At 44.3% G+C, this 57,159-nt stretch carries 63 protein-coding genes (2 of these 63 cut by a window edge); 41 read left to right on the top strand and 22 right to left on the bottom strand.

The features are described from left to right. The 3 genes from ATY38_RS03340 to ATY38_RS03330 all read right to left on the bottom strand — a co-directional run. Positions 1-352, bottom strand: partial view of a PhoH family protein gene (locus ATY38_RS03340; protein ID WP_062560079.1) — the 5' portion only. It extends 647 nt beyond the left edge of the window; only the first 352 of its 999 coding nucleotides appear in the window; it begins with the start codon at positions 350-352; the stop codon falls past the left edge of the window. 84 nt (positions 353-436) lie between these two features. Then, positions 437-1,765: a tRNA (N6-isopentenyl adenosine(37)-C2)-methylthiotransferase MiaB gene (gene miaB, locus ATY38_RS03335; RefSeq protein WP_062558047.1), complete on the bottom strand. Its 1,329-nt coding sequence runs from the start codon at positions 1,763-1,765 to the stop codon at positions 437-439. Between the two features lie 35 nt (positions 1,766-1,800). Continuing rightward, on the bottom strand, positions 1,801-2,145 hold the full coding sequence (locus ATY38_RS03330) for a hypothetical protein (RefSeq protein ID WP_235590380.1): 345 nt from the start codon (positions 2,143-2,145) through the stop codon (positions 1,801-1,803). A 502-nt stretch (positions 2,146-2,647) separates the two neighbouring features. Between ATY38_RS03330 and ATY38_RS03325 the strand changes: the two genes are divergently transcribed. From ATY38_RS03325 to cyoE, 28 genes are all read left to right on the top strand, one after another. Then, positions 2,648-3,850: an acetyl-CoA C-acyltransferase family protein gene (locus tag ATY38_RS03325; RefSeq protein WP_062558046.1), complete on the top strand. Its 1,203-nt coding sequence runs from the start codon at positions 2,648-2,650 to the stop codon at positions 3,848-3,850. 130 nt (positions 3,851-3,980) lie between these two features. Next, a complete protein-coding gene (locus ATY38_RS03320; protein WP_062558045.1) occupies positions 3,981-4,361 on the top strand; it encodes an ATP synthase subunit I in 381 nt (126 codons plus the stop codon). A 24-nt stretch (positions 4,362-4,385) separates the two neighbouring features. Then, positions 4,386-5,195, top strand: coding sequence for a F0F1 ATP synthase subunit A (gene atpB, locus ATY38_RS03315; protein WP_062558044.1), 810 nt, complete (start codon positions 4,386-4,388; stop codon positions 5,193-5,195). Positions 5,196-5,245: 50 nt separating this feature from the next. Then, positions 5,246-5,518, top strand: a complete 273-nt coding sequence (atpE, locus tag ATY38_RS03310; RefSeq protein ID WP_013646518.1) for a F0F1 ATP synthase subunit C — start codon at positions 5,246-5,248, stop codon at positions 5,516-5,518. A 40-nt stretch (positions 5,519-5,558) separates the two neighbouring features. Further along, positions 5,559-6,032 carry a F0F1 ATP synthase subunit B gene (locus ATY38_RS03305; protein WP_062558043.1) on the top strand — a complete coding sequence of 158 codons (474 nt, stop codon included), beginning with the start codon at positions 5,559-5,561 and terminating at the stop codon, positions 6,030-6,032. Next, positions 6,032-6,568 carry a F0F1 ATP synthase subunit delta gene (locus ATY38_RS03300; protein WP_062558042.1) on the top strand — a complete coding sequence of 179 codons (537 nt, stop codon included), beginning with the start codon at positions 6,032-6,034 and terminating at the stop codon, positions 6,566-6,568. The genes ATY38_RS03305 and ATY38_RS03300 overlap by 1 nt, the downstream gene beginning before the upstream one ends. Before the next feature lie 12 nt (positions 6,569-6,580). Beyond that, on the top strand, positions 6,581-8,122 hold the full coding sequence (gene atpA / locus ATY38_RS03295; protein ID WP_062558041.1) for a F0F1 ATP synthase subunit alpha: 1,542 nt from the start codon (positions 6,581-6,583) through the stop codon (positions 8,120-8,122). A 4-nt stretch (positions 8,123-8,126) separates the two neighbouring features. After that, on the top strand, positions 8,127-9,011 hold the full coding sequence (gene atpG, locus ATY38_RS03290; protein ID WP_062558040.1) for a F0F1 ATP synthase subunit gamma: 885 nt from the start codon (positions 8,127-8,129) through the stop codon (positions 9,009-9,011). Positions 9,012-9,039: 28 nt separating this feature from the next. Beyond that, positions 9,040-10,419: a F0F1 ATP synthase subunit beta gene (gene atpD / locus ATY38_RS03285; RefSeq protein WP_062558039.1), complete on the top strand. Its 1,380-nt coding sequence runs from the start codon at positions 9,040-9,042 to the stop codon at positions 10,417-10,419. 17 nt (positions 10,420-10,436) lie between these two features. Further along, positions 10,437-10,859, top strand: a complete 423-nt coding sequence (locus tag ATY38_RS03280; protein ID WP_062558038.1) for a F0F1 ATP synthase subunit epsilon — start codon at positions 10,437-10,439, stop codon at positions 10,857-10,859. A 258-nt stretch (positions 10,860-11,117) separates the two neighbouring features. Continuing rightward, positions 11,118-12,491, top strand: coding sequence for a bifunctional UDP-N-acetylglucosamine diphosphorylase/glucosamine-1-phosphate N-acetyltransferase GlmU (gene glmU, locus ATY38_RS03275; RefSeq protein ID WP_074701580.1), 1,374 nt, complete (start codon positions 11,118-11,120; stop codon positions 12,489-12,491). A 62-nt stretch (positions 12,492-12,553) separates the two neighbouring features. Next, complete coding sequence (glmS, locus tag ATY38_RS03270) at positions 12,554-14,410, top strand: glutamine--fructose-6-phosphate transaminase (isomerizing) (RefSeq protein WP_062558037.1); 1,857 nt, start codon at positions 12,554-12,556, stop codon at positions 14,408-14,410. A gap of 139 nt (positions 14,411-14,549) precedes the next feature. After that, a complete protein-coding gene (locus tag ATY38_RS03265) occupies positions 14,550-15,275 on the top strand; it encodes a YebC/PmpR family DNA-binding transcriptional regulator (protein ID WP_062558036.1) in 726 nt (241 codons plus the stop codon). A 27-nt stretch (positions 15,276-15,302) separates the two neighbouring features. Continuing rightward, positions 15,303-15,821 carry a crossover junction endodeoxyribonuclease RuvC gene (gene ruvC, locus ATY38_RS03260; RefSeq protein WP_062558035.1) on the top strand — a complete coding sequence of 173 codons (519 nt, stop codon included), beginning with the start codon at positions 15,303-15,305 and terminating at the stop codon, positions 15,819-15,821. Further along, positions 15,818-16,399: a Holliday junction branch migration protein RuvA gene (gene ruvA, locus ATY38_RS03255; RefSeq protein WP_062558034.1), complete on the top strand. Its 582-nt coding sequence runs from the start codon at positions 15,818-15,820 to the stop codon at positions 16,397-16,399. The genes ruvC and ruvA overlap by 4 nt, the downstream gene beginning before the upstream one ends. 22 nt (positions 16,400-16,421) lie before the next feature. Continuing rightward, positions 16,422-17,468, top strand: coding sequence for a Holliday junction branch migration DNA helicase RuvB (gene ruvB, locus ATY38_RS03250; protein WP_062558033.1), 1,047 nt, complete (start codon positions 16,422-16,424; stop codon positions 17,466-17,468). Further along, positions 17,447-17,932, top strand: coding sequence for a hypothetical protein (locus tag ATY38_RS03245; protein WP_235590379.1), 486 nt, complete (start codon positions 17,447-17,449; stop codon positions 17,930-17,932). The genes ruvB and ATY38_RS03245 overlap by 22 nt, the downstream gene beginning before the upstream one ends. 118 nt (positions 17,933-18,050) lie before the next feature. Continuing rightward, positions 18,051-18,722 (top strand): Bax inhibitor-1/YccA family protein, encoded by a 672-nt coding sequence (locus ATY38_RS03240; protein ID WP_062558032.1) that lies wholly within the window; start codon positions 18,051-18,053, stop codon positions 18,720-18,722. A 996-nt stretch (positions 18,723-19,718) separates the two neighbouring features. Beyond that, the gene (locus ATY38_RS16390) at positions 19,719-20,288 is read left to right on the top strand and encodes an IS5/IS1182 family transposase (protein ID WP_062558030.1); all 570 of its coding nucleotides are present in this window, start codon (positions 19,719-19,721) and stop codon (positions 20,286-20,288) included. A gap of 39 nt (positions 20,289-20,327) precedes the next feature. After that, entirely contained in the window at positions 20,328-20,780 is a 453-nt protein-coding gene (locus tag ATY38_RS16385; protein ID WP_062558029.1) for a transposase, read from the top strand. Between the two features lie 853 nt (positions 20,781-21,633). Beyond that, positions 21,634-22,461, top strand: coding sequence for a cytochrome c oxidase subunit II (gene coxB, locus ATY38_RS03220; RefSeq protein ID WP_062558028.1), 828 nt, complete (start codon positions 21,634-21,636; stop codon positions 22,459-22,461). Positions 22,462-22,473: 12 nt separating this feature from the next. Continuing rightward, the gene (gene ctaD, locus ATY38_RS03215; RefSeq protein ID WP_062558027.1) at positions 22,474-24,054 is read left to right on the top strand and encodes a cytochrome c oxidase subunit I; all 1,581 of its coding nucleotides are present in this window, start codon (positions 22,474-22,476) and stop codon (positions 24,052-24,054) included. A gap of 116 nt (positions 24,055-24,170) precedes the next feature. Continuing rightward, the gene (locus tag ATY38_RS03210) at positions 24,171-24,716 is read left to right on the top strand and encodes a cytochrome c oxidase assembly protein (protein ID WP_062558026.1); all 546 of its coding nucleotides are present in this window, start codon (positions 24,171-24,173) and stop codon (positions 24,714-24,716) included. A gap of 11 nt (positions 24,717-24,727) precedes the next feature. Beyond that, entirely contained in the window at positions 24,728-24,937 is a 210-nt protein-coding gene (locus ATY38_RS03205; RefSeq protein WP_062558025.1) for a DUF2970 domain-containing protein, read from the top strand. A 33-nt stretch (positions 24,938-24,970) separates the two neighbouring features. Then, a complete protein-coding gene (locus tag ATY38_RS03200) occupies positions 24,971-25,828 on the top strand; it encodes a cytochrome c oxidase subunit 3 (RefSeq protein ID WP_062558024.1) in 858 nt (285 codons plus the stop codon). Positions 25,829-26,018: 190 nt separating this feature from the next. Further along, positions 26,019-26,741 carry an SURF1 family protein gene (locus ATY38_RS03195; protein WP_062558023.1) on the top strand — a complete coding sequence of 241 codons (723 nt, stop codon included), beginning with the start codon at positions 26,019-26,021 and terminating at the stop codon, positions 26,739-26,741. Positions 26,742-26,907: 166 nt separating this feature from the next. Beyond that, a complete protein-coding gene (locus tag ATY38_RS03190) occupies positions 26,908-27,291 on the top strand; it encodes a hypothetical protein (protein WP_235590378.1) in 384 nt (127 codons plus the stop codon). A 78-nt stretch (positions 27,292-27,369) separates the two neighbouring features. Continuing rightward, positions 27,370-28,263, top strand: coding sequence for a heme o synthase (gene cyoE, locus ATY38_RS03185; protein ID WP_062558021.1), 894 nt, complete (start codon positions 27,370-27,372; stop codon positions 28,261-28,263). Between the two features lie 96 nt (positions 28,264-28,359). On the opposite strand, the gene ATY38_RS03180 is transcribed toward cyoE, so the two are convergent. Both ATY38_RS03180 and ATY38_RS03175 read right to left on the bottom strand, forming a co-directional pair. Further along, positions 28,360-29,736 (bottom strand): FAD-binding oxidoreductase, encoded by a 1,377-nt coding sequence (locus ATY38_RS03180; protein WP_062558020.1) that lies wholly within the window; start codon positions 29,734-29,736, stop codon positions 28,360-28,362. Positions 29,737-29,759: 23 nt separating this feature from the next. Further along, positions 29,760-30,335 carry a BON domain-containing protein gene (locus ATY38_RS03175; protein ID WP_062558019.1) on the bottom strand — a complete coding sequence of 192 codons (576 nt, stop codon included), beginning with the start codon at positions 30,333-30,335 and terminating at the stop codon, positions 29,760-29,762. 100 nt (positions 30,336-30,435) lie between these two features. Between ATY38_RS03175 and ATY38_RS03170 the strand changes: the two genes are divergently transcribed. Together ATY38_RS03170 and argB are read left to right on the top strand one after the other, a co-directional pair. Further along, positions 30,436-30,942: a chemotaxis protein CheW gene (locus tag ATY38_RS03170; protein ID WP_062558018.1), complete on the top strand. Its 507-nt coding sequence runs from the start codon at positions 30,436-30,438 to the stop codon at positions 30,940-30,942. Between the two features lie 68 nt (positions 30,943-31,010). Beyond that, positions 31,011-31,913, top strand: a complete 903-nt coding sequence (argB, locus tag ATY38_RS03165) for an acetylglutamate kinase (protein WP_062558017.1) — start codon at positions 31,011-31,013, stop codon at positions 31,911-31,913. Positions 31,914-32,018: 105 nt separating this feature from the next. Here argB and ATY38_RS03160 read toward each other — a convergent pair whose 3' ends face one another. The 6 genes from ATY38_RS03160 to rpe all read right to left on the bottom strand — a co-directional run bounded on the left by ATY38_RS03160 (position 32,019) and on the right by rpe (position 39,996). Continuing rightward, positions 32,019-32,744 carry an RNA methyltransferase gene (locus ATY38_RS03160; protein ID WP_062558016.1) on the bottom strand — a complete coding sequence of 242 codons (726 nt, stop codon included), beginning with the start codon at positions 32,742-32,744 and terminating at the stop codon, positions 32,019-32,021. A gap of 1,025 nt (positions 32,745-33,769) precedes the next feature. Beyond that, entirely contained in the window at positions 33,770-35,104 is a 1,335-nt protein-coding gene (locus tag ATY38_RS03150) for a tetratricopeptide repeat protein (protein WP_062558014.1), read from the bottom strand. A gap of 6 nt (positions 35,105-35,110) precedes the next feature. Further along, positions 35,111-36,433 carry a hypothetical protein gene (locus tag ATY38_RS03145; RefSeq protein ID WP_062558013.1) on the bottom strand — a complete coding sequence of 441 codons (1,323 nt, stop codon included), beginning with the start codon at positions 36,431-36,433 and terminating at the stop codon, positions 35,111-35,113. Positions 36,434-37,070: 637 nt separating this feature from the next. Continuing rightward, complete coding sequence (gene trpE, locus ATY38_RS03140; protein ID WP_062558012.1) at positions 37,071-38,543, bottom strand: anthranilate synthase component I; 1,473 nt, start codon at positions 38,541-38,543, stop codon at positions 37,071-37,073. 8 nt (positions 38,544-38,551) lie between these two features. Then, a complete protein-coding gene (locus tag ATY38_RS03135) occupies positions 38,552-39,277 on the bottom strand; it encodes a phosphoglycolate phosphatase (RefSeq protein ID WP_062558011.1) in 726 nt (241 codons plus the stop codon). 41 nt (positions 39,278-39,318) lie between these two features. Further along, on the bottom strand, positions 39,319-39,996 hold the full coding sequence (rpe, locus tag ATY38_RS03130) for a ribulose-phosphate 3-epimerase (RefSeq protein WP_062558010.1): 678 nt from the start codon (positions 39,994-39,996) through the stop codon (positions 39,319-39,321). Positions 39,997-40,231: 235 nt separating this feature from the next. Between rpe and ATY38_RS03125 the strand changes: the two genes are divergently transcribed. The 3 genes from ATY38_RS03125 to ATY38_RS03115 all read left to right on the top strand — a co-directional run bounded on the left by ATY38_RS03125 (position 40,232) and on the right by ATY38_RS03115 (position 42,835). Continuing rightward, positions 40,232-41,566, top strand: a complete 1,335-nt coding sequence (locus tag ATY38_RS03125; RefSeq protein ID WP_062558009.1) for a YopA family protein — start codon at positions 40,232-40,234, stop codon at positions 41,564-41,566. A gap of 125 nt (positions 41,567-41,691) precedes the next feature. Further along, on the top strand, positions 41,692-42,075 hold the full coding sequence (gene apaG, locus ATY38_RS03120; protein ID WP_062558008.1) for a Co2+/Mg2+ efflux protein ApaG: 384 nt from the start codon (positions 41,692-41,694) through the stop codon (positions 42,073-42,075). Between the two features lie 55 nt (positions 42,076-42,130). Next, a complete protein-coding gene (locus ATY38_RS03115) occupies positions 42,131-42,835 on the top strand; it encodes an SAM-dependent methyltransferase (protein WP_062558007.1) in 705 nt (234 codons plus the stop codon). A 38-nt stretch (positions 42,836-42,873) separates the two neighbouring features. Here ATY38_RS03115 and gloA read toward each other — a convergent pair whose 3' ends face one another. Both gloA and ATY38_RS03105 read right to left on the bottom strand, forming a co-directional pair. Further along, entirely contained in the window at positions 42,874-43,269 is a 396-nt protein-coding gene (gloA, locus tag ATY38_RS03110) for a lactoylglutathione lyase (protein ID WP_062558006.1), read from the bottom strand. Beyond that, entirely contained in the window at positions 43,270-43,458 is a 189-nt protein-coding gene (locus ATY38_RS03105) for a rubredoxin (RefSeq protein WP_062558005.1), read from the bottom strand. Between the two features lie 52 nt (positions 43,459-43,510). On the opposite strand from ATY38_RS03105, the gene thiD reads away from it, so the two are divergent. Genes thiD through hemL form a run of 3 tightly spaced genes read left to right on the top strand, consistent with a single transcriptional unit; the run spans position 43,511 to position 46,324 of the window. Further along, positions 43,511-44,368 (top strand): bifunctional hydroxymethylpyrimidine kinase/phosphomethylpyrimidine kinase, encoded by an 858-nt coding sequence (gene thiD, locus ATY38_RS03100; RefSeq protein ID WP_062558004.1) that lies wholly within the window; start codon positions 43,511-43,513, stop codon positions 44,366-44,368. Then, positions 44,340-44,987, top strand: coding sequence for a thiamine phosphate synthase (thiE, locus tag ATY38_RS03095; protein ID WP_062558003.1), 648 nt, complete (start codon positions 44,340-44,342; stop codon positions 44,985-44,987). The genes thiD and thiE overlap by 29 nt, the downstream gene beginning before the upstream one ends. 56 nt (positions 44,988-45,043) lie before the next feature. Beyond that, positions 45,044-46,324: a glutamate-1-semialdehyde 2,1-aminomutase gene (gene hemL, locus ATY38_RS03090; RefSeq protein ID WP_062558002.1), complete on the top strand. Its 1,281-nt coding sequence runs from the start codon at positions 45,044-45,046 to the stop codon at positions 46,322-46,324. A gap of 86 nt (positions 46,325-46,410) precedes the next feature. Here the strand turns inward: hemL and ATY38_RS03085 are convergent, their stop codons facing one another. Then, complete coding sequence (locus ATY38_RS03085) at positions 46,411-47,076, bottom strand: c-type cytochrome (protein WP_062558001.1); 666 nt, start codon at positions 47,074-47,076, stop codon at positions 46,411-46,413. 190 nt (positions 47,077-47,266) lie between these two features. Here ATY38_RS03085 and ATY38_RS03080 point away from each other — a divergent pair, with 190 nt between their 5' ends. From ATY38_RS03080 to rdgB, 4 genes are all read left to right on the top strand, one after another. Continuing rightward, positions 47,267-47,812, top strand: a complete 546-nt coding sequence (locus tag ATY38_RS03080; protein WP_235590377.1) for an SPOR domain-containing protein — start codon at positions 47,267-47,269, stop codon at positions 47,810-47,812. A 108-nt stretch (positions 47,813-47,920) separates the two neighbouring features. Next, positions 47,921-48,727: a type I methionyl aminopeptidase gene (gene map / locus ATY38_RS03075; RefSeq protein WP_062557999.1), complete on the top strand. Its 807-nt coding sequence runs from the start codon at positions 47,921-47,923 to the stop codon at positions 48,725-48,727. Positions 48,728-48,755: 28 nt separating this feature from the next. Then, complete coding sequence (rph, locus tag ATY38_RS03070) at positions 48,756-49,478, top strand: ribonuclease PH (RefSeq protein ID WP_143023457.1); 723 nt, start codon at positions 48,756-48,758, stop codon at positions 49,476-49,478. 10 nt (positions 49,479-49,488) lie between these two features. After that, positions 49,489-50,091, top strand: coding sequence for an RdgB/HAM1 family non-canonical purine NTP pyrophosphatase (gene rdgB / locus ATY38_RS03065; RefSeq protein ID WP_062557998.1), 603 nt, complete (start codon positions 49,489-49,491; stop codon positions 50,089-50,091). Positions 50,092-50,182: 91 nt separating this feature from the next. Here the strand turns inward: rdgB and ATY38_RS03060 are convergent, their stop codons facing one another. The 7 genes from ATY38_RS03060 to ATY38_RS03035 all read right to left on the bottom strand — a co-directional run bounded on the left by ATY38_RS03060 (position 50,183) and on the right by ATY38_RS03035 (position 54,410). Then, complete coding sequence (locus ATY38_RS03060) at positions 50,183-50,815, bottom strand: hypothetical protein (RefSeq protein WP_143023458.1); 633 nt, start codon at positions 50,813-50,815, stop codon at positions 50,183-50,185. A 342-nt stretch (positions 50,816-51,157) separates the two neighbouring features. Then, on the bottom strand, positions 51,158-51,298 hold the full coding sequence (locus ATY38_RS16020; protein ID WP_158441755.1) for a hypothetical protein: 141 nt from the start codon (positions 51,296-51,298) through the stop codon (positions 51,158-51,160). A 24-nt stretch (positions 51,299-51,322) separates the two neighbouring features. After that, on the bottom strand, positions 51,323-51,604 hold the full coding sequence (locus tag ATY38_RS03055; RefSeq protein ID WP_062557996.1) for a Txe/YoeB family addiction module toxin: 282 nt from the start codon (positions 51,602-51,604) through the stop codon (positions 51,323-51,325). After that, the gene (locus ATY38_RS03050; protein ID WP_062557995.1) at positions 51,573-51,845 is read right to left on the bottom strand and encodes a type II toxin-antitoxin system Phd/YefM family antitoxin; all 273 of its coding nucleotides are present in this window, start codon (positions 51,843-51,845) and stop codon (positions 51,573-51,575) included. The genes ATY38_RS03055 and ATY38_RS03050 overlap by 32 nt, the downstream gene beginning before the upstream one ends. Before the next feature lie 106 nt (positions 51,846-51,951). Continuing rightward, positions 51,952-52,794 carry an S-formylglutathione hydrolase gene (gene fghA / locus ATY38_RS03045; protein WP_062557994.1) on the bottom strand — a complete coding sequence of 281 codons (843 nt, stop codon included), beginning with the start codon at positions 52,792-52,794 and terminating at the stop codon, positions 51,952-51,954. Positions 52,795-52,796: 2 nt separating this feature from the next. Beyond that, entirely contained in the window at positions 52,797-53,903 is a 1,107-nt protein-coding gene (locus ATY38_RS03040) for an S-(hydroxymethyl)glutathione dehydrogenase/class III alcohol dehydrogenase (RefSeq protein WP_062557993.1), read from the bottom strand. Positions 53,904-53,918: 15 nt separating this feature from the next. Next, positions 53,919-54,410, bottom strand: coding sequence for a low molecular weight protein-tyrosine-phosphatase (locus ATY38_RS03035; RefSeq protein WP_013646578.1), 492 nt, complete (start codon positions 54,408-54,410; stop codon positions 53,919-53,921). A gap of 387 nt (positions 54,411-54,797) precedes the next feature. On the opposite strand from ATY38_RS03035, the gene ATY38_RS03030 reads away from it, so the two are divergent. Further along, the gene (locus ATY38_RS03030; RefSeq protein ID WP_062557992.1) at positions 54,798-56,465 is read left to right on the top strand and encodes a serine/threonine protein kinase; all 1,668 of its coding nucleotides are present in this window, start codon (positions 54,798-54,800) and stop codon (positions 56,463-56,465) included. A gap of 43 nt (positions 56,466-56,508) precedes the next feature. Here the strand turns inward: ATY38_RS03030 and ATY38_RS03025 are convergent, their stop codons facing one another. Next, positions 56,509-57,159, bottom strand: partial view of a glyoxal oxidase gene (locus tag ATY38_RS03025; RefSeq protein ID WP_062557991.1) — the 3' portion only. It continues 921 nt past the right edge of the window; only the last 651 of its 1,572 coding nucleotides appear in the window; its start codon lies off the right edge, out of view — the gene reads right to left on this strand; its stop codon occupies positions 56,509-56,511.

Here is a 57,159-nt window from a genome sequence, read left to right as displayed (position 1 = left end):
TGCGGCGTGTCAGTAGTCCGGATGTTGCTGGTTGTGTGATTCCGACACAATCGGTGGCGACACTGTTGTCTTCCGCCGTGTAATGTGGATTCATCGCTTCGATCAAGCCGAGTTGAATATGCTCCAGGCTTAAGTGGTGCTGTGATTGATTATAAAAATTGCGCAACACTTTTGCCGCAAGCTTTGTTTGACCGGATTTGCCCGATAAGCTGAAGTGTTCGCCACGTCGAGAAATGGTGACATCCAGCGCAGTTTCAACTTGCTTTAAATTTTCATCCAGCGCACCGCACAAATTGGCAAGGCGTTGGTTATCGGTGGGTGTAAAAGAAATTTCTAAGGGAGTTGGCTTCAATGTCGGAGAATGCTGTTTTGATAGGATGATTTTCGCAGTGCACGGAATACTTTGCAAGTAAAACTCATGCCAGGATATATTTGATCATTCATATACGAGATCTCCGCGCAGAGAATGCGCGCGGGTTTCAGTGATACGTACATTGACAAATTGCCCAATCAACTCGGAATCGCCGGCTAAATTGACGACACGGTTGTTATCCGTGCGCCCGCTCAGTTCATCGAGATTCTTTTTAGATGCACCTTCCAGCAATACTCGCTGAACTGTGCCGATCATTTGCAGGCTGATTTTGCGGGATTGCGAACTCAACTGTGCTTGTAAACGGTGTAACCGTTCCAGTTTCTCTTCCTGTGCCAAATCATCGGGTAAGTCGGCTGCGGGCGTGCCGGGGCGCGGACTGTATACGAAACTGTATGAATCGTCAAAATTCATCTCTTCGACCAGCTTCAGCGTTGCTTGGAAATCTGCCTCGGTTTCTCCGGGGAAGCCAACAATGAAATCTGATGATAATGAAATATCTGGACGTATAGCGCGCAGTTTCCTGATAATGGATTTGTATTCCAATACGCTATATCCTCGCTTCATAGCGGCCAGTATCCGGTCAGAGCCGGATTGCACCGGCAGGTGCAAGTGATTGACTAATTTGGGTAACTGGTTGTAAGCCTGAATCAGCCGCGTCGTAAACTCTTTAGGATGAGACGTTGTGTAGCGGATGCGCTCAATTCCCGGGATTTCATGAAGATATTCGAGTAGCAAGGCGAAATCAGCAATTTCACCATCGTTCATCATCCCCAGGTAAGCATTGACATTCTGCCCCAGCAAAGTGATTTCTTTAATGCCCTGATCGGCAAGTACGGCGATTTCTGTCAGTACATCATCCAGCGGGCGGGAAACTTCTTCGCCGCGCGTGTAGGGAACCACGCAGAAGCTGCAATATTTGCTGCAGCCTTCCATGATTGAGACAAACGCTGTGATCCCTTCGGTGCGGGCAGGTGGCAAGTGGTCGAATTTTTCTATCTCAGGAAAAGAAATATCAACTTGCGAGCGCCCGGTTGCTTTGCGAGTTTCTATGAGTTGCGGCAATCGGTGCAAGGTCTGCGGACCAAATACAATATCGACAAATGGCGCGCGGCTGACGATCGCCTTGCCTTCCTGGCTGGCGACACATCCACCGACCCCGATTAGCAAATCAGGATTGCGTTCTTTCAAGTGCCGTACCCGCCCAAGGTCATGGAATACTTTTTCTTGTGCTTTCTCACGCACAGAGCAGGTATTGAATAAAATCATATCAGCTTCAGCCGGATCATTGGTTGATTCCATGCCATAAGCGGCATGCAGCACATCAGCCATTTTTTCCGAGTCGTACTCGTTCATCTGGCATCCAAAGGTTTTGATATAAAGTTTATTGCTCACGGATTTGGCTCTTGAAATGTAAAAAGGTTACGGGGTTATCGAAGTATTTGCTGTCCCTGGTTTTCAGCTTCCTTGACTTCATCCGGGGTCAAAATCCAAACACGATGAAGATTTCCCATAATATCCAACTGATAGCGGATAAGACCAACATAGCTTGCGGCATTAGGTAAAATGATTAAATTATCTATCCCACGGATTTGTCCGCCTGGCCCCATTTGCATTTCCTGGTTATTAATGACGAATAATGGAAAAGAAACAGCGGTTAAATTCCCCAGTTGGCTATTGACAGGAAATTTTCTGGTTTGCTGACTAAATGCTGATTGCGGCATTGCCATCAGCCCAATTATCAGTAATAGGAATATTCCGAAAGTTTTGTTCATGTGAAACCGGGCTGGAGCAAATTAATCGTAGGAGTCAAGCTGATTATACCTAATTTATTGGAAGCTAATGATACGTTAAATTAATGGCAAAACGACATAATCCATACAATGTGCATTAATAGATTAGGATGAGAGTTAAAACCAGTGGCCGCGTGAAGAACATGTGTATATGTGTATTAATGCTAAATATGCCACTTTATAGTAGAAGCCGACCCAGGTATTTGCAGTTTCATTTTTGAAATTATTACAAGCTATCTTTTGCTATGATTATTAGGGATAAAATTATTCTAGCAGCCGAGCATCTGATAAAAATGAGTAAACTGAATATCATTGCTAGAAATGAGAATCCGAAAGATAGAGTGGTCTCTTTAAAGAATTGAGAACAATTTATCTGATTCGGCAGTTATATCTTTGGCCATAAATGAATTGAGGGTCGGGTTGTTACCTAAATAATCGTTGTGCTCATTATGGTTGCTGGGTGTGTTTTAACCAAGGAAAATTCATGAGAGATGTAGTGGTTTTAAGCGGGGTACGAACAGCCATAGGTGATTATGGTGGTTCATTGCAACAGATTGCTCCGGCTGATCTGGCGGCAAAAGTAGTGCGAGAAGCCGTATTGCGGGCAAAAATTGACCCTAATGATGTTGGGCATCTGGTTTTTGGTAATGTGATTCCCGGAGAATCGCGCGATATGTATTTAGCACGTGTGGCCTGTATCAATGGCGGCTTGCCGCAACATACTTCGGCGCTGACAGTTAATCGTTTGTGCGGAAGCGGATTGCAAGCCATTATTTCGGCCAGCCAAAGTATTATGCTCAATGATACTGATGTGGCAGTCGCGGGCGGTGCGGAATCCATGAGTCGAGGTGGTTATTTATTACCGGCATTGCGCTGGGGGCAGCGCATGAATGACGGAGGTGCCGTGGATATGATGATCGGTGCGCTTACCGATCCATTTGATCACGTGCATATGGGGATCACAGCTGAAAATATTGCAGAAAAATGGAGAATTAGCAGAACAGAGCAGGATGCATTTGCAATGGAGAGTCATCGTCGTGCCTTGAGTGCGATTAATAATGGCTACTTCAAAGAGCAAATATTGCCTGTTGAAATTGTTGTTGGTAAAAAAACAGTTCTTTTTGATACTGATGAGCATCCACGTGAAGATACGAATTTAGAGAGTTTAGGTAAACTTCGATCTATTTTTAAAAGAGAGGGTACGGTAACTGCAGGTAATGCCTCCGGTATAAACGATAGTGCAGCTGCAGTGGTTTTGATGGAGAGTAGTGTGGCACGGAAAAGGGGTTTAAAGCCAATGGCGCGTTTGGTTGCCTATGGTCATGCCGGTGTAGATCCAAAATTTATGGGGATCGGGCCGGTGCCCGCTGTGCAAATGGCATTGCAGCGTTCAAATATCAAACTAGCAGAGCTGGATGTGATTGAGTCCAATGAAGCATTTGCTGTACAAGCTTGTGCGGTCGCAAAGGAATTGCAATTTGATCCGGGAAAAACTAATCCGAATGGAGGGGCAGTGGCATTAGGTCACCCGATAGGTGCAACAGGTTGTATTTTAACAATCAAAGCGCTGTATGAATTGCAGCGTGCCGGTGGGCGCTATGCGCTGGTCACTATGTGCATTGGGGGGGGCAAGGGATTGCGGCAATCTTTGAGAAATATGAATAGCGGCGTAGGACTTGTTGTTTGAACCCGGTAAAAAAAGAAGTGCAACAGATAGAAGTTAAATGCGAGTTGGCGTTGACTGACAGGGACAATTAGGCTATAGTTGCGCCTTTTTTAAGTGCAGATATGCTGTCTGTTCCAAGGGCAGATAAAGAATGTCTTGGATAAAGAGTAGGTCGCTTAAAATTGTTCTGCTTGTGCAGTTGTTGTTTACGTCTGCCCTAGTAATTATCTTTATGCTTGCACTTGGCAAGCATGGCGCAATTTCAGCAATGCTGGGCGGGGGGGTGAGCGTAATTTCCTCAACAGTATTTGCGTTAATTGTGTCGCGTCATCAAGGATATACGGCAGGCGATGCGATTAGAACTGCGCTAAGAGCCGAAGCGGTTAAAATAATATTAATAATTGGTTTGTTATGGATAGTGTTCAGGTTTTACGCAAGTGTTAATGCGCCTGTATTTATTGGAACATTCATTCTGATGGTTTTAGTTTATAGCATGGTGTTATTCGTAGCAGACGATAAGAAGATAAGATAAATTCATAAGTGAAGCAGGCAGCACATGGCATTAGATACAGAACTTACACCCACGTCATATATTGAGCATCATCTCACCTATTTTACAACACAAATCCGGGAAGGATCATTCTGGGTTCTCCATGTTGATACTTTGGTAACATCCATTATTCTGGGTGTTATAAGCTTGGGGTTTATATGGCTGGTGGTGCGTAAGGCAACCTCTGGGGTGCCGTCCAAGACTCAGGCTTTTGTCGAGCTGGCTGTTGAGTTCATTGATAATGAAGTCAAGAATACATTTCACGGCAACCGGCATGTATTTGTCGCGCCCGCAGCATTAACAATTTTTGTGTGGGTTTTGATGATGAATGCCATGGATATTCTGCCCATCGATATTATGGCGTGGATTATGGAACATGCGTTTGGTTTGCATAATTGGAAGATAGTGCCAACAACAGATGTTAATACAACTTTTGCATTGGCTTTGTCAATTTGGTTGCTTATGCTTTTCTTTAATGTAAAGGTTAAGGGGTTGGGTGGTTGGATGCATGAGCTTTTTTGCACGCCATTTGGAAAAAACCCATTATTATGGCCATTGAATTTATTATTCAATTTTATTGAATATGTATCAAAACCGTTATCTCATTCTCTACGGCTTTTCGGAAATATATATGCGGGTGAAATTATTTTTCTATTGCTGGGCATGTGGGCGGCAACCGGCATATCGGGTACAATTTTTGGTGCAGTATTGGGTGCGGGGTGGGCAATATTCCATATCTTGATTGTTACTTTGCAAGCATTTATCTTCATGATGTTGACGGTTGTGTATCTGTCGATGGCGCATGAATCACATTAGTTCTAGGTTTTTAGTGTTGCATATTTTTAATCTTACAGAAGGGAATTAAAATGGAGAATTTGCAGTATTTGGCAATGATTCAGGCATATACCGGGATAGGCATCGGTTTGATGATTGGTCTTGGTGCGGCTGGTGCATGTATAGGGGTTGGGGTTATGTGTAGTCGCTTTCTTGAAGGTGCGGCACGTCAACCCGAAATGATTCCAACTTTGCAGGGCAAAGTATTTCTTTTGTTAGGTTTGACAGACGCGTCATTTATTATTGCTGTCGGTCTGGCAATGTTGTTTGCATTTGGTAATCCATTGCTGGCAGTAATTCAGTAATAATGTCATTGCTGTTTAGATCAGATAATACAGGCTTGTCATGAATATTAACTTTACTTTAATTTCTCAGGCGATAGCCTTTTCAGTCTTCATTTGGTTTACTGTTAAATTTGTATGGCCGCCATTGTTGCGCGCAATAGAAGATCGACAAAAAACAATTGCTGACGGCTTGGCTGCTGGTGAGCGTGGACGTCACGAATTAGAATTGGCAAGTCAGCGTTCTTCAGATGTTTTGAAAGATGCGAAGCAGCGTGCCTCAGAAATAATTATTCAAGCTGAGAAACGTGCCACAGAAATTATTGAAGAAGCAAAAAAATCTGCAAAAGAAGAAGGTGATCGAATAGTGGCTGGTGCTAAAGCAGATATCGAGCATGAAATTTTCAGTGCAAAAGAAGTGCTAAGGCAACAAGTTTCGGAATTGGCGGTGGCGGGAGCGGCAAAAATTTTACGTCGCGAAGTGGATGCTAAAGCGCATGCTGATCTGCTTGTCGCAATACGGGAAGATTTAAAATAATGGCTGAAGCAATTACTGTTGCAAGACCGTACGCGGAGGCGGCATATAAGTTTGCTGTTGAAAAAAAGGAATTGTCTCAATGGTCAAAAATATTGCAGCTTGCTGCTTCTATAGCAGAAGATAGTCAAATGAAGCTTCTTGTTGGGAATCCGCGGATATCGATTAGTCAGTTAAGTGAATTGATTCTGGATGTTGGTGGAAAAAAATTTCCCTCCGAGGCGCGGAATCTAATTATGTTGATGGTTGAAAATAAACGCGTACTGCTGTTATCGCAAGTGAGTCAACTGTTTGAGCAACTGAAAGCACAGCATGAAGGTATTTTGGAGGCAAAGATTATCAGTGCATTTAAAATGCAGAACGATCAAATTGATAAATTAATTGATAATTTAGAGCGAAAATTTAATCGTAAGATAGAAGCTCAAGTAAGTATTGATCCGGAATTGATAGGTGGCGTCAAAGTGGAAATTGGTGATGAAACTTTGGATGCGTCAGTTCGCGGAAAACTAGAAGCCATGGCTGTTGCCCTTAAAAGCTAGGAGTTAAATTAAATGCAGTTAAATCCATCCGAAATCAGTGAGTTGATTAAAAAAAGGATTGAGGGACTTGCGGATACGGCAGAGATTCGTACGCAAGGAACTATTGTCTCTGTAACAGACGGTATTGTGCGTATACATGGATTGTCAGATGTAATGCAAGGGGAGATGCTTGAATTTCCAGGCAATACTTTTGGTCTGGCATTAAATCTTGAAAGGGATTCGGTGGGCGCAGTTATTATGGGTGCCTATGAGCATATTTGTGAAGGTGATACAGTTAAATGTACCGGACGCATTCTTGAGGTTCCGGTAGGAGAGGGTCTGTTAGGGCGCGTTGTAAATGCGTTAGGACAACCAATCGATGGAAAAGGGCCGATCACCGCAGACAGATCAGAACCTATTGAGAAAATCGCGCCAGGTGTTATTTGGCGGCAATCTGTTGATCAGCCGGTGCAAACTGGATTGAAGTCTGTGGATTCTATGGTGCCGATTGGTCGGGGACAGCGTGAATTGATCATTGGAGATCGTCAAACAGGTAAGACTGCTGTTGCAATTGATGCGATCCTCAATCAAAAAGGTCAAAACATGTTTTGTATTTATGTTGCGATTGGACAAAAAGCTTCATCAATTGCAAACGTGGTGCGTAAACTTGAAGAACATGGGGCAATGGAATATACCATTGTGGTGGCAGCAACAGCCTCAGAATCAGCAGCAATGCAATTTATTGCACCTTATTCAGGTTGTACTATGGGTGAGTATTTCCGAGACAAAGGTCAGGATGCTTTAATTGTTTATGATGACTTAACTAAGCAAGCGTGGGCATATAGGCAGATTTCTCTACTTTTAAGACGGCCTCCGGGACGTGAGGCATATCCGGGCGATGTTTTTTATCTTCATTCACGTTTGTTAGAAAGAGCGGCGAGAGTGAGTGTGGCTTATGTTGAAAAAGCAACAAATGGCGCAGTAAAAGGAAAAACAGGTTCTTTAACGGCATTACCGATCATTGAAACGCAAGCGGGTGACGTAACCGCCTTTGTGCCAACTAATGTAATTTCTATCACAGATGGGCAAATTTTCCTTGAGACAGATTTGTTTAATGCGGGTATACGTCCGGCAATTAATGCAGGTGTTTCTGTCTCACGTGTAGGTGGTGCAGCACAAACTAAAGTGATAAAGAAGCTTGGTGGTGGCATACGTTTGGCTTTAGCACAATATCGCGAATTAGCAGCTTTTGCTCAATTTGCATCTGATTTGGATGAGGCAACACGGAAGCAGTTGGAGCGTGGAAAAATGGCAACTGAGCTTATGAAGCAACCTCAATATGCAACCCTTAGCGTTTCAGAAATGGCGCTTACTTTATTTGCCATTAATAATGGTTATTTCGATGATGTTGAAGTTGCTCGCGCTTTGGCATTCGAGTCAGCGTTGAAAAGTTACATTCGTGGCCAGCATGGAAATATTCTTGATAATGTCGAGAAAAATAAAGAGCTTGATGCTGAAACTGAAAAGGAGTTGACGGCAGCAATCCTAGAATTTAAGCAAAGCGGAACATACTAATCAAATGGCTGGCAGCAGAGAAATACGCAATAAGATAAAGAGTGTAAAAAATACGCAAAAAATAACGCGTGCCATGGAGATGGTTGCGGCATCAAAAATGCGTAAGGCTCAGGATCGTATGAAGAAGGCACGCCCTTATGGAGAAAAAATACGAAATGTAGCTGCACATATGAGTCGAGCAAATACAGAGTATAGACATCCATTCTTGATTGAACGGGATACCGTTAAAAGGATTGGCATTATTGTAGTAACCTCAGACAAAGGGTTATGTGGCGGATTGAACACCAACGTGTTGCGCAAGACTCTGAGCCAAATGAGACTATGGAGTAATGAGGGAGAGGAGATTGAGGTTTGCTGTATTGGTAACAAAGGGTTAGGATTTATGAGTCGGATTGGTGCGAATATCACCTCTCAAGTTGTGGGACTTGGTGATACACCAGATATCGTGAGACTTATTGGCGCAGTTAAAGTGGTATTAGACGGTTATACATATGATAAGTTTGATCGGGTATATATTTTTTATAATCGTTTTATCAATACCATGAAGCAACAACCAGTTATGGAACAACTACTGCCTTTAACTGATGAGCTTATAAAGAGCGAAACTGGGAGTGATGAAAAGCAGAAAGTATCATGGGATTATATCTATGAGCCAGAAGCGAAGTCGGTCATCGATGATATTATGGTTCGATATGTGGAGGCATTGATATATCAGGCTGTTGCTGAGAATATGGCGTCAGAGCAATCAGCAAGAATGGTGGCGATGAAAGCTGCTTCTGACAATGCTGGCAATGTTATTGATGAATTGACACTGATTTATAATAAATCAAGGCAAGCAGCAATTACGAAAGAATTGTCTGAGATTGTCGGAGGCGCTGCAGCTGTTTAAAAATTTTGTATTAGTTTAGGGAACAACGATGAATCAAGGAAAAATTGTTCAGTGTATTGGTGCAGTGATTGATGTTGAGTTTCCACGCGAATCTCTTCCAAAAGTTTATGATGCACTAATAATGGAAGATTCCGAGCTTACTCTCGAAGTACAACAGCAGTTAGGAGATGGTGTGGTTCGCACGATTGCTCTTGGCTCTTCAGATGGTTTGCGTCGTGGAATGATAGTTCAAAACAGTGGAAAGCAAATTAATGTACCCGTTGGAACCAAAACCCTAGGCCGCATTATGGATGTTTTGGGTCGCCCCATCGATGAGATGGGGGATATTGGCGCTGAACAACATATGTCGATACATCGTGAGGCTCCTGCTTTCGATGAACTTTCGGCATCGACAGAATTGCTGGAAACCGGTATCAAAGTTATAGATTTAATATGTCCCTTTGCTAAAGGAGGTAAGGTCGGGTTATTCGGCGGTGCGGGTGTTGGAAAAACTGTCAATATGATGGAATTGATTCGTAACATCGCGATTGAACACAGCGGATATTCGGTATTCGCAGGTGTGGGAGAGCGTACGCGTGAGGGAAATGATTTTTATCATGAGATGAAGGAATCTAAGGTGCTCGATAAGGTGGCGCTTGTGTACGGGCAAATGAACGAGCCGCCTGGAAATCGCTTGCGTGTTGCATTAACTGGCTTGACGATGGCGGAATCATTCCGTGATGAAGGTCGTGATGTGCTGTTTTTTGTAGATAATATATATCGCTATACCTTGGCTGGAACAGAAGTATCTGCTTTGCTTGGACGTATGCCATCAGCGGTTGGATACCAGCCAACACTCGCAGAAGAAATGGGGCGATTGCAAGAGCGTATTACATCAACTAAAACTGGATCAATTACTTCAATTCAGGCTGTGTATGTTCCCGCTGACGATTTAACCGATCCTTCGCCTGCAACCACTTTTGGTCATCTGGATGCTACTGTAGTGTTGTCGCGTGATATTGCTTCCTTAGGTATTTATCCAGCTGTGGATCCACTTGATTCAACCTCACGTCAACTTGACCCGCAAGTTGTAGGGGAAGAGCATTATAACACTGCGCGCGCGGTACAGCAGACCTTGCAACGCTATAAAGAATTGAGGGATATTATTGCTATTTTAGGCATGGATGAGCTGTCTCCTGAAGATAAATTGGCTGTAAGTCGAGCTCGTAAAATTCAGCGATTTTTATCTCAGCCATTCAATGTTGCAGAAGTGTTTACCGGTTCACCAGGAAAATATGTGTCCTTAAAAGATACTATTAAAGGTTTTAAAGGGATTGTTGGAGGTGAATACGACGATTTGCCTGAGCAAGCCTTTTATATGGTTGGTGGTATCGAAGAGGCAATCGAGAAAGCCAAAACGCTTCAATAATTTCAGAGAAAATAGTGATGGGTACCATTTTTCATCTTGATATAGTTAGTGCTGAAGAGTCAATTTATTCTGGACCTGTAGAGTTCATGGTTGCGCCGGCTCAGATGGGGGAGGTGGGAATTTATCCACGGCATACACCGATGCTAACAAAAATAAAATCTGGGATGGTGCGTATAAAAGCTCAATTAAAGGAAGAAGAGCTAATATACGTATCTGGAGGCATGCTGGAGGTTCAACCGGATATTGTTACTATATTGGCTGACACCGCTGTGCGAAGCCACGATCTTGATGAAGCCAAAGCACTTGAAGTAAAGCGGGCTGCTGAAGAAGCTATGAAAAATAAGGAGTCAGAATTAGATTATGTTAAAGCGCAGGCTGAATTGATAGAAGCAATGGCTCAGCTTGCTGCAATAGATAAACTAAGAAAACGTGGGCACTAGTTGAAATGTAGATTGATTTTCAGTTTTTGTTGAAAAGTGACTGAATAAAAGTGAATCGACGAATGTAATTGTTACCCCTTTTGCTTATAATATATTCACTAAAAGAAAGAAAACACAAAAAAGGCGACAAAGGTCGCCTTTTTTGTGTCTTCTTTCTAAATTAAAATGATAAATATTTAAAATGAGCGATCAGCTAATTTACAAAGGCTACTTTATTCAATTAGGTTCCAGTATTTATTTTAAAATCGTTCATGAATTGTGTTGAAGCTTAATGTGGTAATTCTCGCCGCAGGTGCTGGAAAGCGCATGCATTCTTCTCTTCCAAAAGTATTGCATACTTTGGCAGGACAGTCCCTGCTTACGCATGTTATCAATACGGCCCGAAAGCTATCGCCTAATAAAATTTGTGTAGTTATTGGTCATGATGGAGAAAAAATAAAAAAATCAGTCATTGGAGATGATTTAACGTGGATAATACAAGAGCAACAATTGGGGACCGGGCATGCGTTAATGCAAGCATTGTCTCAACTTAATGATGATGGTTTGACACTCATACTTTATGGGGATGTTCCATTAGTGAGTGTCCAAGAATTGCGCCAATTATTAATCGCGGTAGAAGAGAAAAGCTGTGCTACGTTATCCACAGTCGTAGAAAATCCTTTTGGCTATGGGAGGATTGTACGTGATATAAATACCAAGGCGATTACTGCAATTGTGGAGCAAAAAGATGCCAGCACTGAACAGGAAAGTATACATGAAATTAACACGGGTATTATGCTTATACCTAATGTATATTTACACAAATGGTTACCTAAGATAAAAAATAATAATACCCAACGTGAATATTATTTAACAGATATTATTGCGATGGCTGTTAAAGATGGTGTGCATATTGCATCCGTGCAGGTTAAGAATTTTTGGGAAGTAATGGGTGTTAATAACAAATACCAATTGGCAGAACTTGAAAGATTATTTCAAAGGCATTGTGCCAATGAGTTATTGAATGCAGGAGTTAGCTTAATTGATCCTGCGCGAATTGATATACGAGGTGAACTTATCTGTGGATCCGATGTTGAGATCGATATTAATTGTATTTTTGAAGGAACTGTAAAGCTAGGTAATTTTGTGCGGGTAGGCGCCCATTGCATACTCAGGAATGTAACAGTAGCGGCGGGGAGTATTATTCATCCGTACAGCATGATAGAGGGTGCAGAAATTAGTGAAAATTGCAAGATAGGCCCTTATGCTCGCATCCGACCTGGCACTAGGCTTGCCAGTAAAGTACAGATCGGTAATTTTGTCGAAGTTAAGAATAGCCAGATTGGCGTGGAGAGCAAAGCAAACCATTTAAGCTATATTGGCGATTCTTGCTTAGGTAAAAATGTCAATATCGGTGCTGGAACTATTACTTGTAATTACGATGGTGCTAACAAACACACTACCATTGTTGAGGATGATGTATTTATTGGATCGGATACTCAACTTGTTGCACCGGTTAAGATATCAAGAGGTTCAACAATTGGTGCTGGATCAACGATTACAAAAGAAACACCCGAGAATCAGCTGACTTTATCCAGATCAAGGCAGATCAGTATTAGTGGATGGAAGCGTCCTCCAAAAATCAAAAAATAGAATGGTATTTTCTATTATCTAAATAGTATTTTTTGTCAGCGTGAGTAGCAGGAAAATGTGATATGTGTGGAATAGTAGGTGCAGTAGCAAATAATAACATCGTTCCGGTGTTGTTGGATGGATTATTACATTTAGAATACCGAGGTTATGATTCCGCTGGTCTCGTGGTGACTTGTAATGGTCTGCAAAGATTGCGCACTACGGGCCGAGTAGCCGAGTTAAAAAAGCTTGTGCATGAAAAGAATATACAAGGTCTTGCCGGTATTGCACATACTCGTTGGGCGACGCATGGGGTTCCTTCTGAGCGTAATGCGCATCCTCATTTTTCCGGAACAGCAGAATCTCCTGCTCGAATAGCTATTACGCACAATGGAATAATTGAGAACCATGAAATAATGCGCAAACGCTTGCAAGCAGAAGGGTTTGAATTTATTTCTGATACTGACTCTGAAGTAATTGCGCATTTAATTTCTTTTAACCTAAAGTATACCGGTGATTTGATAGTAGCAGTTTGCGCCTCAATTGCTGAACTACAAGGTGCTTATGCGATAGCGGTTATGGAAGAAGCACGACCAGAAAGAATTGTTGTGGCGCGTAACGGAGCACCGTTATTATTGGGTTTAGGTGAAAGTGGTAATTATGCGGCTTCTGATGCATCTGCCTTGCTAAAAGCGACTAGGAATATGATTTATTTGGAAGAAGGCGATGTGGCCGAACTTACCTGCGACAGATATCGTATTGTCAATTGTTTAAATACGAACTCAGTGAAAGAAGTGAAACGTTCTGTTCACGAAAGTAATTTATCAAGCGAGGCAATTGAGTTAGGGCCCTATGCACATTTCATGCAAAAAGAAATTTTCGAGCAACCCAGTGCTGTAGCTAATACTCTGGAGATGATTTTAAATGCAAAATCAATTTCACCAAATTTGTTTGGTAATAAGGCTGAAGAAGTATTTTCCAGAACTAGCAATGTTCTGATCCTGGCTTGCGGAACAAGTTATCATGCAGGCTTAGTGGCAAGGCACTGGCTGGAAAGTGTAGCTGGAATTCCTTGCAATGTTGAAATTGCCAGCGAATATCGTTACCGTAACCCCCTGGCAGATCAGGCTACCTTGGTGGTAGGTATTTCTCAATCCGGTGAAACTGCAGATACTCTGGCGGCGATAAGTTATGCTAAAAAGCTAGGTCATCAATATAGTCTTGCTATTTGTAATGTGCCGGAGAGTGCTTTGATACGGCAAGCTGACCTGTGCTTTCTCACACATGCAGGTCCAGAGATTGGAGTGGCTTCAACGAAAGCATTTACAACACAATTGGCTACATTATTGTTACTGGCAATGGTGCTGGCAAAAATGCGTCATAAATTATCGACTAAAGATGAGCGGCAAATGATTATGGCGCTTCGACATTTGCCAGTGGCTCTGCAACATACATTGCAAATCGAGTCACAAGTGAAAATTTGGGCAAAAAGTTTTGCACAGAAGCGTCACGCATTATTTCTTGGACGTGGAGTCCATTATCCTATCGCGATGGAAGGAGCGCTTAAGCTTAAAGAAATTTCATACATCCACGCCGAGGCTTATGCAGCAGGAGAGTTGAAGCATGGGCCGCTGGCTTTGGTTGATAATGAAATGCCTGTTGTAGCAATTGCACCTAATGATCAATTGATAGGTAAACTTAAATCAAATTTGCAAGAAGTGCACGCACGGGGTGGTGAACTCTATGTATTTGCAGATGCAGATTCTCAAATAATGCAAAGCAAGAATCTACATGTAATTCGTCTATCTGAGCATGCAGGTATACTGAGTCCTATCTTACATACCATACCATTACAGTTACTGGCTTATCATGTGGCCTTAGTAAAGGGTACTGATGTTGACAAGCCGAGGAATCTTGCAAAAGCTGTGACGGTTGAATAGTATTGGCTGGGATAAATAGAAAGTGGAATTATGTGGCTAAGAATTAACTTGTTCTTATCTTTATTGCAACGTAGTTAGGTACTATATCCGTAGAATAGAGGATGGTAATATCAACTTACTTTAGTTAAGGGTGTTATAAATGGCTGGCCATAGCAAGTGGGCGAATATTAAGCATAAGAAAGCAGCGCAGGATGCCAAGCGAGGCAAAATATTTACCCGGCTTATTAAGGAGATTACAGTGGCTGCCCGGATGGGCGGCGGGGATCCAGACAGTAATCCCCGCTTGCGTTTGGCGATGGATAAAGCATACGGTCAGAATATGCCAAAAGATAACATTGAGCGTGCGATTAAACGGGGTTGCGGTGCGCTAGATGGCGTCGATTATGAAGAAATTCGTTATGAAGGATATGGAATAGCAGGGGCTGCAGTGATGGTGGATTGCATGACGGATAATCGTGTTCGAACCGTGGCAGATGTGCGCCATGCATTTACCAAATATGGTGGAAACCTAGGAACGGATGGTTCTGTTGGTTTTCTATTCAAACACTGCGGTCAGTTAATTTTTGCACCAGGAACAAACGAGGATGAGATCATCGAAGCAGCATTGGAGAGTGGAGCTGAAGACGTGATTAGTAACGAGGACGGTAGTATCGAAGTAGTTACTGAGCCTTATGACTTCATAAATATAAAAGATGCTTTGGAGAAAGCGGGTTTTAAAGCAGAATTAGCCGAGGTGACTATGAAACCAGCAAATGAAACAGTACTCTCGGGTGATGATGCGATAAAAATGCAAAAATTATTAGATGCCCTGGAAAATTTGGACGATGTGCAAAATGTATATACTACGGTCGTACTTGAAGAGTAATAAGTTAAGCTGTCCTGAGGTGCAAAAATCCGCATTCTTGGCATAGATCCTGGATTATGTGTTACTGGTTTTGGCGTGATAGACAAGAATGGAAGCAGTCTAACTTACGTTAGCAGTGGCAGTGTTAAAACCTCAGAAGGTGAGTTACCATTTCGTCTTAAGTTGATTTTAGACAATTTATCTGAAATTATTGCTCGATATCGTCCACAACATGTTTCCATAGAGCAGGTTTTTGTCAATATCAATCCTAAATCAACATTATTGTTGGGCCAGGCGCGTGGCGCGGCAATTTGTGCAGCAGTAATGAATAATCTGATGGTGGCTGAATATACTGCTTTGCAAATTAAGCAAGCAGTTGTTGGAAACGGTCATGCAAAGAAAGATCAAGTACAAGAAATGGTGGTGCGATTGCTTAAGCTGAGCGGAAGCCCAGGTGCAGATGCAGCTGATGCTTTGGCTTGTGCGATCTGTCATGCAAATGGCGGGCTTGGTTTGGGAAAAATTGCGACAATTGGTTACCGAATGAAGCGCGGGCGGTTAGTTTGATTGGGCGGCTAACTGGAAAATTGTTGGAAAAACACCCCCCCCAGGTGTTGCTGGAAGTGCAGGGAGTTGGTTACGAAATTGATGTGCCGATGAGTACTTTTTATGATCTCCCCGCAATTGGGGGCGAAATTACTTTGTATACCCATCTTGTAATACGTGAAGATATGCACTTACTCTTTGGCTTTGCGACAGAACCGGAACGCCAGACATTTCGGCAGTTAATAAAAATATCCGGTATAGGTGCAAGAACAGCATTAGCACTCTTATCCGGTTTAAGCGTAGCTGATTTGCATCATGCAGTGAGTACTCAAGATAGTGCACAATTAGTCAAAGTGCCTGGTATTGGAAAAAAGACAGCGGAGCGTTTATTACTAGAGTTGCGGGATAAATTGGACTTGGCGTTGCTCAATTCCGATCGGGCTCTATCGTCAACTAGTGAGAGTGACATACTTAATGCCTTATTATCATTGGGATATAGCGACCGTGAAGCCAGTTGGGCTATTAAGCAAATTTCTTCGAATGCGATGGTGTCCGATGGTATACGGCAAGCGTTGCAATTATTATCTAAAGAAAGATAGTGAATAATCACAAGGGTAATAAATGATTGAAACCGATCGACTTGTAACTGCTATTTCCTCGTCGTCACAAGAAGAAATATTGGAACGAGCATTACGTCCTAAACAACTTGATGAGTATGTCGGTCAGGAAAAAATTCGTGGACAACTGCAGATATTCATTGAAGCCGCAAGGAATCGACGCGAGGCACTCGATCATGTTTTATTATTCGGGCCGCCCGGATTAGGTAAGACGACACTTGCGCATATTATTGCCAGAGAAATGGGCGTTAATTTGCGACAAACTTCTGGCCCAGTACTGGAGCGTCCAGGTGATTTGGCAGCTCTATTGACTAATCTGGAACCTAATGATGTTTTGTTTATCGATGAAATTCATCGCCTTTCACCCATAGTAGAAGAAATTCTTTATCCAGCTCTGGAAGACTATCAATTGGATATTATGATAGGAGAGGGGCCGGCAGCTCGATCTGTGAAGCTCGATTTGCCTTCATTTACATTGGTAGGTGCAACAACGCGCGCTGGCATGCTTACAAATCCATTGCGTGATCGTTTCGGTATTGTGTCACGCTTAGAATTTTATACATCGGAAGAGCTTGGCAAAATAGTTACTCGTTCTGCCAGGTTATTGAAAGTAGAGATTTCATCTGATGGCGCATTGGAGATTGCTCGCCGTTCGCGTGGCACGCCCCGAATTGTTAATCGGTTACTCCGCCGCGTACGCGATTATGCTCAGGTGAAGGCGGATGGGCATATTACTCGTCTTGTGGCAGATGCCGCTTTGAGCATGTTGGATGTCGATGCGATCGGATTGGATGTCATGGACCGGAAACTGTTATTAGCAGTATTAGAAAAGTTTGGTGGTGGTCCAGTCGGGGTTGATAATCTCGCTGCCGCGATTAGTGAAGAGCGCGACACGATTGAAGATGTGTTAGAGCCTTACTTAATTCAGCAAGGATTTCTGAAGCGTACAGCAAGGGGACGTATGGCAACGACAGCGGCTTATCAGCACTTTGGTATTGCGCAGCTAAGTAGCGGATTAAGCGGTGAACTTTGGGAAGAAAGAAATTTATAATTAATTTTATTGCTTATCAACACATGAAAATTCAAACATTGCGATTTATTGTAGCCGTATTACTGACACTCGTTGCTATGCTGTATTTTTATACCAATCGCGAAAAGGATTATTATAGTAAAAGCGCTGAGCCTGCCATCGCTCAAATATTAACCGAAATTTCGAGTTGGGAAAAGCAAGTATTTCTGCATCATTTGGCTCCAGAAGCGAAGCAAGCTATAAACGATGAGCAACTTGATAAACTGATGGATGTGTATCGTAGTTTCGGTCGGTTTCAATCCATTGAGGCGCTTAATTTTTCTCGTACTGTTAGTGCATTTTCGTTGGTTGGAGACAAGCGCATTAATTATTCAGGAATTGCTAATTTTGACGCGGGGCCAATTAGTTTAAATATTACATTAATAGAGTGGGGAGGTTTTTTTCTTGTGTATAATTTTACTTTGGCGAAAGTTTTAAACGAGTAGGATTCAAAAAAAACGGCATAATTCATGATATTGTGTTTTGAACTATGTTATTTATATAGTAGTCTTACCGATCGTTAGAATCGTTTGTTATAAATTTTACAGTGGAGGCTATTTAATAATGAATCAAAATTTATCAACCGTTTCGCAAAGATCAACTTCTGCGATAGCAACAAATAAAGTATTGCGTAATACATATATGCTTTTGTCCTTAACATTATTGTTCAGTGGATTTACTGCTGCCATATCAATGTTGATGAATATGCCACCAATGACTTATTTAATATCAGTTATTGGCGGGATGGTGATTGCAATGTTTGTATTACCTCGCTTTGCAAACTCACCAGCTGGGATCGGAATTGTGTTTCTGATTACTGGTTTGTTAGGATTTGGATTGGGTCCGATATTAACCATGTATGCGTCTCTTCCTAATGGTGGAAATATTATTACATTGTCGCTTGCTGGAACAGGAGCCATATTCATGGGACTGTCGGCGTATGTATTGACTACACGGAAGGATTTCAGCTTTCTCGGTGGATTTCTGATGGTGGGTTTTTTGTTAGTGTTACTAGCAGCCTTGGCTAATATTTTTCTGCAAATACCGGCTATGTCATTGGTGATATCAGCTGTTGTCATCATGATCATGAGCGGTTTTATTTTGTATGACACGAGCCGCATCATTCATGGAGGCGAGACCAACTACGTGCTGGCCACTATTGGTTTATATATGACAATTTTTAATATCTTCATTAGTCTGCTGCAAATACTGGGTATTATGGGTAATGACGATTAATTTCCAAATCTTAGAAAGCCTTCAAAACCCCGGTTTAGCCGGGGTTTTGTTTTGAACAAAGGAATTTAAAAGAGAAGGATGAATCATGGATTGGATGCAAATTATTTCTGCTTTGGCATTAGTCATGTTTATTGTTATTTTGTTTCCGGCAACTCGACATATGATGAAGAATAGTCCAAAAGGTACATCTTCCGATTGGATGAGCTTCGTTATTCCAATTGTTGTGATAGTACTATTTATCCTGTTGCTGGTTAAATTGGTTTGATTGCTTGATGAAATACGCATGAGTATTCGAGGCAGATTGTCAATAATTTATTTTGTAATTAATGTGATGCCCTAAAAAATAAAAAAACACGGATGCTCCAATGTTATTGATCGAAAATGTAAAACATGGGGTGCGCTTCTATTAATCTAATGATCTGGATAAACCTTTGCTGACGTAGCTTGATTCCATTATCCGTGGGTTATTGGGTAACATTTGAGGTAAAGTTTTGCCTCATCTTTATCTGTAATCTCAAAGTGTCTATTGCTTATTCCTTTACTGTCTGGTTCTGGTAATCGGTTCCCGCTAATCTTAATTATTTTTGAAAGTAAGAGGGCTGAGAGTGAGCAATCAATTATCATCCAATCACCAAGTCATTCGTTGGGGTCGATACATATAAAACTTTCGTTCTATACACCTGGTCAATGCATGCGAACGAGTTTACCAGTGATTCTTTCTCAATAATGCGTATGGCTATAATCAGTGTTGAACTGGATGCGCACAACGGCCAACGGGCTGTCATGAGTGTGCGAGGAGGTATAGACTGTAATGTTTCTACAACAATTTGATCTCTAAATTTTAACGATATCTATATGTGGATAAAACAGATTTGTTATAAGTGTTTTGCAAAGACAACAAAATTAAGATTCCTGCACAACCTTGCCTGCCAGTGCAATAACCAACTAAAATAGAGGGGGTTAAAAGACAGCTGGAGCAAAAGATGCAGATGAGTTTTGGAACACTGGAAAGCAGAGCGATTGAATCGAGATAATGTTCTGTTGAAGATTGAAGCCCTAATTGAGTGGGAGGAATTACGTCCGAAACTTACGGGTTTATACAAGCGCGAGTTATCGCATGGTGGAGGCCAAGAGCCGTTTGATGGGTTGTTGATGTTCAAAGCGATCCTGCTAGGTCAGTGGCATAGTTTATCGGACGCTGCGTTGGAGCAAGCACTGTGTGTACGCATTGATTTTCTGCAATTTTGCGGACTGTCCTTGTCGGATGCGATACCGGACGAAACCACTTTGTGCCGGTTCCGTAACCGGCTAATAACCAACGACCGGCTAGATGATCTGCTGGCCTCTATTAATGAACAGCTTCAATGCCACGGATTGATGATCAAGGGTGCGACAGGAGCGGTCATTGATGCCACGCTGATTGAGTCAGCGGCACGCCCTAAAAAGACCATCACACTGGAAGTGGATGCCGAAGAAGGTAAGGTTGTTCAGTTTGAAGATGGCAGTCAACCTGGAATCAACTGTATCGAAGAACAAAGCGCGGATCCGGATGCGACCTGGCTCTGACAAGGCAAGAAGTCGCAGTTTGGCTACCGCAGTTACCTGGTGGTGGACGCACAAGACGGCTATGTGCGCGGGGTTCACACCGCCCCTGCCAACCAGAGCGAAATGATGCATTTCGAAGCCGCTATCGATGGTGCGCATATCGAGGCGAATCGGGTGTATGCCGACAAGGGATCCGCCAGCAATGCCAATCGGCAATTTCTAAGAAAGCAAAAGATCAAGAGCGCAATCATGCATCGCGCGTACAAGAATAAACCCCTCTCGTCACGCCAGAAGCTGGCGAATCAATTGATCAGTAAAAAACGCTATATTGTCGAACAGTGTTTCGGCACAATCAAACGCTTATTCAGAATGGAACGCGCCAGCTACTTCGGTACGACGAAAGTCAACGCCCAAGTCATACTGAAAAGTATCTGCATGAATCTAAAGAAAGCAGCCAACAAAATCTTCGTAGACCAACCATTAAGGGGAGCGATCCGTCCAAATATTACATAAGGGGGAAAAATTCACCTAAAAAAAGGAAAAAACTCCACTTTCTATTAAAGTGACGTGCAACAAGTGTCACTTGGAAAATTTTCTCTGTCGCTACAGCAAAATTCTTGCGGTTGTGCAGAGGTCTTAAATTGATACGAAAATACAACCCATGCAGTATCGCATCCATGCAGTATCGCTGAAATATGCACAGTAACACCTAAAAAAACGCGGTGCATAGATCGAATCTCTGCGTTTTGTTCTTTGAGAGATGGAAACTTAATTAAGTGTGTGCAGTTAATACTTGGCTGGGGGTAGTTCTTTATCAAGTCTTTTGAGTCATAATGATTATCCGAAGTAATTATTTGCTGAGTTTCTTCATTTTGTGGGCATCAGGGTATGCGATAATATGGTGATTATTTTAATCATTATCAAATTAAACTGAAAATAGTATAGAGACGATAAACTTGTTTGAGTGCATACAAGAAAAAGTAATAAGCTGCGTTATAAATAGAGGGTGAAATCTTTTACTCATGCAATGTTTTTAGATGCATCTTTATAGCAATACCATTTTATAAACATGGGAATATTCCTATAAAAATCATGATTTTCCTTGTTTGAGTAACAGTGGCATGCTAGAATTTCCACTTGATTAATTAGCATGTAGAAGGTATCTATAACTAAGAAAATCTAAGTTGCGGATAATAAGGAAATTCAGCCAAAAAATATGATTATCGTCAATCGTAATGTGGTTTTAACAAAGCAAGGTTGTGGCGTATGAAGTTCGTAAACTGGCTGAGCAAGATAATGGTTCAGGTCTGTAGCGTTCATAATCGTACCTGAAGTCTGTAAAATTAGTAATCATGTAGGGGGAAATATGGGAAGTAAATCAGTAGTAACCTGGGCGGGGGTGTCCGCTTTTACTTTATATTCAAGCATGGCGGTAGGACAGCAGTCTAAGTATAACTTTCCCGAGCCGCAGAGTGTCATAGCACAAGATATTTATGATCAGCACATAACGCTCCTGTGGATTTGTTTGGTTATATTCATTGGTGTGTTTGGTGTTATGTTTTATTCCATACTTAAGCATCGTAAATCTCTGGGTTATAAAGCGGCAAACTTTCATCATAGTACAGCGGTTGAAGTGATATGGACCACAATACCGTGTCTGATTTTGATTGTAATGGCGTGGCCAGCGACAAAAACAGTCATTGCGATGAAGGATACCTCAAGTCCTGAAATGACCATTAAAGCGACGGGCTATCAATGGATGTGGGGATATGATTATCTTCAAGGTGAAGGTGAGGGCATAAGTTTTTATAGCAAATTGGCGACCCCAAGAGCTCAAGTGGAAAACAAGGAGCCCAAGGGCGAGCATTATTTGCTGGAGGTTGATAATCGTGTCGTTGTGCCGGTGGGCAAAAAAGTGCGTGTGATCATAACCGCCAATGATGTGATTCATGCTTGGTGGGTTCCGGCGCTGGGGGTTAAGCAAGATGCTATTCCGGGTTTTATTCGTGATTCATGGTTTACGGCAAATAAAGCGGGAATTTATCGTGGTCAATGTGCTGAGTTGTGCGGCAAGGATCATGGGTTTATGCCGATCGTGGTAGAAGTGATGGAAGCAGAAGACTACAGTAAATGGGTGGCTGCCCAGTTGAGCAATTCTGCAGTTAAAACATCAATGCATATAGAAAATAAGTAAAAGGAGATAACTATGGCAGCAGTACATGGTGACGCGCACGGACATGATGATCATCATCCCAGTGGAATAATGCGTTGGGTTACAACAACCAACCATAAAGACATTGGTACAATGTATTTATGGTTTAGCTTTACAATGTTTATGATTGGCGGATTTTTAGCAATGGGAATTCGCGCTGAGTTATATCAGCCGGGTATTCAGATTCTGGAGCCTGAATTATTTAATCAATTTACAACCTTGCATGGTCTAATAATGGTTTTTGGTGCCATTATGCCGGCCTTTGTGGGCTTTGCTAACTGGCAAGTACCGTTAATGATCGGTGCTCCTGATATGGCGTTTGCGCGGATGAATAACTGGAGTTTTTGGTTATTGCCAGTAGCGGGAACTTTGCTCGTGGGCTCATTCTTTGTGCCAGGGGGTGCAGCAGCAGGTGGTTGGACATTTTATCCGCCGCTTTCAACGCAGGGTGGTTTGGGCGTCGATTTGATGATTTTTGCAATTCATATTTTGGGTGCTTCATCAATTATGGGTTCGATCAATATCATTACTACCATTCTGAACATGCGTGCGCTTGGCATGACATTGATGAAAATGCCAATGTTTGTATGGACGTGGTTGATTACTGCTTATTTGCTGGTTCTGGTTATGCCGGTGTTGGCAGGCGTGGTAACCATGTTGCTGACAGATCGTCATTTTGGAACTAGTTTCTTTAATGCAGCTGGTGGTGGTGATCCGGTTATGTTCCAGCATATCTTCTGGTTCTTTGGTCATCCGGAAGTCTATATTATGATTTTGCCTGCATTCGGTATCGTGTCGGAAATTATCCCAACTTTTTCACGTAAACCACTGTTTGGTTATTCATCAATGGTTTATGCAACTGCATCAATTGCAATTCTATCTTGTGTTGTATGGGCGCATCATATGTTTACAGCAGGTATGCCAGCAGTTGGACAGCTGTTTTTTATGTATGCAACGATGCTGATTGCTGTACCAACCGCAGTTAAAGTATTCAACTGGACGGCGACCATGTGGCGTGGTTCGATGACATTTGAAACACCGATGTTATTTGCAATTGGATTTATTTTCTTGTTTGTGATTGGTGGGTTCAGTGGTGTAATTTGCGCGATTGTACCGATTGACATACAAGTTCAAGATACTTATTACGTGATTGCACATTTCCATTATGTATTGGTATCAGGCGCATTGTTCTCATTGTTTGCTGGCGCATATTATTGGATTCCTAAATGGACCGGTAAAATGTATAACGAAACGCTAGGCAAATGGCACTTCTGGTTGTCAATGTTCTTCTTCAATTTGACATTCTTTGTGCAACATTTCTTGGGTTTGGCAGGTATGCCACGTAGAATTCCAGATTATAATCTTCAATTCGCTGATTTTAATATGATATCCAGTATTGGCGCATTTGGATTTGGACTTTCTCAGTTGCTTTTCCTTTACATTATGATTAATTGCATTCGTAGTGGAGAGAAAGCTCCAGAGAAACCTTGGGATGGCGCAACAACTTTGGAATGGACACATTTACCATGTCCAGCGCCGTACCATAGTTTTGAGAAACCACCTATTGTCAAGTAAAGCAATAATAGGAAGCGTATGTCACAAGAAACGGATAAAAAGCGTAAGAAACTTGTAACAGCAATTATTCTGTTTGCTACGGTTGTAGCAATTTATATAACGGTTATATTAAAAGTATGGTAGAAGCTAATTCAAAATCGAATGTCTTAATGATGAAAAAGTTATTGATTTTTACATTGATAATGTTCGTATTTGGTTATGCTTTGGTGCCGTTTTATGAAAAGTTTTGCGAAGTGACCGGAATTAATAATTTGTTGCAACCGGACGTACTGACTAAAGATAACTGGGTGGATGAAGAGCGCTGGATAGCAATTGAGTTTGATGCCAATGTAAGAGGATTGCCTTGGCAATTTAAGCCGTTACAAACCAGTGCTCGCATACATCCAGGTGAGTCGGTTAATGTGATGTATGAGATTACAAACAATTCAGATCGTGAGGTGACCGGGCAAGCAATTCCCAGTTACAGTCCTCGCTTTCTGGATAAGCATTTAAAGAAATTTGAATGCTTTTGTTTTACAAAACAGGTGCTAAAGCCAAATGAAACTTTGCAAATGCCCGTTCAATTTGTGATCGATTCAGGATTGCCTGCAGATATAAATACTGTGACGATTTCCTATACATTTTTTGAGCTGCCTGCGAGCGCAAGCGCGATCAAAAAATAAGGAATCGAAAATTGAACAAAATTACTGAAAAACAAACTGGTGCACGTATTTGGCAAATTGCCAAAGCAGTAATGTTCGCTTTTATGGGAATTCGGAAAGAAAGTGATCTTGAATATGATGCGGCAACATTAAAACCTGCGCAAGTAATCATTGGCGGAATTATCGGAGCAATTATTTTTGTACTTAGCATTATGCTAGTGGTTAGGTTAGCGGTTAGTTAGATATCGAAAAATCATAAGTAGAAGGAGAGAAGAATGAGTCAAGAATCTGGACATTATTACGTCCCAGCTCCGTCGATGTATCCAATTATTGGATCAACGGCAGTATTGTTCATGGGATCAGGCGCTGCACTGACCATGAATAAAATAGAGCTCGGCTATGGGTTATTAGGGATTGGTTTTGCTATTCTGATATATATGCTGTTTGGATGGTTTGGAACAGTTGCCAGAGAAAGTGAAAGTGGGAAATTTAACGATCAAGTTGATCTTTCATTTCGTTGGGGTATGAGCTGGTTTATTTTTACCGAAGTGATGTTTTTTTGCGCATTCTTTGGAGCATTATGGTACATGCGAAATTTATCCATACCGTGGTTGATGGACGAAAGTACTGTGCTAGGTAATGAATTTTGGACATCTTATGATGGTACATGGCCAACCGCTGGTCCTGGTGTTCATGAGGCATTTACTCCGATGGGTGCTTGGGGGCTCCCGGCTTTTAATACATTGTTGTTATTAACTTCCGGGGTCACAGTAACGATAGCGCATTGGAGGCTAAAGGAAAATAGACGTGACGGCCTAAAACTGTGGCTGTTGGCCACGATAGCTTTGGGTGCATTATTTATTGGTTGCCAAGCTTACGAGTATGTGCACGCCTATAACGATCTGAATCTGAAAATGACAACGGGTGCATACGGCTCAACATTTTTTATGTTGACGGGTTTTCATGGATTCCATGTAACAATCGGCACAATTATGTTGATTGTGATTTACTTCCGTAGTGCAGCAGGACACTTCACGCCAGAGCATCATTTTGGATTCGAAGGCGTGGCTTGGTATTGGCACTTTGTTGACGTGGTATGGTTAGGTCTGTTTGTATTTGTTTATTTGATGTAAATAGCCTAATACTTGCGAATCAAGATTTCAGCTTTCATGAAACTTAAGCAATATATTTAGTTCTTTATGCTCAAGTTTCATGAAACTGGAATTGTTCAGAGTCCATATGAATTAATTTGTTATTTAGGCTGAATAGTTGCGATAACATGATCAAGAAAATTAGTTCACTCCCTCAGACTCAAGCAAAAAAATGATCATAATGGGATATCGCTTTAAGCCAAGGTTATGGTCAATTGTACTGACTATTTTGTTTGTAATAATTTTTGTTGCATTAGGTAGGTGGCAGTTGTCCCGAGCGGATGAGAGAAATACGCAGCATGAGCAACTAGAGAAGTACTCAAAGCAACCTGCGGTTACTCTACCAGGAACTCTGGTTAAATTAGTGGATTATCAATATCGTGATGTTGAAATACGAGGTGAATATCTTATTGATCATACGATATTTTTAGATAATAAGACCTATCAAGGGCGTGCCGGATATCATGTGATCAGTCCATTGAAAATTGCGAATAGTCCGCTGCATGTGGTGATTAATAGAGGCTGGGTAGCAACTGGAAATGATAGATCGGTATTGCCTCCGATTACAACTGATTCAGGGGAAGTCATAATTACTGGTACGGTAATATCGCCAGAAATAAGAACATTTGAAATTTCAAACACCATAGTGCAAGGTCCAGTATGGAACACATTTAGTTTGGATAAGTATCAGGAAATTACAGGTTTGAAAATGCAACCTATCATGGTTTTGCAGAAAGATTTAATTGAAGATGGCTTGGTACGGGCATGGGAAAAACCCGAATCCGGCGCATCGAAAAATATTGGCTATGCAATACAATGGTTTTCACTAGCGGTTACAACATTTGTTATTTTTATAGTTTTGAATGTCAAACGTACAAATTCAGAAATCAAATAGGCGTAAGTTCTTATTATTGCTGGTTTTAATGTGTGCTCCTGTAGTGATATCTTATGCTTTGTATTTCACGGATTACAGGCCGGAGAGCACTCACTATGGTGATTTGATACCTATTATCAAGGTTACCGGGACAGGCACGAATCAAAGTGATAATACGATACTTCGTATGAAAGATCTGCACGGTAAGTGGGTATTGGTAACAGTGGATTCAGGCCACTGTGATGAAGTGTGCAAAGAAAAGCTTTATTTCATGCGTCAAGTACGTTTGGTGCAAGGGAAGCAAAGCCATCGAATTGAACGGCTCTGGTTAATCAATGACGATGTTCAACCTAATGATGAATTAAAAGAGCAATATGAGGGTACTTATTTTGTCAGTGCAAAAGATAGCGAGATACTCGGGTATATCGAAACTCAGGAAACACAAACCAAGCATATTTATTTAATTGATCCAATGGGAAATTTAATGATGCGCTTTCCTGAAAAAATTGATGGCACCAAAATGGGGCATGATTTGAAGCGATTGCTACACGTTTCACAAATAGAACATTAAGTATTTAGCGCCCTATGCGACAGTATGAGGCGCTGAAACAACAAAAAGCATTTGAGAATAAATATAGGAGATTATGACATGGCTACCAGTATAGCTTGGCATGAAACGGCTTCGCGAATTAACCAATTTTATCGATTGACAAAGCCACGCGTAGTATCGTTGATTGTTTTTACGGCGGTAATTGGGATGTTTTTGGCTGTTCCAGGCGCTGTACCTATTGATATCTTGTTATTAGCGACATTAGGCATAGCATTAGTGGCAGGGGCTGCTGCTGCCTTGAATTGTCTTGTAGAGCAGAAAATGGATGCGGTAATGGCGCGTACCAAAGGCAGACCGTTGCCACAAGGTAAGGTAAGTGTTCCCGAAACTTTGTTCTTTTTGTTACTTGTTGGCGGAATAGGGCTTTTTATTCTGTATTATTGGGTTAACGAGCTCACAATGTGGTTAACATTGGGAACATTTGTGGGATATGCCATTATTTATACCGTCATTCTGAAACCATTAACGCCACAGAATATTGTTATTGGAGGTGCATCAGGAGCTATGCCGCCGGTATTAGGATGGACTGCAGTAACCGGAGAAATAGCCAGCGATGCGCTGCTGTTATTTTTAATCATTTTTGCTTGGACACCGCCGCATTTTTGGGCGCTTGCGCTCTACAGAAAAAAAGAATATGCCTCAATTGGCATGCCTATGTTGCCGGTAACACATGGTGATCAATTTACGAAATTACATGTAGTACTGTATACAATTATCTTGTGTTTGGTAACTACCTTGCCTTATATCACGCAGATGAGCGGCCTGATCTACCTAGTTAGCTCTATTCTGTTAAACGGTGTTTTCATGTATTACGCGATAGAAATTTATCGTAACTATAGCGATCAATTGGCACGAGACGCATTCCGTTATTCAATCCTTTATTTAGCGCTATTATTTGTTGCATTATTGGTAGATCACTATTTCTTCTTCTAAGATAGTATCGTAAGAAGAAGTCTATCCTACGTTTGCAATACTTCCTGATTTTTTTGTGCGATCAGGGTGTTGCAAGCGTAGAAATCAAAAACGGAGTTAAGGTGTAGCGGGAAATACTTTTCCCGGATTCAAGATGTTGTTTGGGTCGAACACCTGCTTAATATTTCTCATTAGATCAAGCGTTACATGATCAATTTCCTTTGTTACAAAAGCGCGCTTCTCACTGCCGATGCCATGCTCCCCCGACAATGTGCCGCGTAGCTTGATTACTAAATCAAATATCTCGTCCAGACAGCGTTCAGCACGTGATACTTCTTCCGTATCGTCAGGATTGATTAACAGATTGACGTGAATGTTACCATTGCCTGCATGGCCGAAATTAACATTATGTAATTGATAGTGATCGCTAAGCCTTCTCAGGCCAGCTAAAAATTGCGGTAAGGTGCTTACCGGCACTACGACATCTTCATTGATTTTTTTCGGTGCAATTTCTTTCAGTAAGGGTGATAAGGCCTTGCGTGCCTGCCACAGTGCTGCTGTATCGTTAGCTTGTTGAGCGCTAATCAATCCATCGCTGCGGCATGCCTCGAGGATAGCGGTAATTGAAGTGGAAATGTCCTGGTCAAAGCCATCGACCTCAATCATCAGCATCGCATGGGTATCCACCGGCAGCATATTCGGATAGCGTCCGCGAATAAGATTGAGCGATCCAGCATCTAGAAATTCCAATGCGCTTGGCAGTTGCGGTAACGCCATAATATTGACAATGGCTTGGGTACAGCTTGAGAGATCATTAAAATTCGCAGTAATACCAGCTACAGCGCTAGGCAGGGCGGAGAGTTTTAGAGTGGCTTCAGTAATAACAGCCAGCGTTCCTTCGGAGCCAATTAAAAGTCGTGTCAGATCATAACCGACCACGCCTTTGGTGGTGTAACAACCGGTAGTGATCAAATCTCCTGTGCCAGTCACAGCTTTCAAACCTAAAACATGCTCTCGTGTGGTGCCGTATTTAACTGCATGTGGTCCGCCTGCGCTAGTGGCAATATTGCCGCCGATACTCGAAAATTGAGCGCTTGAAGGATCCGGTGGCCAGAAAAAACCGTGGGGTTTGGCGGCATCCTGCACCGTTTGATTTAGCACGCCGGGCTCAGCCACGATGATCCGATTGGCGGGGTCGATCGAAATGATGTTCAGCATGCGTTCCATCGATAAAGCGATGCCGCCAAACTCAGGCAAGCTGCCACCTGCTGTGCCGGTGCCTCGACCGCGGGGAATCAGTGGGACATGATATTGATTGCATAATAAGACGATCTGACGCACTTCTTCCGTGGTTAAAGGGAACAGGACGGCATCCGGGGGAAAGATCTTGCGGCTGTTGTCATAAGCATACGAGTAACAATCCACCGGATCAGTATAAAAACGATCGGGTGGGAATGTGCGCTGCAGTTCGGTGAGCAAATTAGCCGGCAGCATGGGAGAAAATTAACTTGAAAGAATTAATTAAGATATTCGAACGCCTTAACAACCTTGCGTACGCCTGAAGTGGAACTGGCAATCTGAGCTGCATTATCGCCTTCTTCTCGTGTGACCATTCCCAGCAAGTACACGACGCCATTTTCAGTAACGATTTTGACGTGATTGATTTGGAACTTACGTTCGGCCAGGAAGCGTGCTTTCACCTTAGAGGTCAGCAGCGTGTCATTGCTGCGGGATGACAATGCAGTGTTAGCTGCAATGGCGATTTCGTTGTGGATTCGGCGTACATTATCGACCCCCATGACCAGTCTTTCAATATTTGTCTTGACGGCTTCTGTGGGTGCTTCTCCGGTTAATAGCACAATACGGTTATAGCTGGTCACATTGATATGGACGCTGTTACCCAATTGTTGATGGATGCGCCGTGAGGCTTTGAGTTCAATGCCTTCATCCTCAATAAAAATACCGCTGGTTCTGCGATCTTCTGAAATATAAGAATTCGATCCTGAAGCCGTGCTTACCGAATACAAAGGACAGCCAGTCAATAAAGGAAAACAAAGTAAAAGAGACAACCAGTGCCAATTGAGATATTTCATTTGATTAACTCCGCAGAATTCAAAATTTCAGGCCTGATAATACAGTAAAATAGTCGGATAACGAATAATCCATTAGCCAAAGTGTGAGCTAACAGATGGCATGAGTACAAAAAAACCGCAGCAGACGATCAATCAAAAGAGAGCGAGCACGGATAATAGCCAAACCTCATCAGCGGTGCTGGGTGTCGCTGTAGGCGAGGATCGCTATTTGGTGCCTATGACCGAGGTTAGCGAAGTCATAACCATTCCCAAATTAGCCCATGTTCCACTGACACAGCCCTGGTTTCTGGGTTTGGCTAATGTGCGCGGCAATCTCTATGGAATTACGGATCTGGGTGTTTATTTAGGAAAAGATTCCAGCCCGTTCAATCAAAAATCACGAATATTATTGGCATCACCCACTGATAAACTATATGGTGGATTCATCGTGAACAGCATGCTGGGAATCAGAAGCTTATCTGAATTCACCCCGGTTAAGGCAGTCAGGAAGAAATTGCCCCAAGGCGCTATCAAGCCATACAAAGATGCAGAAGGTCGTCTATGGCAGGAACTGAGTTTGTTTGTACTGATCCGCGAGGAAAAATTCTTGCAGATTGCTCGTGGATGATTTTTTGTTTGAATCAGCAGGTCAACACGTTTTTATTTAATATTATCTGAATAGAGATTAAAAGAATCATGTCGATTTCCCAATCAACAGCAAAAAACAAAGCCAAGATTCTGGCCGAAGCCTTGCCGTATATACAGCGCTTTCATGGCAAAACCATCGTGATTAAATACGGTGGTAATGCGATGGTGGAAGAAAATCTCAAACAGGGTTTTGCGCGTGACGTCGTGCTGTTGAAACTGGTAGGTATGAACCCGGTGATCGTGCATGGCGGCGGTCCGCAGATTGACAGCATGCTCAAACGTGTTGGCAAGCAAGGCGAATTCATCCAGGGCATGCGCGTAACCGATGCTGAAACCATGGATGTGGTTGAAATGGTGTTGGGCGGGTCGGTCAATAAAAATATCGTTAATCTGATCAATCGTCATGGCGGTAAGGCGGTTGGTTTGACGGGCAAGGACGGCGCTTTTATCCGCGCCCGGAAAATGCTCATGGCGGATCGTGAGACCGCAGGAAAATGGATCAATATCGGGCAGGTCGGCGAAATCGAATCAATCGATCCGGCGCTCATCGCTTTGCTTGATACGCAGGATTTTATTCCCGTCATTGCACCGATTGGCGTGGGAACCGAAGGCGAATCATATAACATCAACGCTGACCTGGTGGCGGGTAAATTGGCGGAAATTCTCAAGGCGGAAAAACTGATTCTGTTGTCCAACATCCCCGGCGTGCTGGATAAGGATGGCAATCTGCTGACAGGCCTGACGGCACAGCGGGTGGATGAGTTATTCGCCGATGGCACCATTTCCGGTGGGATGTTGCCTAAAATCGGCTCGGCGTTGGATGCGGTCAAGAAGGGCGTGAAATCCTGCCATATTATTGATGGGCGCGTGGAGCATGCGTTGTTGCTGGAAATTCTGACCGATCAAGGGGTAGGGACGTTGATCAAAGAAAATCAGGAAGAATTTACTTAACTGTCATTACGAGTATCGCGAAAAATCTGCAAAGATTCCTCACCTTGTTCGGAATGACAATCTTGTATTAACGGGGTTTTCTTCAAGCGCAAAACATATCAGTAGCTACCAGCGCTTGCCCAAAGCCGTCAAAATTCCTCGCAGAATCTGTACCTCCTCTTTCTCCAGTCGCGCGCGGCCAAACAAACGACGGATGCGCTGCATCAGCAGTCTGGGTTTTTGCGGATCGAGGAAATCGCTGGCAATCATCACCTGCTCAAGATGCGCATACAATAATTCCAGCTCATTGAAATTGGCGGGAAACCCAGCCAGAGGAACGGGTTCATCATTTTCGATCAGCGCCATGCGCAACTCATAGGCCATTACCTGCACGGCGCTTGCCAGGTTCAGCGAAGTAAATTCCGGATTGGCGGGAATATGGATGATCATCTGGCATTTACTTACTTCCGCTGTAGTCAATCCGGAAGTTTCCGTGCCAAACAACAGCGCAACCGGATGTTGCCGCGCATAACGCAATAATTCCCGCGCACCCTGCCGCGCGTTGAAAACATCATGCGAAAGATCGCGCGGCCGCGCCGTCATCGCAGCGGTCAACACAGTGTTATCCAGCGCTTCATCCAACGCAGTGCAGACCCTTATTTTCTCCAGAATATCACGTGCACTGACAGCACGTACATCCGCTTCTTTATCCGGGAAAGCCTTGGGATTAATCAGATAAAGCGAGCTTAACCCCATCGTTTTCATCGCCCGCGCTGCCGCACCGATATTGCCGGGATGGCTGGTGTGGCTGAGGATGATGCGGACACGGTCGAGCGGGGAAGATATATTCATGTGAGTGAGTTTGTTTGAAACGATGTGACTGACTTCAGAGCAAAATCAATGCTGCAATGGGTCTGATTTTAACAGAACAAGTCAAGCAACGGCGTTAATGCGGTAAAAGCGATCACGAACAAAAATGTATCAGTAAAGCATGTCTGACGAGTGGACAAATGCGCTTAGTACAGGAGTAGGAATGAGGCCAGATACAGTAAGTTTATAGATTACAAAACAAAATACATGCGATTCATCGGCTGTATTCTCAATTCTAGTCAAATTCCGTGCTATTTCTGCGCAATTTACGTTATTTGAGTATGACAGTAAGAGTGTGAAATGGCAGTGCTCTATAACGTAAGTTGCTGGTGATTTTTACTATAGAACACTGCGGTTATGATCAAAGAACTTAATAATTCGATTTTTCTTCAGTGGACCTGGCTTTGCCGCCCCCTTACTGATCACCTGCCGGAACTTGATGGAAAGGCTAATGGTTTTACCGTAAGCCTCAGGATCACGAGTTTCTGGTGCAATTGGCCTGCCGCCGCAAGCAACTAAGACCAAAATAACTGATACCGCAAAAAAGTGTGGAATTCGCATATGAGGCCTTTTAATGAGCAATTAATAATCAAACCTTGTGTTTCAACGATTCGCAGCATACCAACTGCAGCTATATGGGAAATTGATCTGGATCAAACTAGATCGGTTCCGCTGCCGAGTATCCATCGTAATCTGAGTTGCAGTTAACTTAAAAATTACCGGGATGGTTGAGGATGATACGAATATTATCAAACGGAAAGCGTGTATTCGTGTGGGTTATTTATTTCAGATGGAACGAGAGCCAATGATCAATTAGCGCTTCAATCGACCTGATACTAGCAGAATAAATCAAGGCAATGAGGTAATGCGCAAAAAGGCTCAGAATCACGAATCGTAGGTTACGAAATAAAAAATACATGTAGGTTATCGACAATATTCTCAATTCGCGACCTGTCCCTGAGTCTCCTAAAACTTGGAACCGATAATGCTTGGATAATTCTCAATCGTTATTGGTGGTAATTCTTATCAAGTAATTTAATAGTATGCTGCGATTCGGCATAATAGTCTTGCGCGTCTTTAAGTTCCCCTCGCTCCCGCGCCACATCGCCCATTTTATCCACCGAGACCGACAAATCGCGCAGGCTTTGCGGTGTTTCGCCGAGCTGTTGTAACAACTGCCGGCGGAGCGCCAGCGATTCGGCATAATAGACTTGCGCGTCATTAAGTTCCCCTCGCTCCCGCGCCACATCGCCCATTTTATCCACCGAGACCGACAAATCGCGCAGGCTTTGCGGTGTTTCGCCGAGCTGTTGTAACAACTGCCGGCGGAGCGCCAGCGATTCGGCATAATAGACTTGCGCGTCTTTAAGATCCCCTCGCTCCCGCGCCACATTGCCTACATTGTCCAACGAGATCGACAAATCGCGCAGGCTTTGCGGTGTTTCGCCGAGCTGTTGTAACAATTGCCGGCTCAGCGCCAGCGATTCGGCATAATAGACTTGCGCGTCTTTAAGATCCCCTCGCTCCCGCGCCACATTACCTACATTGTCCAGGGAGATCGACAAATCGCGGAGGCTTTGCGGTGTTTCGCCGTCTGCTTTGTTTAAATGTCGGGCTAGTTTGACCATGCTGCCGGCGATGTCCCAAGCCAGCTGAAGCTGGGCATGCGGCAGACAAATATCCAATGCTCTGTCCGCGGCCAGCAACACGCCACGATCCTGTTTATTTTTTACCCGGTGCCATTCATCGATAAGCTGCTGGTCAGACGCACTGAGCGGCAATTCAGAGATGTTTTCGCTGTGTTCAGTATGATCGGATGCAATTGTACTGTCAGAACGCACTATCCAGTTGTCGGTTTCTACGGTTAAATCACGGATGGCCCATAAGTCGGGCGCCAGCTCCCGGAGCAATTGCCTTTCATCGGTTGGCAGCACGATGATGATTGCGCGATTTTGTTCGCGTAGCGTTTCTCGGTTTTCATTCAAACGCCGGTAGAATTTCCGGCGGGTTTCCGGCCAGTGCTCGTCATGATTGGTACGTGTCAGATCGAGCCAGACGGGCGCGCCGGTTAATTCGTGACTGATTTTTTTACCGAGTAGTGCGGGTAGCGCGACGGTAAGGAGCTGATCAGCAGTTTCAAGTGGAACACTGTTCAATCCTGAAATACGCAAACGGTAAAATTGTTCGAGACGCGCGCGAAATAATTGAACGACTTGGGCGTGCCGGCTAAAAATGAGGATTAGGCTGAATGCATCCGACCAGCGCAAATGATTCAGCAGGCGTTGCCATTGTTGCTCCCCTTCCGGTGTCTGTTGAACGGACTCATAATCTTCGCTTTGCATGGTGGCTTATTGCAACAGCAGTTTTACCAGCACGGGATGCACGTCATACCAAGGTTCGCCGTTAACATAATTCATAATCATATTGGCATCCAGAAAGCGCGTTAAAGTTGGCAAATCATCCATCCCATCCAGAGCATGTTGTTTGCTATGGTGGATTTTTTTCAATTGTTGCTTATCGCTTTCCGGAATAGGCTGGAATTCATTGGTTAATTGGACGATCGCCCGATTCAGCATGTCGTCGTTCACTATTTCAGGTTTCGGCTGTTGGTTCACGCTGCGTGCGGCACTCAGACCCAACAGGCCTTCACACACCAAGCGAAAATAGTCCCGAATGTCGCCTCCCGATAAGCTTGCCAGGCGGAACAATTGCTTCTGTGTATAAAATTTCAGCCATTCAGAATAGCGCCGCTGAATGATCTCCTGCATGATTTCTAGCCCTGAATGATCCTCTTCTCCTTTTTTATTGCGTACATGAATATTAGGCCAGATGCAAATCGGATTAGCGCCAAGATTGCGTGCGATGTTTGGAGCGCGTGGAATGAGAAACGGCGGCACGGTGTACACCACATGCAAGCCGGGTAGCGCTAGATTTGCGGCCTGACCGGAAAATAATTCGACAATGCTGTCATAAACCGATTGGGCATCGTCGCCCACGCCACGGATTTGTTCCAGAGAATCAACCAGCAGCACGATCTTTTTGTCAGTATTGCCTTTTTTGAGTGCGTTGACTAAATCTCTGATGTATAGATGTGCTTTTTGCACCAATCCATCCAGGTTGCCACGCAATTTCTCCTGTACCTGTTTTTTGAAATTGGCATCGCGTTGTAGCCGTGCGCCAATTTTTGCGGTAGCGACACCCAAATTGCCTTCAACCTCTGCCTTTTCAATTTCAATTTTTGTTTCAGTGAGAAAGCTCCATAGCCTTGCTAAAGGTGAGTCTGCGAGGATCCCGATGCTATGATCTGAAACTGCCCGGTCAGCTAAAGCAGCAATTAAAGACAGCAGAAAATCTCCCAGTTCCAATGGCTTGGTCATCAGCACATACTGCTGCATATTGGTCAGAATGACAATATGTCCTTGGTTTTCCAGCAGGTGTTTCAAGCGACGCAATTCCGTACTCTTGCCATTGCCTCGGAACCCGGTTAATAAATTTACGCTCTCCGATTCAGCAAAATCTATGCGATGAGAAAGCTGCAGAATGGGGTCAGACGCTGGGTTTTGTTGCAATATTGGTACATAAAGCGGACTATCAAATTCTAGTGGTAAACTGTTCTGCAAGGTATTATGAAAAGCCTTGAGTTGTGGCAACAGGTTATCGTTTTTATTCATTGTGTTGTTTATTAATGGAATATAAATGCAGGAATATTATCAGAGAATTGAATTTATTATCGCATTGAACAGAGCGATATATTACTGGATCCTTATAGCCTATTTGTTGAAATTCGGGCATGCTTGCAAGGGCATAAGTCTCTCAGGCAAGGCGGGCTTGGATGTTTGCTGACTATTTTGCTATTGACAGCATCCTTCGTGTCCCAACTAGCACTGTTTCATAAAGCGTTTCGACGAAAATTTTTCGGAGCACCGTCTACTATAAAATAAAAGTACCGTCCAATCATGACAATAAAGAAGTTCGATATGTCAGAAAACGGATTCTGTGGCTTTCAATTAACACATTTTAACGAGTCTTGTTGTGGCGTGGCAATATAAAATGGGTGGCAGATCGGTCACTTCTTCTGGCGTGGTTGCCAGTGCATGTGGTTAGCACATGGCATTATCAAAAAAGATGTTAGGTCAGAATTAAGAATATTTATTCTTTCCGAGAAGAACCCCACTCGTTCGTTGAATGGGGAGATGCTGATGACAAACAATTTGTTTCTTTTTGAGATCGCAGGTTGAGAAAAAAGAATAACATTAATTTTTGATTAAAAATGAGTTTAATCATTCATAATGACTTATGTAGAGCTTCTCAGATTTTACTATCCAGCCCATTCTCGGCCAATTCCGCAGCGCGGAGGATGGCTTTGGCTTTATTCTGTGTTTCTATCCATTCGTTTTGCGGAATAGAGTCGGCCACGATGCCCGCGCCTGCTTGCACGTGCAGTTGACCGTCCTTGATCACCCCGGTGCGAATTGCAATGGCCAAGTCCATATCGCCGTTAAACCCAAGATAACCGACCGCTCCGGCGTACACGCCGCGTTTGGAGACTTCCAGTTCATCAATGATTTCCATCGCGCGCACTTTGGGCGCGCCGCTTACTGTGCCGGCCGGAAAAGTGGCGCGCAGCACGTCAATCGCGCTCAGTTCCGGTTTTAGCTTGGCCTCGACATTCGATACGATGTGCATGACATGGGAGTAATTCTCGATTTGCATTTTTTCCGTGACTTTGACGGTTCCGGTTTGCGCCACGCGACCGATGTCATTGCGGCCCAGATCCATCAGCATGACGTGTTCGGCGATTTCTTTCGGATCGGCCAGCAGGTCGGTTGCCAGGGCGGCATCCTCCTGGGGGGTTTTGCCACGGGGGCGTGTACCTGCAATCGGGCGTACGGTAACCGTGTCACCTTCCAGACGCACCAGTATTTCCGGCGACGCGCCGACTACGTGAAAATCATCAAAATGGTAGAAGAACATGTAGGGAGAAGGATTGAGGCTGCGTAGCGCGCGATAGAGCGCCAGTGGCGATGCGGTATAGGGTTTGCTGGTGCGTTGCGATAACACTACTTGCATGATATCGCCATCGAAAATATAGCGTTTGGCCCGATCGACAGCGGCTTTGAACTCGGCTTCAGGAAATTCCGCAACTGCTGTGCCGGGAGCGACAGCTTGTTCGTCTGGAATCGTTACCGGTTGACGTAATTTTTCCAGCAGGGTTTTAAGCCGCTGACGTCCGGTCTGATAGGCGTTTTCCTGTGCCGGATCAACATACACGATCAGATAGAGTTTGCCGGAGAGATTGTCTACTACGGCCAGTTCTTCGGACAGTAGCAGCAAAATATCCGGGGTATTCAAGCTGTCCGGTTTGGCCTGGCTTTTCAGCTTATGCTCGATGTAGCGCACCGTATCGTATGAGAAATAGCCGGCCAAGCCGCCACAGAAACGGGAATTTCCGGCAGGGCAGGGAGCCGCTTTAAATTGCGCCAGATAGGACTCAATGTAAGCCAGGGCGTCATCAACCGTGACTGTTTCCGATCCACCCTGATTGATCAGGGTGATGGTGTCTTCATACACGACCATGCGCGTTGCTGCCGGTAGTCCGATGATCGAAAACCGGCCAAAGCGTTCGCCGCCCTGTACCGATTCCAATAAATAGGAGTAAGGCTGGTTGGCCAGTTTCAGATAAATCGATAAAGGGGTATCCAGATCCGCGTAAGTTTCCAGAACGATTGGAATGCGATTGTATCCCTGCTGCGCGAGCAGATTGAATTCGTCCTCGGTCATGAAAGATTTTAAGCGATGCTTTTAATCAATTTTGTTGCATCCACCAAGGTATCAACGATGGCATCGCAATCCAGTTCGTATACATCGCGCCCTTCGTTGTAACCATACGGTACACAGAATACATGGCAACCGGCCGCCCGGCCGGCGATGGCGTCATTCAGCGAATCGCCGATCAGTAGTGCTTCATGCGGTTGCGCATCGAAGTATTTGCAAATATGCGTGAGCGGCATAGGATCGGGCTTTTTCTTGGGTAGACTGTCGCCCGACAGTACGATCTCGAATTTGTTAAATAGCCCTGTCGCATGCAGCAGTGGCAGGGTAAATGCTTCAGCTTTGTTGGTGATGCAGGCCAATTTGTAGCCCGCTTGCTGCATGAGTTGTATGCCCTCAACCACGCCGGCATAGGGGCGCGTATTGATGCTTAAATTGTTGGCGTAATGCTGCTCGTAAATCGGCAATGCTTTGGCGAACAAAGCGGCATCGGGTTCTGCATCCAGTTGCCCGGTTAAGGTGCGTTTGACCAATTTCTGTATGCCTTTGCCGATATAGGAGCGAATTGTTGCTGTCGATTGTTCTGGCATGCCCAGATCCTTCAACATCAGGTTTGCGGCTAAGGCGAGGTCTTCAGCGGTGTCGAGCAATGTGCCGTCCAGATCGATCATGATGACCTTGATCGCTATCGGGAATGCTGTTTTGTTAGCTGAAGCCGTGTGACTAGAGGAACTATGATTCATTGGAATAGTGGAAAAACAATATATATGAAAATTGTGATGGGTTAAACTTTTGCCAGTTCAGCCCGGAATGCGGCGACGATGCTATCATATCGATGCGGGTCGGCATCCTTGCCAGCCTGATACACCGCAGAGCCCGCGACGAAAGTGTCGGCTCCGGCGCGAGCGATTTCAGCTATGTTATCCACTTTTACGCCGCCGTCAATTTCCAGCATAATGTCTTTGCCACTGGCGTCGATACGTTTTCTGACAGCGCGCAGCTTGTTCAGCGCTTCGGGGATGAATGTCTGTCCGCCAAATCCTGGATTCACCGACATGATCAAAACCAAATCCAGTTTGTCGAGCACATGATCCAGGTAGTGCAGCGGCGTGGCCGGGTTAAACACCAATCCTGCTTTGCAGCCTTGCTCTTTAATCAATCCGATAGTGCGATCGATGTGATTCGAGGCTTCCGGATGGAATGAAATGATATTGGCACCAGCCTTGGCAAAATCAGGAATAATGCGATCCACAGGTTGCACCATCAGATGCACGTCGATAATTGCATCGGTGACCGGGCGAAGGGCCTCGCAAACCAAGGGGCCAATGGTGAGATTGGGGACATAATGGTTATCCATTACATCAAAATGGATGATATCCGCGCCTGAGTCAATCACATCGGTGACTTCCTGACCCAATTTGGCGAAATTAGCGGAAAGTATGCTGGGTGCTAAACGGTACATGGAAAAAACCTCTCAATATTCAAATCAGCTATTTTAACCGCAAATGTCAGGCTGCGCGTAAAAGAGTGATTGTTAATGGATAAATTTTTTGATAATACTTTCTGAAATGTTTATCTGAGAAACGATCAAATGATTCGGAAATGTAAAGTGAATCGAAAATAAATAGAGAAGAAAGAGAACTAATTCCGTGATTAACAATAAATAAGGCAATGTAAGGATAAGGAGGTAAATTAGATTGACTAATACCGAATACCAATTGAAGCCATTATTTAATTTTGGATCAGAATCTTCTATTGTGCTACACAATGATGTTCCAGCGTCTATTTCTATAAATGGGAAGATATACCAGGGCTCAAGCGATGTGCGACTTGATTTATTACCTCAAGCAGGAATTCACTTCTATGGTTCGTTTCATGATGTTCTATTTTTGGCATTTGTTGATCGAAAAGCTATAAATTCTTTTTCTATAAATGATATTGAAATAAAAGGATTTTTTGTTCCCGGGGGAGATCCTGAGACCGGAAAGCTTTTTGTCAAATGTTATCCAAATTTGGGTTCGATAATCGGAATGGGAAATGATGGGACATTGATCGAGCGGATTATTTTCCATTTGTTTAACTTTGTCGATTTTATGGGAAACAGACGATCTTCCGAGCCGAATGGAACGGGGATCGAGACGACAATTGAGCATATGGATTTGATTTGCGATGAATGGAAGATTGAGTTGAAATCGTTATTATCAACAAAGGAAAACATCAATTTTCTAAGAGAGAATGGGGGATACCGATCAACCCATATTGGGAGTATTCAGAAGCAGAATGGCTTTTCATTTACCGGGAGTGATGCTAATGAATGTTTAACGGCACTTCGTTATTTTCTTTCCTTTATTAAAGGCGGATGGTGTAACCCGATTTGTTCGGTGGGGTTCGATGTAACGGGTGAGCGTGTTTGGGAACAGTGGTCGTCGCCTAGAGAAGCTTGGTATAAACCCTTTTCGTGGTTTGACGCTCAAAATACAAAGCAATTGACCAGTTTGTTTTGTGGCTTCATGAGGCTATGGAGGAATGCCGATTGGCAAGGAGCACTCAAGGAGATTATCTATTGGTACTTAAATGCAAATTTTTCATCGCGCGGTATTGATGCCGGAATCATCCTGACCCAAGCAGCAATCGAACGCCTTTCCTATGAATATGCAGTAAAAGCTAAACGTCTTGTAACTGTAGATGGATTTAAGAATCTCTGGGCATCCGACAAGTTTCGGTTACTATTCTCTTCTCTGAGGATTCCATTGAATATTCCGCCAGAAACTTCCAGTCTTGGAGATCTTGCTCGGAGCCAGGGAATGAAATGGATCGATGCCCCGCACGCTTTAACAGAAATAAGGAATTCTCTAATTCACCCGGAACATAAGAAACGTGGTCAGCTTGACTCTGCTTACTTCGATGCTTGGAATTTAGGTTTGTGGTATTTGGAAATGGGAATTCTTGCTATTTGTAATTATGAGGGAGCTTATGGAAATAGGTTGAAGCTTAATCGAATGGGGGAAGTTGAAAATGTACCGTGGAGTTGAATTTTAAATTTGTGACGGATATGTTTTACTTTCTTGCCATTAACGGGATAGCAATTGATTGTCAATATTGATGCTATTTCTTGGTAAACTACCGCTAAGAACGTAAAACAGTTTGGAACGAAAAGATGACCGAAGAGAGCAAGTATGAAATTGAAGTCAGTGTTCGTACCGTATATCTGCCCGATCAATCGGATGAGGAATCGGAAAGGCACGTGTTTGCATATACCATTACGATTGCAAATAACGGGACAGTTGCAACCCAACTCATCAGCAGGCATTGGATTATCGATAACGGAGATGGCACGATTCAGGAAGTGCGCGGATTGGGCGTTGTGGGCGAACAGCCTTTTCTCAAGCCGGGAGATAGTTTTGAATATACCAGTGGAACGGTGATTTCTACGTCGGTTGGATCAATGAAAGGTAGCTATCAGATGGCAGCTGAAGATGGTTTTCATTTTGATGTGGCTATACCGGAATTTATCCTGAGTGTTCCCAGAACGCTGCATTAGTGTGGCTGATTTGAAGATCCTGGTGCATGTGTGTATTTAAGCCTTTATCATTTTAATGACCGGTAAGCTCTATCTGGTTCCGGCGCCAATCAGTCAAGCCGATATCGCTTGGGTATTGCCTGCGGCGGTGCAACAATGTGTGGCTGAAATTTCTCATTTTATTGTTGAGCACCCTAAGACGGCGAGGCAATTTCTGAAACAGCTGAGTTGCACATGCCCTTTGCAGGAATTGAATATCCAGATTCTGAATGAGCATACGCAAGCAAAAGATTTTTTAGCTTTGCTGGATCCATTATTAGCTGGACATGATGTGGGCTTGTTATCCGAAGCTGGCTGCCCGGCCGTGGCGGATCCTGGAGCCGGGCTGGTCAGGCTGGCGCATAGAAATAATATTCCTGTCGTGCCTTTGGTTGGGCCATCCTCCATTTTGCTGGCGTTGATGGCATCGGGCTTGAATGGTCAGCGATTTGCCTTTCACGGCTATTTGCCAATTGAGGGCGCAGCAAGAGCAAGTAAAATAGTCGAGCTGGAAAGAATATCGATCCATCTGAAGCAAACGCAGATTTTCATTGAAACCCCCTACCGTAACCAGAAACTGCTCGAGCAACTCGTCAAAGTGTGCAATGACAATACCGACTTGTGCGTTGCAACCGATCTGACATTTTCCCGAGAGATGATTGCAACCAAATCGATCAAAGAGTGGCGGTGTGCTTTACCAGATGTCAATAAAATACCGGCGATTTTTTTATTGCAGGGATAACTGATTCTAATATGAGTGTTATCCGCTGATCTGAGTGATTATTGATCACGGTGCTTTTTCTGAATAAATTCTATTTTGTAGCCATCGGGATCTTCGATAAATGCAATGATTGTTGTGCCATGTTTCATTGGACCCGCTTCACGTGTTACTTTGCCGCCCATTTTCCTGGTGCTTTCACAGGCTTGATAAGCATCGTCGACTTCAATGGCGATGTGGCCAAAACCTTCACCTAAATTGTATGAAGAGGTATCCCAATTATGCGTCAGTTCCAATACGGTACCGCTAGCCTCATCCTGATAACCTACAAAAGCGAGGGTAAACTTGCCATCCGGGTAATCTTTGCGGCGTAATACTTTCATCCCTAAAACTTGCGTATAAAACGCAAGTGATTTTTCGAGATTTCCAACGCGAAGCATAGTATGCAGAATACGCATTTAAATTTTTACCATTTCAAAATCTTCTTTACGTGCGCCGCACTCCGGGCAAGTCCAATTGATCGGCACATCATCCCAGCGCGTACCCGGTGCAATACCTTCATCTGGAGATCCTAAGGCTTCATCATAGATGTAGCCGCAAATTAAACACATATAACGATTATATTGATGATTCTCTTCAGTAGGCATGATAGATAGCAGTGTCCTTTTAGGTTAAAATAATATTTTACGGTATTAATGCATGTTACAGCCACCCCCAATCGTACTTTCTTTTGCTGCAAATGACCCCAGTGGTGGAGCAGGCCTGCAGGCGGATACGCTGACTATCGCCAGTTTGAGCTGTCATCCTCTATCTGTCATGACGGCTATAACTGTCCAGGATACAACAGGTGTAGATGAGGTAATACCACTGGATTCCGAATGGATTGCGGATCAAGCGCGCGCCGTTCTGGAAGATATGCCGGTGCATGTATTTAAGATTGGTTTGCTGGGCAGCGTTGAAATTATTGCTGCGATTGCGGAGATAATTTCCGATTATCCGCATATCCCTTTAGTGATGGATCCTATACTGACTTCCGGACGCGGAGATGAGCTTGCGAATGAGGAAATGATTGATGCGATGCGCGAATTGTTGTTGCCGCAAGTTACGATATTAACGCCCAATAGCTTGGAGGCAAGGCATCTTGCCCAACTTGATGGGGACAGTAGTGAAAGCAGGCTGGATTTGAGCGTTTGCGCCCATCGGTTATTGGATATGGGATGCGAGTATGTATTGATAACGGGCACGCACGAAAATACAGCGCAAGTGAAGAATACCTTGTTTAATGTTGAAGGTATCGTGCGTTCAGATGAATGGGAGCGGCTTGAGCATACGTATCATGGTTCGGGTTGTACACTGGCATCGGCAATCGCTGCATCATTAGCCAACGGCTTATCAATTAGCGAGAGTGTCTTGGAAGCGCAGGATTATACCTGGCACACATTGCAAGCAGGATTCCGGCCCGGCATGGGGCAATATATTCCCAACAGGCTTTTCTGGGCCAGAGATATTGCAGGCAGTGAAGACGAGAATGGCGATACAGCCGTTGAGACGCCATAAAATTAGAGGGTTATATGCGATAACGCCGGATTCCGAGAATACCGGCGAGCTGCTGGGTAAGACGCAGCAAGCACTGGCGGGGGGGGTACGGTGTATTCAATATCGTAATAAATCCGTGGATAATGGGTTACGCAAAGAACAAGCCGGATTACTGTTGCAGTTGTGCAGAAAGCATGAAATTCCTCTAATTATCAACGATGATATTGATCTTGCACTAGAGATTGATGCGGATGGGGTGCATGTGGGGCGTGATGATAGTACGGTATCCGATGCGAGAAAATTTTTGCAGCAAGACAAGATTGTTGGGGCGTCGTGTTATAACAATCTGGATCTGGCGATTGAGGCTGAAAAACAAGGTGCAGATTATGTCGCTTTTGGGGCTTTTTTCCCTTCAGTGACCAAACCGGAAGCAACACCGGTTTCAATCAGCCTGATCAATCACGCGAGGCAAATATTAACAATACCAGTTGTCGGGATTGGCGGAATTCAACTGAACAATGCCGCAATGGTTATTCATAACGGCTGTGATGCCATAGCCGTTTGCAGCGATTTGTTTCAGGCCGGAAATATTAGGGTAAGAGCAGCGCAGTACGCGCAATTATTTGCAGGAAATCTGTAATACATTTTAATCCGGATTGTTTTTTATCTTTATCAATTCTTTTTATGAGTAACTAAATGACTTCACGTAATCATCTATTGTTCGAACAATCTCAGCAATATATTCCTGGCGGTGTAAATTCCCCGGTCCGTGCGTTTAAATCGGTTGGTGGTGAACCGGTTTTTTTTCAGCGTGGCGAAGGTGCGTATTTTTGGGATGCGGATGGTAAATCGTACATCGATTATGTCGGTTCATGGGGGCCTTTGATTTTGGGTCATGCGCATCCCGAGGTCGTGAAGGCGGTTCAGAATGCCGCACAGAATGGATTAACATTTGGTGCACCTACCGAAGCCGAACTGGAAATCGCGCAGTTGATTTGTCAATTGATTCCTTCCATTGAGCAGGTGCGATTAGTCAGTTCCGGCACTGAAGCGGGCATGAGTGTAATTCGCCTGGCGCGGGGTTTTACCGGCAGGAGTAAGATCATTAAATTTGAAGGGTGCTACCATGGGCATGATGATTCCTTGTTGGTCAAGGCAGGCTCGGGTGCATTGACCTTCGGTAATCCTAGTTCCGCCGGGGTTCCGGCGGAAACAGCCGGCCATACGATCGTTCTGGACTATAATGATATCTCAGGCATCGAAGCTGCATTCAATCAATGGGGAAAAGAAATCGCCGCGGTGATTGTTGAACCGGTTGCCGGCAATATGAATCTGATAGCTCCGCAACCTGATTTTCTTGCCAAGCTGCGGGAGTTGTGTACGCAGAACGGTAGTGTGTTGATATTTGATGAAGTGATGACCGGATTTCGCGTCGGTTTGGGGTGTGCGCAAGGGCTGTATCAAATCAAGCCTGATCTGACCGCACTGGGTAAAGTCATCGGTGGTGGCATGCCGATGGCGGCATTCGGCGGACGCCGCGATATCATGCAGTGCTTGGCGCCCCTTGGTCCGGTTTATCAGGCGGGTACGCTATCTGGTAATCCGGTGGCTGTTGCAGCGGGGCTGGCTACGTTGAAGTTGATTCAAGCGCCTGGTTTTTACGATAAATTGTCGAGTAGAACACAGCAATTGGTCGAGGGCATTACTACCAAAGCTAAAAATCGTGGGATTGATTTTTGCGCACAATCTATTGGCGGTATGTTTGGTTTGTATTTTAGTAAAAATATTCCCGCTAGCTTTGCCGAGGTGATGCAATGCGATAAATCAGCTTTTAATCGATTCTTTCATGCCATGTTGGAGGAAGGTATTTATTTTGCGCCTTCGGCTTTTGAAGCGGGTTTTGTGTCGTCAGCGCATGGAGATAATGAATTGGATAAGACGCTGTCTGCGGCAGAGAAAATCTTCGGGAATTGGTAGTTCAGTTTGTTGTTAGTAATGGATGCGAAGTGAAAATAAAAAAGGTGGCAAGTGCCACCTTTTTTATTTCTTAATTGGAGCACTACTCAGCGCATAGTGGAAATGTAAGCCGAAACGGCGCGTTTTTCCAGAGGATTCATGCGGGTAAGTACTTTCTGCATGACATTATTGTCATCACCGCCTCGCTCGGCTTTGTTAAACAGCTCCAGCTGCATCATCGTATATTCTGCATGCTGTCCGGCTATTGCAGGGTAATGAGGCGGGATACCGGCACCCGTGGGACCATGACAGCTAGCGCAGGCAGGAATTTCGTCACCGAGGTTTCCGCCGTGATAAAGAACTTTGCCTGCCTCAACTAATTTCTCATCGGCTGCTATTGAGCTCGGAGTGGCTTTTTGTTTGGCATAATACGCGCCAAGCGCTTTCATATCTTCCTGGGATAGCGTAGCTACCATGGCGGACATGACAGGACTATTGCGTTTAGGCGGTTCATTGCCAGTTGCTTTAAAATCCATGAGCTGCTTAGTGATATACTCGGCATGCTGACCCGCCAGGATAGGGTTCATCGGAATAACGCTGTTGCCATCCGCATTGTGGCAGCCCGCACACACGCCCGATGCAATTTCCTCAACTGTGGCAGGTGCAGCGGGGGTGGTATCAGCAGATGCAGCATCATCTTCGGGGGCTTCAGCCGAAATCGGTGCAGCCATTGCAAATGCTGCGAGCATTACCATCATCTTAATCATTTTCATATTTCTTATTCCGTTTTGTTTTTAAAAGGCTTTAAAAAATTGCTAGACATGTTCGAGAAATAACGGCGTATTTTAACAAGGCATAACAACGTTAACAACAAAATTAAGCTGATCTTTGTTAATTATAATATTTTATTTTTCAATGAAAATAATCTTTATTATTTTACTGTTAGTTAATATAGCCTATGTAATGGGCAATCAGCTCTTATCGGAAGAGAAAAATGAACTTCTGCCGACTCAACAGAATCCTGAAAAAATAGTATTGGTTTCGACGCATGAAAGTTGTTTGATCTGGGGTAAGTTTTATGAAGAACAAATCCAATATGCTCAGACAGTTTTATCGGAATTATTTCCTGAACTGCTGTATAGCCTGGAGGAATCGGGTGATACCATTATGTTCTGGTTGCATATTCCACCTTTTCCGAATAAAGAAGCTGCCAATCGTGAAATCAATAAATTAAGAAATCTGGGCATTGTCAGTTTTCGCGTCAAAGATGAAACGCAATGGAAGAATGCAATTTCTCTGGGTATGTTTTATGATCAGAATGATGCGCTGAAACAACTAAGGGAGACGGAGAAAAAGGGTATCGCCAATGCCGGAATAGAAGACCGCAGTGTTTTGCTAAAAAATATAGTTATCCATAATCCGACGCGAATGATTAAGGAGCAGATGCAAAAATTGGTGGAGCAATTTGATGACACGCAATTGGTTCAAGGCAAGTGTGAGCGCTTATAATGTTTATAATATACCTGCATAGGAACGTTGGATTATCAAATTTGTTGCAATTTATTAAAAATTAATGAACTTTCAAAGCTTCTCACTCAATCATCAAATAAACTAATAATGACGGTACTGATAAAAACAGCGCAAGAAATAGAAAAAATGCGCATTGCAGGGCGGCTGGCAGCCGAAGTGCTTGACTACATAAAGCCTTATGTTGCGGCAGGCATCACTACTGAGGAGCTGGATTCATTGTGTCATCACTATATGGTCGATGTGCAAAAAACGATTCCCGCGCCCTTGAATTATGCCCCTGCAGGGCATACTCCTTACCCCAAATCCATTTGTACTTCGGTGAATAATCAGATTTGCCATGGTGTTCCGGGTCAAAAGAAATTAAAAAACGGAGATATTATTAATATCGATATTACCGTGATTTGTGAGGGATATCATGGAGATACCAGTCGGATGTTTTACGTGGGGGAACCTTCTATCCAGGCGAAACGTTTATGTGAGGTTACGTTTGAAGCGATGTGGCGGGGCATCGATGAAATCAAGCCAGGCAAACATCTAGGGGATATCGGGCACGCCATTCAGAAATTGGCCGAAGGGGTGGGGTATAGTGTGGTTAGGGAATTCTGCGGTCATGGCATAGGCGCAAAATTTCATGAAAATCCTCAAGTACTGCATTATGGTCGGGCCGGAACCGGGCTGGAATTGCAACCGGGGATGATCTTTACCGTAGAACCGATGATTAATGCGGGTAAAGCCGCCATTCGCCATCTGCCGGACGGTTGGACCGTAACCACCAAAGATGGCAGCTTGTCAGCGCAATGGGAACATACCATTCTGGTTACCGCAGACGGTTATGAAGTTCTGACCGTATCAGCAGGCACTCCGGGTAAACCTGCTTATCGTTTTTCCAACTAGGTTCTCATTCTCAAGATAAAATTCAATTATGATACGAAGCCATCAACGTACACCGGCACAAATTCGCCCGGTCAACATTATTCGTCATTACACCAAGCACGCCGATGGGTCGGTGCTGATCGAATGCGGCGATACCAAAGTGATTTGTACCGCCAGTATCAGCGAACAAGTTCCTCCTTTCCTCAGAGGGCAAGGCCAAGGCTGGCTGACAGCCGAATACGGCATGCTGCCCGGCTCGACGAATACCCGTATGCAGCGTGAAGCGGCAAAAGGTAAGCAATCGGGACGCACGATGGAAATTCAGCGCCTGATCGGACGTGCGCTACGCGCTGCGGTCGACCTTAAAAAACTCGGTGAACGCACCATTCAACTTGATTGTGACGTAATCCAGGCTGATGGCGGCACGCGCACGGCCAGTATCACCGGTGCATTTGTTGCGCTGCACGACGCGATCGAGAAATTAATTTATCAGCAACTCATTGAAACCTCGCCGATCACGGATCATGTGGCGGCGATCTCGGTCGGCATTCATCAAGGCGTTGCGGTACTGGATTTGGATTATATTGAAGATTCTTCATGCGATACGGATATGAATGTGGTGATGACCGGAAATCTGGGCATCATCGAAGTGCAGGGCACGGCGGAAGGCAACGCTTTCAACCGCAAAGAACTGGACACGATGCTTGATTTGGCGCAACAAGGTATTCAGGAATTGATTGCGATACAGAGAAAAGTTTTGCTGGCGAAATAATCTGGCGACTATGGATCCACTGAAGCAGCTGGTAATCGCGAGTAACAATCAAGGCAAGTTGCGTGAAATTAGCGCATTGCTTGAGCCGCTGACCATTACCGTGGTGCCGCAATCTGATTTTGATGTGAGTGAAGTCGATGAGCCTTACGGCACTTTTGTCGAGAATGCATTGACCAAAGCGCGTCACGCCAGCCGTTGCTCCGGCTTGCCTGCATTGGCGGATGATTCAGGCATCTGTGTGCAAGCGCTGAACGGCGCACCCGGCGTCAATTCCGCACGCTACGCTGGCGAACCTAAATCGGATGCGCGTAACAATCAAAAACTCATCGAAGCCCTGAAACAACAAACCGATCGCCGCGCTTATTACTATTGCGTCATCGTACTGCTGCGCCATGCCGACGATCCGCAACCGATCATCGTCGACGGATCGTGGCACGGCGAAATCATCGATCAGCCGCGCGGCGAAGGCGGGTTCGGTTACGATCCGTATTTTTATCTACCGGAACTCGGTAAAACCTCCGCTGAATTGACTGCGGAACAAAAAAATAAAATCAGCCACCGGGGCCGGGCGCTGGCGGAGTTAGTCGAAATTTTACGTGCTGGGAAATTTTGAAAACTAATAACTTACAAAATTTCCTTAGCTTAGCAGAGTGATACTTCGTAGAAACAAAAAATCTTAGTTCTGAGCCCTTGTTGAAACGATTTTAGCGAATGGTGTTACTGAGTTTACTCTTGCATACGGTAGCGCTTGGAGCATATTTCTTTGCTAGCGCTATAAGTCGTGACATGTCTTTTTTATCGCCTCTGGGGCCTAATGTGAATTTTGCTTGATTCAAAGCGTCATAGATATTTATATCAATGTACTGTATAGAAGGGTAATTTTTTGATTTTATGCAGTTTATATGGTGAGCTGAGTACTTCTCAACAAAGCCAGGATTATTGAATCCGTCAGGTGGAAATACTAACGGAGGAAATGCACATAGGATAAATCTATATTCACTCTGAAATTGCCATTCCTTCTGTTTAAAGCTTGCGAACGTATTTAATCCTTTAATACTGAGTATTTCTCTCCCTTCTGCATCATGGGTGAGAGCAATATTCCGATTGAAAATTTCAAGTATGTTATCGACGTACTGAATCTTTCTGCTAAACCAGTTTTCGTACAAAAATATCATTTGTAACCAATATTCATCTGAAAAGATTTCGTTCCAATTTACAGGAAATTTAATATTATCATATACAGTCATCCCTACGTTTGGTGGAGGAACAAACGGCTGAAAGTTGAAGAATGACTTTGGCAAGGTGATCATGACTCCTTTCATGGAGTCGCCATACATTTCCCACTGCGGTATGTTTTCTTCTAATAAATCTGTCCAGCAACTAACGTAAAGAAACCTCGAGAAATCGTAAAAACCGTAAGCCTTACTTTCATTTATATCATCAAGTGTATCTAAGCGACTGAACCTGATTTTCCGATTTAGTAAGATCAGCTCCAGGGTATTTATTGACGTATAGTGATGAATAATTTGAGTGCACATTTCTAATGGTTAAAGCGTCGGTATTAGGTTATTAGGTTAAATTTCCTTTTTACCCATTATCCGAATCGGGAGCGTCGGGTCGCGAATTAATTAAGAATACTGTCGATAGATCGCAAAAGTAGTGATCGGATACAGATAATCTTATCCCGATTCATCAATGACGCGAATCTGCCCATGTTTTTCCGCATCATCATCGGAGAGCACTTCGTACAGCTTGCGAATTTCTAGCGATACTGCATAGCCTTGGTTGCCAATATGAGTGGTAGTCTTATGTTTATTCACGATGATGCGCGCTCGGTCATTTATTTACAGTTGTTCGTAATGTCCGCCAATGGCGAAAATATAAACATACTTATCGTCAAATTTGTAGATCACCCGGTCTTTTTGGCTAAGCCTGCGCGACCAGAAGCTTGTTAAGTTATGTCGCAACATTTCAGGTTTACCGGTGCCCATTGATGGATCATCGCGAAGCATTTCTTTCAGAATGTTGCAGAGTGATTTATGCAGGCGTGGATCACGTGTTTTCAGTGTTTCGTAAACTTCCCACGTATTGCCTTCAAACACCAAGGATCTTTTGGGTTTCTTCATCCGATGCGGTATATCCCGATTTTGTGGTGTGGGTCTGTGTCGAAACCAGAATTTGTTGCATTAGATGGGTGTTTTGAAGCACAAAAAGTGTTTCTTGATCACGCGTCCAATCTTCGGCGCTGATGACCACGAAATCCTCGCCGCTTCGACGGGTAATTTTTACCGGCTGATGTTCGCTGATAACCTTCTCAACAATGTTTTTCAGGTTATCGCGAAATTTATTGACGCTGATGTTATCCATTTTGATTTTTCGTACGGTATGACCGTACACTTAATTAAGAAATGCAACAGTAGCACAGTCATTACACGAAGATCAAATGAGTTATGCGATCTTGGGAAACGGTAAACTAACCAAGCTGTTCTCGATGATACTTCAAATGCTCGCCGATAAATGTGCTGATGAAATAATAACTGTGATCATACCCACTGTGAAAACGCAGCGTGAGCTTTTGATCCGCTTCACGGCACGATTTTTCCAACGCTTCCGGATACAGTTGCTGCGTCAGGAACTGATCGTTCAATCCTTGATCGATCAATAAATCGGAAATACTGCGGCCGTCCGCAATCAATGCGGTGGCATCGTACTGGCGCCAGCTGGATTGATCTTCACCCAAATAATGGCGAAACGCTTTTTGTCCCCACGGGCATTGCATCGGCGCGCAAATCGGCGCAAAAGCGGAGACCGAGCGAAACAACTCGGGATAACGCAGCGCCAATGTCAACGCGCCGTGGCCGCCCATCGAATGGCCGAAAATGCCGATGCGATTGGGATCAGCAGGAAATTGATCGATGATGATCTGACGCAGTTCTTGCGTGATGTAACTTTCCATGCGGAAATATTGCGACCACGGCGATTGTGTTGCGTCCAAATAAAATCCTGCACCGGCACCGAAATCCCAATCATCGGTCTCGCCCGGAATGCCGGTCTGGCGCGGACTGGTATCCATCGTGACCAACATCAATCCGTATTCGGCGGCATAACGCTGCGCACCGGCTTTGATCATGAAGGTTTCTTCGGTGCAGGTGAGTCCGGCCAGGAAAAACACCACCGGCACGCGCTGATATTGCGCCTGGGGTGGTTGGTACACTGAAAAGCGCATCGGTAAACCGATGATCTCGGATGGGTGCTGGTAAAAGCCTTGGACGCCGCCAAAACATTGATGCAGGCTGCGGGTTTCGAGTGTTGTCATAATTAGTAAATCACCACGGAGCGAATGGATTCACCGCTTTTCATCAAGTCAAAGCCGTCATTGATCTTGTCCAGCGGCAGGGTGTGGGTGATCAGCGAATCGATATCGATTTTGCCTTCCATATACCAATCCACGATTTTGGGTACATCGGTGCGTCCGCGCGCGCCGCCGAATGCGGAGCCTTCCCATTTGCGGCCGGTGACGAGTTGGAAGGGGCGCGTGCTGATTTCCGCACCGGCCTCGGCCACGCCGATGATGATGCTGCGCCCCCAGCCTTTGTGCGTGCATTCCAGTGCCTGGCGCATGATTTTGGTGTTGCCGATGCACTCAAAACTGTAATCCGCGCCGCCGTCGGTCAGTTGTACCACGGCATCGACGATATTGGGGGCGTCGTTCGGGTTGATGAAATGCGTCATGCCGAATTTGCGCGCCATCGCTTCGCGTTCCGGATTGATATCGATGCCGATGATTTTGTCGGCACCGACCATGCGCGCGCCCTGAATCACATTCAAACCGATGCCGCCCAGACCGAACACTGCCACGTTCGCGCCGGCCTCGACTTTGGCGGTATAGATCACCGCACCGAGTCCGGTCGTGACGCCGCAGCCGATATAGCACACCTTGTCAAAAGGGGCGTCTTCGCGGATTTTTGCCAGAGCGATTTCCGGCACCACGGTGTAATTGGAGAACGTCGATGTGCCCATGTAGTGGAACAGCGGTTTTCCATCGATTGAAAAACGCGATGTGCTGTCCGGCATCAGACCTTTGCCTTGGGTGCTGCGGATGGCCTGGCATAGATTGGTTTTCTTCGACAGGCAAAATTTACATTCGCGGCATTCCGGGGTGTACAGTGGAATAACATGATCGCCCTTGCGCAACGATTTGACGTTGGGGCCGATATCCACCACCACCCCGGCGCCTTCATGACCCAGGATGGTCGGGAACAGACCTTCGGGATCGGCGCCGGATAACGTGTAATAATCGGTATGGCAAATGCCGGTGGCTTTGATTTCTACCAATACTTCACCGGATTTGGGGCCTGCCAGATCGACCTGTTCGATCGTTAATGGCTGACCGGCTTTCCAGGCTATTGCAGCGCTTGTTTTCATTGAAATTTGTCCTTGTTATATTTTGTGATTGCGCAAATGCGCCAGCAGACCGCGACTGGCTTCCTCGACCATATCCAGCACCTGCTCAAACCCTTGCTGTCCACCGAAATAAGGATCCGGTACTTCGATATTCACCGGGGCATTTTCGCCATACTGCATGAATAATTGGATCTTGCCGTGATGATGCTGAGGGCTGCGCTGCCGCAATAATGCGAGGTTTTCGTTGTCCATGGCGAGAATGTAGTCAAATTCCTCAAAATCACTCGATTGCACCGCACGAGCACGTAATTCGTCCATTTTGTATCCACGCTGTAACGCCGTATGCTGCGCGCGATGATCCGGCGGGTTGCCGATGTGATAAGCATGCGTGCCCGCGGAATCCACTTCTATCATGTGATCCATCCCAGCGGTACTGACGATATGCCGGAACACGGCGTCAGCAGTTGGAGAGCGGCAAATATTGCCCATGCAGACAAATAGTACTTTTATTTTTTTACTCTGGTTCATGATTATTGTGACTCGAGGCTGGCAGTATTAATAATAATTGATGAATCGCCATGCCTTATTACCTAGTGGCAAATCACCCAGCTGTTTTTAAGCTTCCTTCAGGTTTTCATTCAATTAACCCAAAGTTAGTTTACTAATACGTCATTAAACTTGGCAAGCCATCTTTAAGGAAACGTCAAAATGATTCTATTCCGGGAATGTCATGGCGCCCACTTTTTAACCCAGTTGCATTACACTATCCCATTACTGACTGTTTTATTTTTATTGTGGAGAATTGCTGTTGATTGCCAAATAGAACAGGTTATCATTGTTAACCTTGCAGCTTTAAGGTACCTCTAATAAAAGTCAGACGCCTCATCGATATTAGCAACAGGAATATTATCTATCATGACACAGATACACGATCAAACTCTCTCCGAAGGCACGCAAATCGGCGTCTATGAAATTAAAGGCGTTGCAAAAGTGAGTGCATTTGATATCACTTATCGCGCATGGAATCATCATCTTAAGGAACGAGTGAAAATACGTGAATATTTTCCTCATGATTTCGCACAACGCGCAATGGATGGGATTGGCGTCGAACCCAAATTGCTATACCAAGCTGATAAAGAAAATTATGACTATGGATTAAAGGCATTTTTGGATCAGGCTGAGGTTCTCACCCAGATCGAACATCCTAATATTGCGGTGACAGAAAATATTCTTTCATTGAATGGCACGGCGTATCTGATTATGGGTGCCCAGGAGGGGATGCCGCTGGCTAAGTTGTTAGAGGCGCAAGCATCTTTAGCCGAAGCAGAATTGAAATTCATACTGGTATCGGTCTTGAGTGCGTTGCAGCAAATACACGAACACAAAATCGTGCACGGCGGCATTCAGCCGGCGACAATTCTTATCGGTAAGGACGGTGAACCGCTGCTGATCAATTTTGCTGCTGCACGATTGGCGATCGCCGCACGTACCTCGCGCCTCACTGAGGAATTAGCCGTTGGTTATGCACCTGCGGAGCAGTATGAACCCGGCAATGAACCTGGACCTGCAACCGATTTTTATGCATTGGGCGCAGTTCTTTATGCGGGTATGACGCATCGCCCGCCTGTTGCGGCGCAGATCAGGAAAACGGCCTTAAGCCAGGGGGAATCCGATCCAATGAGTGATCTTTCCCGATCTCCGGACATCGTCTATAGTGCTGAATTATTGCAAGCGGTCCAGTGGATGCTGCAGCTGGAATATAAGGACAGACCGCAATCGGCTGGTGAGATTTTGGCGTTGCTGAAATCCGAACATGCCAGTGAAACCAAAACTGTAACCGCAAAACAAATTACTGTAGAGACAGTTACCCGCAGTCGTCCGGTTGCTAATAATATGCTGTTGATGGGCATCATGATCGGAATCGTTGCCCTAGTGACTGTTGGATTATGGTTCGACGATAATTCTGCGGGACCATTGGATGACGGTGGTACTGTGACCACCGAGCCTTTATTTCAACGTAACCCCGGGAAAGTTGCTGATACTTCAGCGATAAAAGAAGATTCATCCGATGCTTCGGTTGCAATCGAATCAAATCAAGAATCAGACCCGGATGAAATATCCGAAACCGTGCGAGCAATGTCGTATGGGACTGAGAATCAGCCTGTTACAAGTAACCCTTCCCCACAGGGGTTGGCGGTTGTCGAAGCGGAACGTACTGCAGCAGTTGATGCATCTTTGTCGCAATCTGCGGAGCAGGATTCTGCGGTAAAACCAATTAATGCCGGGTTAATTAAAAAACATTTGGTTGCTGCTGAGAAGGCCATGAAAGCGGAACGCTTCACCACACCTGCAAGAGACAATGCATACAAATATTACCAGATGGTGCTGGCGATGGAACCCAATAATGCAGAAGCGCTCGCAGGCCTGCAGAAGATGGTGGATCGCTATATTCAGTTTATTGAGAAATCAAAGGCTGAAGGCAAGCTTGATACAGCTAAGCTTTATTTGCAAAGAGCGGAATCCATTTTACCGGACGATCCTAAGCTACAGAAAATTCGAGCTGAGCAGGCAAATGCGCAGTGAATCTTCTGTGGAAGGGGACGAACCGGATACTTCAAATAGCAGTTCAGCCAATTTGTATAATTTTAGCCACTGAGGGTGTACCGTCAAGATTCCACACGAAAAGCATATAAAAACCCGGAGGGGCTACATTAGCTGAAGCAGGTGTTTTTACTGTTACGATACGGTTACCTTTTTGTGGGGTCGGCAGGTTAAAAAAACGTGTTTCATTATTGAATGCATGTGTCGTAGCGCCAATACGCACTAGCGTGATCCTGAAAATGTTTTCGCTTGCTTCGATAGAAAATTGCTCATTCCAACTCATCATGGTTGTAGGAGCGTCCACAATAACCGGTCGAGGTGAGAATTGACCGCTGCCATCTTTTTTAAATAAATAAGGCGGGTAGTAAATTTCGCCATTAAGCTGAGTTAAAGGGCCTGGCGTGCCTCCGCCTCCGGTAATGACGCTTCCATTGGGAAGAAGCAGGGAAGTTGAGTGATACAGACGGGGAGTGGCCGCTCTTGCTGTTGCTTTCCATATTTTTGTACTGGGATTCCAAAGTTCGGAATCCAATGCTGCACCTGCTAAGTCGTTACCGGTCGATGACCCTCCATTGATCCAGACAGAGCCATTGGCGAGTACGGTTGCATTGCTATATTGACGTTTTTTTGCCAGCGTACCGCCCGAAGTGACGACAGGTTCTCCGCTACCATTGAT

Source organism: Nitrosomonas ureae, assembly GCF_001455205.1.
Taxonomy (GTDB): domain Bacteria; phylum Pseudomonadota; class Gammaproteobacteria; order Burkholderiales; family Nitrosomonadaceae; genus Nitrosomonas; species Nitrosomonas ureae.
The sequence above is the reverse complement of the archived record's forward strand: the minus strand, read 5'-3'. Positions and strand labels throughout refer to the sequence as shown.

Bases quoted from the DNA above. Each gene is read 5' to 3' on its own strand.
- map (WP_062557999.1), top strand. From the start codon at position 47,921: ATGACGGTACTGATAAAAACAGCGCAAGAAATAGAAAAAATGCGCATT.
- rpe (WP_062558010.1), bottom strand. From the start codon at position 39,996: ATGTACCGTTTAGCACCCAGCATACTTTCCGCTAATTTCGCCAAATTG.
- atpD (WP_062558039.1), top strand. From the start codon at position 9,040: ATGAATCAAGGAAAAATTGTTCAGTGTATTGGTGCAGTGATTGATGTT.
- ATY38_RS03320 (WP_062558045.1), top strand. From the start codon at position 3,981: ATGTCTTGGATAAAGAGTAGGTCGCTTAAAATTGTTCTGCTTGTGCAG.
- ATY38_RS03210 (WP_062558026.1), top strand. From the start codon at position 24,171: ATGGTAGAAGCTAATTCAAAATCGAATGTCTTAATGATGAAAAAGTTA.
- ATY38_RS03035 (WP_013646578.1), bottom strand. From the start codon at position 54,410: ATGAACCAGAGTAAAAAAATAAAAGTACTATTTGTCTGCATGGGCAAT.
- fghA (WP_062557994.1), bottom strand. From the start codon at position 52,794: ATGACAACACTCGAAACCCGCAGCCTGCATCAATGTTTTGGCGGCGTC.
- glmS (WP_062558037.1), top strand. From the start codon at position 12,554: ATGTGTGGAATAGTAGGTGCAGTAGCAAATAATAACATCGTTCCGGTG.
- ATY38_RS03280 (WP_062558038.1), top strand. From the start codon at position 10,437: ATGGGTACCATTTTTCATCTTGATATAGTTAGTGCTGAAGAGTCAATT.
- ATY38_RS03145 (WP_062558013.1), bottom strand. From the start codon at position 36,433: ATGAATAAAAACGATAACCTGTTGCCACAACTCAAGGCTTTTCATAAT.
- thiD (WP_062558004.1), top strand. From the start codon at position 43,511: ATGTTACAGCCACCCCCAATCGTACTTTCTTTTGCTGCAAATGACCCC.
- hemL (WP_062558002.1), top strand. From the start codon at position 45,044: ATGACTTCACGTAATCATCTATTGTTCGAACAATCTCAGCAATATATT.
- rph (WP_143023457.1), top strand. From the start codon at position 48,756: ATGATACGAAGCCATCAACGTACACCGGCACAAATTCGCCCGGTCAAC.
- ATY38_RS03060 (WP_143023458.1), bottom strand. From the start codon at position 50,815: ATGTATGGCGACTCCATGAAAGGAGTCATGATCACCTTGCCAAAGTCA.
- ATY38_RS03040 (WP_062557993.1), bottom strand. From the start codon at position 53,903: ATGAAAACAAGCGCTGCAATAGCCTGGAAAGCCGGTCAGCCATTAACG.
- cyoE (WP_062558021.1), top strand. From the start codon at position 27,370: ATGGCTACCAGTATAGCTTGGCATGAAACGGCTTCGCGAATTAACCAA.
- ATY38_RS03080 (WP_235590377.1), top strand. From the start codon at position 47,267: ATGGGCAATCAGCTCTTATCGGAAGAGAAAAATGAACTTCTGCCGACT.
- ATY38_RS03190 (WP_235590378.1), top strand. From the start codon at position 26,908: ATGAAAGATCTGCACGGTAAGTGGGTATTGGTAACAGTGGATTCAGGC.
- argB (WP_062558017.1), top strand. From the start codon at position 31,011: ATGTCGATTTCCCAATCAACAGCAAAAAACAAAGCCAAGATTCTGGCC.
- atpA (WP_062558041.1), top strand. From the start codon at position 6,581: ATGCAGTTAAATCCATCCGAAATCAGTGAGTTGATTAAAAAAAGGATT.
- ATY38_RS03160 (WP_062558016.1), bottom strand. From the start codon at position 32,744: ATGAATATATCTTCCCCGCTCGACCGTGTCCGCATCATCCTCAGCCAC.
- ATY38_RS03050 (WP_062557995.1), bottom strand. From the start codon at position 51,845: ATGGATAACATCAGCGTCAATAAATTTCGCGATAACCTGAAAAACATT.
- trpE (WP_062558012.1), bottom strand. From the start codon at position 38,543: ATGACCGAGGACGAATTCAATCTGCTCGCGCAGCAGGGATACAATCGC.
- ATY38_RS03150 (WP_062558014.1), bottom strand. From the start codon at position 35,104: ATGCAAAGCGAAGATTATGAGTCCGTTCAACAGACACCGGAAGGGGAG.
- ATY38_RS03265 (WP_062558036.1), top strand. From the start codon at position 14,550: ATGGCTGGCCATAGCAAGTGGGCGAATATTAAGCATAAGAAAGCAGCG.
- ATY38_RS03240 (WP_062558032.1), top strand. From the start codon at position 18,051: ATGAATCAAAATTTATCAACCGTTTCGCAAAGATCAACTTCTGCGATA.
- ATY38_RS03300 (WP_062558042.1), top strand. From the start codon at position 6,032: ATGGCTGAAGCAATTACTGTTGCAAGACCGTACGCGGAGGCGGCATAT.
- ATY38_RS03135 (WP_062558011.1), bottom strand. From the start codon at position 39,277: ATGAATCATAGTTCCTCTAGTCACACGGCTTCAGCTAACAAAACAGCA.
- gloA (WP_062558006.1), bottom strand. From the start codon at position 43,269: ATGCGTATTCTGCATACTATGCTTCGCGTTGGAAATCTCGAAAAATCA.
- rdgB (WP_062557998.1), top strand. From the start codon at position 49,489: ATGGATCCACTGAAGCAGCTGGTAATCGCGAGTAACAATCAAGGCAAG.
- ATY38_RS03180 (WP_062558020.1), bottom strand. From the start codon at position 29,736: ATGCTGCCGGCTAATTTGCTCACCGAACTGCAGCGCACATTCCCACCC.
- ATY38_RS03115 (WP_062558007.1), top strand. From the start codon at position 42,131: ATGACCGGTAAGCTCTATCTGGTTCCGGCGCCAATCAGTCAAGCCGAT.
- ATY38_RS03325 (WP_062558046.1), top strand. From the start codon at position 2,648: ATGAGAGATGTAGTGGTTTTAAGCGGGGTACGAACAGCCATAGGTGAT.
- ATY38_RS03170 (WP_062558018.1), top strand. From the start codon at position 30,436: ATGAGTACAAAAAAACCGCAGCAGACGATCAATCAAAAGAGAGCGAGC.
- atpG (WP_062558040.1), top strand. From the start codon at position 8,127: ATGGCTGGCAGCAGAGAAATACGCAATAAGATAAAGAGTGTAAAAAAT.
- ATY38_RS03105 (WP_062558005.1), bottom strand. From the start codon at position 43,458: ATGCCTACTGAAGAGAATCATCAATATAATCGTTATATGTGTTTAATT.
- atpE (WP_013646518.1), top strand. From the start codon at position 5,246: ATGGAGAATTTGCAGTATTTGGCAATGATTCAGGCATATACCGGGATA.
- ATY38_RS03175 (WP_062558019.1), bottom strand. From the start codon at position 30,335: ATGAAATATCTCAATTGGCACTGGTTGTCTCTTTTACTTTGTTTTCCT.
- thiE (WP_062558003.1), top strand. From the start codon at position 44,340: ATGGCGATACAGCCGTTGAGACGCCATAAAATTAGAGGGTTATATGCG.
- ATY38_RS03330 (WP_235590380.1), bottom strand. From the start codon at position 2,145: ATGAACAAAACTTTCGGAATATTCCTATTACTGATAATTGGGCTGATG.
- coxB (WP_062558028.1), top strand. From the start codon at position 21,634: ATGGGAAGTAAATCAGTAGTAACCTGGGCGGGGGTGTCCGCTTTTACT.
- ATY38_RS03030 (WP_062557992.1), top strand. From the start codon at position 54,798: ATGACACAGATACACGATCAAACTCTCTCCGAAGGCACGCAAATCGGC.
- ruvB (WP_062558033.1), top strand. From the start codon at position 16,422: ATGATTGAAACCGATCGACTTGTAACTGCTATTTCCTCGTCGTCACAA.
- ATY38_RS03055 (WP_062557996.1), bottom strand. From the start codon at position 51,604: ATGAAGAAACCCAAAAGATCCTTGGTGTTTGAAGGCAATACGTGGGAA.
- apaG (WP_062558008.1), top strand. From the start codon at position 41,692: ATGACCGAAGAGAGCAAGTATGAAATTGAAGTCAGTGTTCGTACCGTA.
- ATY38_RS03195 (WP_062558023.1), top strand. From the start codon at position 26,019: ATGATCATAATGGGATATCGCTTTAAGCCAAGGTTATGGTCAATTGTA.
- ATY38_RS03200 (WP_062558024.1), top strand. From the start codon at position 24,971: ATGAGTCAAGAATCTGGACATTATTACGTCCCAGCTCCGTCGATGTAT.
- ATY38_RS03085 (WP_062558001.1), bottom strand. From the start codon at position 47,076: ATGAAAATGATTAAGATGATGGTAATGCTCGCAGCATTTGCAATGGCT.
- ATY38_RS03305 (WP_062558043.1), top strand. From the start codon at position 5,559: ATGAATATTAACTTTACTTTAATTTCTCAGGCGATAGCCTTTTCAGTC.
- ctaD (WP_062558027.1), top strand. From the start codon at position 22,474: ATGGCAGCAGTACATGGTGACGCGCACGGACATGATGATCATCATCCC.
- atpB (WP_062558044.1), top strand. From the start codon at position 4,386: ATGGCATTAGATACAGAACTTACACCCACGTCATATATTGAGCATCAT.